Origin of the sequence: Micromonospora sp. NPDC092111 (assembly GCF_044755745.1) — a bacterium.
In the GTDB taxonomy this organism is placed as follows: Bacteria; Actinomycetota; Actinomycetes; order Mycobacteriales; family Micromonosporaceae; genus Micromonospora.
Genome location: NZ_JBIVRQ010000018.1, coordinates 56579 through 106815 on the forward strand (window position 1 = coordinate 56579; position 50237 = coordinate 106815).

The following is a 50237-nucleotide window of genomic DNA, read 5'->3' on the forward strand; positions in this document are numbered from 1 at the left end:
CAGGCAGCTCAGGTCCACCACGGCCAGCACCAGACCGAGGGCCGCCACCAGCAGGAACGCCGGCAGGGCCGGGTCCGGCCCCAACGCGACGGCCAGTCCGCCGAAGACCACCGCCCCCACCACGGCGACCACGGCCGGCGGGCGATCGGCGGGTGGGGTGGGGGCGGGTGGGAAGCGGCGGGCGATCCGGGGGGTGGCGAGGCCGGCCAGGGCGCCGAGGGTCGCGGCTGCGGTCACCAGGCCGACGGACACGGCCCTCGACGTTACCGGCGGGACGCGCCGGTGGCTGCCCCGCGAGTGGCCGGCCGCCGGGGCCGCTCGGTGGTCACCACCAACGCCACGCCGGCCACGATCACCGCGCCGCCGAGCATCACCTGGGCGGTGATCGGCTCGGCGACCAGCAGCGCGCCGAGCGCCACCGCGACCACCGGGTTGACGTAGGCGTACGTGGCGGCGAGCGAGATGGGGGCGTGGGCCAGCAACCAGACGTACGCGGTGAACGCCACCAGTGAACCGGCCACCATCAGGTACGCCAGGGCGAGCCAGGACCGGGTGGTGACCTGCGCCGGGGAGAAGCCGCGCAGTTCACCCCGGGCCAGGGCCAGCACGGTGAGCGCCGCCGCGCCGGCAACCATCTCGTGCACGGTGGCGACGAACGGGTCGGCGGGCATCCGCAGGCGTCCGGAGAGGAAGGAACCCACTGACCAGCAGGTGGCCCCGGCGACCACGGTCAACGCGCCGGCCAGCGGCACCGCACCGATGCCGCCCCGGGGAAGCACCAGCAGTACCAGCCCGAGGAAGCCGAACGTCACCCCGGCGAAGGTCCACCCCCGGGGCCGGTCCCGGGTGACCGTGCGGAGCACCACCACCAGCAGGGGGACGGTGGCTACCAGCAGCGCGGCGATCCCCGACGGCACCGCCACGCCGGGCGGACCGGACTCGGCGAGCACCACCAGGCCGTTGCCACCGGCGAGCAGCAGCACGCCGACCAACGCGGCCGAGCCGAACTGCCGCCGGTCGACCCGCAACGCGCCCGGTCCCCGGCGGATCCGCAGGACGACCGCCAGCACCAGCGCGGCCGTGGCGAACCGGGCAGCGGCCGAGCCGAGCGGCGGCATCGACTCCACCGCGACCCGGATGCCCAGGTAGGTGGAGCCCCACAGCACGTAGACCAGGATCAGTGCGGTCCAGATCAGGGCGGGTCGGGCGGGTGTCGCGGCCGAGGAGGATGAGGTCATCGCTGGACCACGCTACGGTGACCACGTCGTCGGCGTCCCTCCCGGGTGGCCGGCATCTCGGCACGCGCGGGCGGGAGGACGGTCATGGCGAACTACGGACCACCGGGCGGTTCCCCGGAACCGTGGGGTGGACGGCGCACCGACGACCGGTACGGCACCCCGGCCGAGCCGTACGGGCGGGGCGAGCCCGGGCAGTCCCCGCAGCCGGCCGTCGTGCCGGGTCAGCCGGTCCCGCCACCCGCCGGGCAGCCCGCGTACCAGCCCTACGGCCAGTATCCGACGGAGCCGTACGGGCCGGGGTATCCGACGGCGGGGCCTGACGCGTACCCCGGCAACCCGACGCCGAAGCGCGGCCGGGGCACCTTGGTCGCGGTGCTGGCCGTGCTCGCGGTGCTGCTGGTCGGCGGTGCCGGCACCCTCTGGTACCTGCTGGGGCGGGACGACGATCCGGCGTCCACCGCCGGTCCGGCGCTGCCCACCGCACCGCCCGAGCCGAGTGCGGCGACACCCGAGCCGGCGTCCACCACCCCGGCGCCCGCCTCGTCGGCCGACCCCCGGTTCGTCAAGGCGGGGCAGTGCGTCCGCAACGAGGGCCCGGCCGGCGGCAAGCCCAAGCTGCTGATCACCGAGTGCGCCCCGAAGACGTACGAGGTGCTGCGCCGTTTCGACGGGGCGACCAGTGGTGAAAGGGACGCCGAGGCGAAGTGCGGCAAGGTGGAGGGCTACACCAACTGGTACTTCTTCGACAGTGAACTGGACACCCTCGACTTCGTCCTCTGCCTGAAGCAGCGCTGAGCCCACCCCTGGGGGAGAGAATGTCATCCTTCGGCCCACCCGGCTCCGGCCGACCCGACGACGATCACCGGCCGCCGACCTCCGACAACGAACCACCCACCGCGCCCATCCCTCGCCCCGAGCCCGAGCCACCGACCGCCCCGATCCCGGGCGCGGCCGAGCCGCCGACCACGCCCATCGCGCGGTACGAGCCCGAGCCGCCCACCGCCCCGATCCGGCAGGACGCCGCCGAGCCACCCACCGCCCCCGTCCCGTACGAGCCGGCCGAGCCACCCACCGAGCCCATCTCGTCCGGCCCGACCGAGGCACCGACGGCCCCCGTTCCGAGCGGCCCGGCGGAGCAGCCGACCGCCCCGATCGCCAGGCCGCCGGTGGAGCCGCCGACCGCGCCGATCACCATGCCACCGGCAGAGCAGCCGACCGCGCCGATCGCCAGGCCACCGGCGGAGCCGCCGACCGCGCCCTTCGCGGTCGGCTCGGCCGAGCCGACCGCACCGATCCCCCACCCGACCACCGGGCCGCCGACCGCGCCGCTGCCCTCCTCGGGCACCGGCTATCCCCCGACCACCGCGATGCCGTCGTCGGGTGCCGGGTACCCACCGCCGCCGTCCTCCGGGGCGGGCTATCCACCGCCGGACAGCTACCTGCCGCCCGCCGGGCTGCCGGACCCCTCCTCGGGCGCCGGCTACCCGCCACCGGGGCCGTTCCCGCCGGCCGGACCGACCGCCGCACCGGCCGCCAGCGCGTTTGGCTCCTCGTCACCGTCGTCACCCGTCGGCGCGTTCGGCGCACCGCCACCGTCGACCGGGTACCCGGGCCAGCCCGCGCCGCCACCGCCCGGCTTCCCGGGGCAGCCCGCACCACCGCCGCCCGGGTTCCCAGGGCAGCCCGCACCGCCACCACCAGGGTTCCCAGGGCAGCCCGCGCCACCGCCGCCCGGATACCTGGCCCCGGCCGAGCCACCGAGGAAGGGTCGGGGTGGCCGGATCGCGCTGATCGTCGGGCTGGTGGTGGTCCTGCTGCTCTGCCCGTGCCTCGGGGTGGCCGGCTGGTTCGTCCTGACGGCGGCCAAGGGCGACGACCCGTCGCCGGTGGTGAGTAGCTCGGCCGGGCCGGCGCCGAACGAGTCGGCGGAGCCGACCACCGAGCCGACCACCGCCGCGCCGACCCCGAGCCGGGGCGACCAGATCGCCAGGGGCGACTGCGTGGTCAACGACGGTACGGCCAGCGACGCCGACCTGCGCAAGGTGCCCTGCGGTCCGGGCACGTACGAGGTGCTGCTCCGGATCCCGGCTACCACGGACGGGGACCGGTGCGAGACGTTGGCACCCCAGTCGAACGCCAACTACGTGCACGACAACTCGGTCGACCTCTTCGACTACGTGCTCTGCCTGAAGAAGCGCAGCTAGTAGACGAATCTGGGGCTGTCTAGCATCCACGCTAGACAGCCCTAGTTTTGTGTCGAGAGCCGGAGACACGCCGGTAGCCCCATCTACGCATCTCTAGTCCGACGGCTAGACGGCCCGATACTGTGCGATGCGTGGATCCGGTCCGCAACCCGTACGCCCCGGGCGCCGGTCAGCGCCCGCCCGAACTCGCCGGGCGGGGGCGGGAGCTGGACGTCTTCGACGTGGTGCTGGAACGGATCGCCCGGGGCCGCCCCGAGCGCAGCCTGATGCTCACCGGCCTGCGCGGCGTCGGCAAGACCGTCCTGCTCAACACCCTGCGCTCGCAGGCGATCAACCACCTCTGGGGCACCGGCAAGATCGAGGCCCGGCCGGACCAGTCGCTGCGCCGGCCGGTCGCCGCCGCACTGCACATGGCGGTCCGCGAGTTGGCCCCCCGACACCGCGCCCCGGACCGGATCGACGGCTTCCTCGGCGTGCTCAAGGCGTTCGCCCAGCGCGGCACGCCGACCACCGGGCGGGCCGGCACCGCCCCCAAGCTGCGCGACCGCTGGCAGCCCGGCATCGACGTACCGGCCAGCAGTGGCCGGGCCGACTCCGGTGACATCGAGATCGACCTGGTGGAGCTGCTCACCGACGCGGCGGCGGTGGCCGGGGACGTGGGCACCGGCATCGCCGTCTTCATCGACGAGATGCAGGACCTCGGCGCGGAGGACGTCTCGGCGCTCTGCGCCGCCTGTCACGAGCTGTCCCAGCTCGGCGCACCGCTGATCGTGGTCGGCGCGGGTCTGCCGCACCTGCCGGCGGTGCTCAGCGCGGCCAAGTCGTACTCCGAGCGGCTCTTCCGCTACCAGCGCATCGACCGGCTCGACCGGATCGCCGCCGACCAGGCACTCTGCGCGCCGGCCGAGCGGGAGCAGGTCGAGTACGAGCAGAAAGCCCTCGACCTGCTCTACGAGAAGTCCGGCGGCTACCCGTACTTCGTCCAGGCGTACGGCAAGGCGACCTGGGACCACGCGCCCCGCTCGCCGATCACCGACGCGGACGTCCGGGTCGCCGCGCCCGAGGCGGAGGCGGAGCTGGCGGTCGGCTTCTTCGGCTCCCGCTTCGAGCGGGCCACCCCGGCCGAACGCGAGTACATGCGGGCCATGGCGACCCTCTCCCTGGTGGCCGGGGAGGCCGACGGCGGTGGCCGGGACGACATGGACGCCGCGGTGCCGACCGCCGAGATCGCCCGGGCGCTGGGTCGCAAACCGGCCAGCCTCTCCCCGGCCCGGGACGCCCTGATCAAGAAGGGGCTGATCTATTCCGGGGAACGCGGCACGGTCGCCTTCACCGTCCCGCACTTCGGCCGCTACCTGCGTACCCAGCCGGCCTGACGGTCCCGACGCGGCGGGTGCCCGCAGCGCCTGGCGGCGTCATCGCCCCGGCGGCACCGGCCACCTCACCGAACACCCGGCCGCCGGATCAGACCCGGGACCAGGGCGGCGGGAAGACCACCTCGCCCCGGGGCGGCGCCGGCGCGTCGCTGGTCTCCGGCGGCAGCACCAGCGCCTGCCACGGCTCCCCCAGGCCGGACCACGGGCTGGTCAGCCCCATCCGGTCCGCCCGGGTGAAGCCGAACCGCCGGTAGTACGCGGGATCGCCGAGGACCACCACCAGCCGCTCGCCCAGCTCGGTCGCGGCCTCCAGGGCGGCCTGCACCACCGCCGTGCCGTGCCCGACCCGTTGCCGGTGCGGGGCCACCCCGACCGGCCCGAGGGCCAGGGCCGGGGCACGGACGTCGTCGACCTCGACCCGGACCCGGCTGAGCAGCGCGTACCCGACCACCTCACCGCCGTACTCGGCGACCAGGGCGAGGGTGGGGAGCCACGCCCCGCTGCCGCGCAGCTCGTCCACGAGCGCGACCTCACCCGGGACGGTGCCGTCGGGACGGGCGAAGGCGGCAGCCAGCACCCGGCGGACCGGGCCGGCGTCGGCCGGGCCCTCGGGACGCAACCGCAGGGTCGTCACCCGCGCGACGTTACCGGTAGTGGCCGGTCCATCAGCGACGGTCGCTCTGTTCGGCGTGGCGCGGCGTCCACGTCGGCCGATCCGGATCGGCCGTTGCCGGGGTAGCGGCAGCCCCGACGGGGTATGACTGATCCATGAAACCCGTGCGCTCCCTCGCCCGTGTCATGTTGAGCGGCATCTTCGTGGTCAGCGGCGCCCGCAACCTCCAGCACCCCCAGCGGCTGGTCCCGACCGCCCGGCCGGTCACCGACCGGGTCGCCCCGTTGATCCAGCGGGCCGCCCCGCAGCTCCCCACCGACACCGAGACGCTGATCCGCGTCAACGCGGCCGTGCAGCTCACCGCCGGCCTGCTGCTGGCCACCGGGAGGTTCACCCGGCCGGCCGCGCTGGTGCTGGCCGGCACGCTGGTGCCGACCACCGCCGCCGGGCACCCGTTCTGGCGCAACGACGACCCGGCGACGCGGACCAACAACCAGATCCACTTCCTGAAGAACCTCGGGCTCCTCGGCGGGCTGCTGCTCGCCGCCGCCGACACCGAGGGCAGGCCGGGCCTGCGCTGGCGGGCCGGCCATCGCATCGGCCACTCTCGACGTTCGGTCAGCCGGGCGGTGCGCACCGCCCGGCGGGAGGCCCGGATCGCCGTCCGCTCGGCCTCCGCCGCCCGCCGACTGCCGGGCTGACCTGCTTCGATACGACCATCACCCCCCGCAAGGCCGCGAATTACCTGAACCACCCGACACCCGTTAACGCGGTGGAAATGTCAAAAACATGTGTGGGATCGGACACGGTCGCATAACGCGGGAGGCAGCAACGTGAGGCGCCGTTCTAGGCTCCCTACCGGACCTGGACGGGTAGGACGACCTTGGTACGGGGGTGGCCACGCCATGCCGACAACCGTCGGTAGACGTGCGGACCGCCTCGCCCCAGTCCGTCGCGCAACGCGTGGGATCGATCGTAGGACAGTCGTACGGACCGGCATCGTGGCCGCCGTCGCCTATGCCGCATGGCTCGCCATCGGTGCTTTCGGGCGGCCGTACAACTTCTTCGACATGAAGATCTACCACGGCGCGGTGGTGTGGTGGGCGAGCGGTCACGAGCTCTACGAGTTCATCGCGCCCACCACCACCCTGGGCTTCACCTACCCGCCGTTCGCCGCGCTGGCCATGCTGCCGATGGCCCGACTGCCGGTCGAGACGGCCGGCTGGACAAACGCGGCCGGCAGCATCGCCGCCCTGGCGGTGGTGCTGGCCGCCCTGCTGCGCCCGATCGTGGACCGGCTCGGCTGGCCCCTCTGGTTCACCGTCGGGATCGCGACGCCGATGGCCGTGGCCATCGAACCGGTCCGGGAGACCCTGGGGTACGGCCAGGTCAACCTGCTGCTGTTCGCGCTGATCATGGCCGATCTGGTCGGGCTGCGCTGGCGCTCCCGGCGGGGCACCCACGGGCGGTCCACCGACGGCCCGTTCCTGCGGCTGCTCTACAGCGGCTCCTGGGCGGGCATGGGCATCGGCCTGGCCACCGCCGTCAAGCTGACCCCGGCGCTGTTCATCGGCTACCTGCTGATCACCCGGCAGTGGCGGGTCGCCGCCACCGCCGTCGGCACCACGATCGGCGTCACGCTGGGCAGCTTCGCGCTGGTCGGCACCGAGTCGCGGGCCTACTTCGGTGGGGTGCTGTGGCAGACCGAGCGGGTCGGCGCGGCGGACATGACGCCCAACCAGTCGCTGGCCGGGCTGCTGGCCCGGCTCTACGACTCGATCGAGACGCCCGGCCTGCTCTGGCTGGCGTTCTCCGTGCTGGTCCTGGCCCTCGGGCTGTCCCGGGCCGCGAACGCCCGCGCCGACGGGGACGAGTTGACCGCGTTCACCCTGGTCGGGCTGACCGCCAACGTGATCAGCCCGATCTCCTGGACGCACCACCTGGTCTGGGTCATCCCGGCGATCATCGTGCTCGCCGACGCCGCCGTACGCCGCCGCGAGGCGAGTCGGGGCCTGTCCCCGCGTACCGGCCAGCAGTCCTTCGGCGGGCCGCCCGGGGTGAGCGGGCTGCGCCCGCCGATCTGGTACCCGACGCTGACCGGCCTGCGGCACGGCGTCGCGGCGGTCGGGCTCTACCTGCTCTTCCTGATCTCGCCGATCTGGCCGTACGAGCACAAGCTCCCCGAGGTGTCGCACTACCAGGACGGGCTCCTCGGCGCGCTGCTGGAGAACTCGCTCGCGCTGGCGCTGATCGTGCTGGTCGCCGCGCTGCCGTGGCGGCCCGGCGCCGAACCCGCCTTCTACACCGACCGGCTGGCCCGCACCGCCGCCACGGCCGGCCGCCGCTGACCCGTCGGCCGCCCGGCGCCCCGGTCAGGGGCAGTTGACCCATTCCTCCGTGCCGTCGGCGAAGACCTGACGCTTCCAGATCGGCAGCCGCGCCTTCACCTCGTCGACCAGCCGGGCGCAGGCCGTGAAGGCCGCCGCGCGGTGCGCGGTGCTGACCGCCGCCACCAGCGCCACCTCGCCGATGTCGAGCCGACCGATCCGGTGCGACACGGCCACCGCGTACACGTCGGGGTCGGCGGCGACCTCGGCGGCGACCTCGCGCAGCACGTCGACGGCGCTCGGGTGGCCCTCGTACTCCAGCAGGGTGACCGGCCGACCGTGGTCGTGGTCGCGGACCACGCCCTGGAAGGAGACCACCGCGCCGGCCCGGCGGTCGGCCACCGCCGCCTCGTGCGCGACCAGGTCCAGCGGCTGTTCGGTGACCGCGAGGACGACCGTCGGCGGGCGGACGGTCACCACGTGCGCTCCCCCGGCAGCAACGGCAGCGGTACGACCGGCACCCGCGCCCCGACCTCGCCGGAGGTGCCGGGCCGGATCACCGCGAACCCGTCCGCGCCGGCCAGCCCGCGCAGCATCGCCGAGCCGACGTGCCGGACCGGGTACGCGGTGCCGGTGGCCCGGTCCAGCCGGACCAGGGCCAGGTGGGTGTAGTCGCCCCGGCCGGGTACCGGCTCCGCGAGGGTGGCCTGGGGCAACGCCGGCATCGGGCGGCCCTGTAGACCGGCCAGCAGCGGCGCGACCAGCGACACCAGCGCGACGATCGCGGACTGCGGGTTGCCGGGCAGCCCGGCGACGAACCGGACCCGCCCGTCGGCGTCGGCCAGCCGGGCCAGCAGCATCGGGAAGCCGGGCCGGACGGCGACGGTGTTGACCACGTGGTCGGCGCCGAGCGCCGCCAACGCGGGGTGCAGGTGGTCGACCGGGCCGTGCATGGTGCCGCCGGTGGTGCAGACCAGGTCGGCCACGGCCAGCGCGCCGCGCAGGGCGGCCACGTGGGCGGGCAGGGTGTCGGCCACCGGGCCGACCACGTCGGAGGGGCGGACCTGGCAGCCGTAGCGGCGCAGCCAGGACGGCACGGCCGGCCCGAGGGCGTCGCGCACCCGGCCGGCGCCGGGCGGGCCGACGGTGAGCAGTTCGTCGCCGAAGACCAGCAGCGCCGCCCGGGGCTGCCGGCGGACCCGTAGCTGGTCGTGGCCGCAGGAGGCGGCCAGCCCGATCAGCGCCGGGTCGACGGGGGTGCCGGCGGGCAGCAGCTCCTCACCGGCCGACGCCTCCTCGCCCGGCTCCCGCCACTCCGGAGCGGCGCGGGGCGTGCCGGTCACCCGCCCGTCGGCGGTACGGCCCGACTCCTCGATCCGCAGCACGGCGGTCGTCCCGGCGGGGACCATCGCGCCGGTGGCGATCTCGACGGTGGTGCCGTCGGCGGTCAGCGGCCCGGGGGTGTTGCCGGCCAGCACCCGCCCGACGACGTCCCACGGGCCGGCCCCGCGCACCGCCCAGCCGTCGACGCTGGAGGTGGGAAAGGCGGGCAGGTCGGTACGGGTGGTCAACGGCTCGGCCAGGGTGTGCCCGTCGGCGTCGGCCAGCGACCGGTCGACCGGGGGCAGGGCGGCGGCGAGGCCCACCGCGTACACCCGGGCGCGGGCCTCCTCCCAGCCGGCCGGCGGCGGTGCGGCGACCTGCGCCGTGGCGGCGGTTTCCGTGCTCACCGGGCTGACCCTCCGTTCGGGACCGGACACGGGGGGTGGGCCGTGTTCACCCCGCGAGCCTATCGCCGCCGCACCGGCCGTGCCGTCAGTGGTCGCCGCCGCGCAACTGGTCCACCGCGTGCCGGAGGATCGGCCCGAGCACGGCGAGCCCGTCCTTCGCCCCGCCCCGCGACCCGGGCAGGTTGACCACCAGCATCCGGCCGAGGACACCGGCGAGCCCCCGGGACAGCGCCGAGGTGGGCACCCGGTCACGGCTGTACGCGCGGATCGCCTCCGCGATGCCGGGGACCTCGTAGTCGAGCAGCGCCCGGGTCACGTCCGGCGTCCGGTCGGTGGGGGTGATCCCGGTGCCGCCGCTGGTCAGCACCACGTCCACCCCGTCGGCGTGGGCGGCACGCAGCGCCTGCCCGACCGGCTCGCCGTCGGGGACCACCACCGGATCGTCGACCTGGCAGCCCAGCTCCCGCAGACCGGCGACGAGCAGCGGGCCGCTGGTGTCGGCGTAGACCCCGGCGGCGGCCCGGTTGGACGCCACGACCACCCGCGCCCGGATCACGACCGGTCCTCGGGGCGGATCCACTCGCCGGTCTTGCCGCCCTCCTTGCGCAACACCCGGACCGCGTCGACGGAGGCGGCCGGGTCGACCGCCTTGACCATGTCGACCAGGGCCAGGCCGGCGACGGCGACGGCGGTCAACGCCTCCATCTCCACCCCCGTCCGGTCGGCCGTCCGCGCGGTGGCGGTGATCTCGACGGTGTCGGCGGTGAGCCGCAGTTCCACCGTGACGCCGTGCAGCGCGATCGGATGGCAGAGCGGGATCAGGTCCGGGGTGCGTTTGGCGCCCATGATTCCGGCGAGCCGGCCGACCGCCAGGGCGTCGCCCTTGGGCAGCCCGTCGCGGCGCAGCAGCGCGACCACCTCGCCGGTGGTGCGCAACCGGCCGGCGGCGACGGCGAGCCGGCCGGAGACCGGCTTGGCGGAGACGTCGACCATGCGGGCCGCACCCGCCGTGTCGACGTGGGTGAGCTGCGTGGGGTCGGTCACGCCGCGAGCCTAGCCGCCGGCCGGTCCGCGCGGGATTCACCGGCGCACCGGTTCCGTTCGGCGATCGCCGGTAGCGCCGGCCACTGCCGCACCGCGTCGACGGAATACTCGGCCGCCGGAGGCCAGAATCCGCCGTTTCCCGGACGACCGGTGGTCGGTGCGATCCGCCGGTCTCCGGCGTCCGGCGCAGATTTGTGGCGGGGGTCGGCGACCGGGGGAACCGCCGATCAGGGAGGATCGTCGCGGCACAGTTCGGCAACGGCCGGAACAACCCGGTGCGCGAATCTCCACATAGCCATCGACGTCAACTCGTCGACCAGTCGGCGGAACGCGTCGCGAACCCCGCCGACCGGGCCGGAATCGCGTCGGTCCACAGCGGACGAACCACCATGTCGGACGATCGGTGGACTCCCGAATCCCGCCCGCCGCCGTACCGCCCGACAGACCGACCGATCCGTGGAGGAGCGGACGGCCGGCAAACCCTCAGACTGATCGGAACAGTGCTGCTCACACCGCCGGTGCCGCAGCATTGCGGAGTGAATCGAGCACGGAACGGAGGCCGGTGAACGCTCTCCGCGCAACCTCTATGGACAGAACGTTATGAATCGGTGCACTATTGACTAATATTGAATATAATGACATTTATGCCTACTAAGTAGCGCCTTCCTCACTTAGGCTGCCAATCATTACTGATTCGGCTTACCGCCGCCCCTTGGGGGAGGCGCCAGGTGAAGGAGCAGCGATATGCGCGGCAACGACTGGAACTGAATTAGACCCCTGGGACAAGAGGTCACCCGGCGGTACGCTGCGGACAACGGACGCGGTCACCGGGAGGGACATGACTCTTACCCAGCGACGAGAGAACGAGACCGATCAGCCGCTGAAGCGGCTTGTCGGTCTCCTCGTCGTTGCGGCGGCCGTGGTCCTCGCACTCGCACTCCGGCCCGCGCTCTCCTCCCCGCTGCTGCTGTCGGTCAACGGCGTGTCCACCCTGTTCATGCTGATCCTCACCATCGTGGTCGGCACCCTGGTGAAAGCACGCATCCGCATCAGGTCGACCACCCATTCGATCAGCTGGAACGAGACCGCGCTCGTCATCGCCCTCGCGGTCGCGCCGCACTCATGGGTGATCATCTGCACCGCGGTCGGGGTCACCCTCGCCTCCCTCCAACTGCCACCCATCAAGCTGGCCTTCGGCGTCGCGAAGAACGTACTGATGGCCGGCGGCGCGGGTCTGGTCCTCACCGCCGTCGGGTGGACGGCGCTACCGGGGCAGCCCTGGGTCATGGTCCCGCCCCTGGCGGCCGTGTACCTGGCCGCCGTGTTCCTCGACGAGATACTGGCGATCCCGGTGATCGCGCTGGCCTCCGGCACCCGCGTCTCGCACCAGTTCCTCAGCAATCTCGACCTGCGTCTGGCGGGCTACGCCGTCCGGTTCGTCTTCGCGATCTGCACCCTGCTCATCCTGCACGCCGATCCCCGCCTGCTGCTGGCCGTGCCGCCCCTCGTGCTCAGTCTCCACCTCGCCTACTCCACCCGCATCCGTACCCGCACCGAACAGCAGGCCTGGCAGCGCCTCGCCCGCACCACCGACGCGCTCAACGTGGTCGACCTGGACAAGGTCCTCACCACCGCCGTCACCCAGGCCGCCGAGCTGTTCTCCGCCGACGAGGTCGAGATCGAGCTGCGCGACGCCGGCCGCACCGTCCGGGGCGCCGGCGGCACCATCACGTACGACGGGCCGGCCGGCGAACGCAGCGGCATCGACGGCACCGTGCTCGCCGCCCGCCTGGAGGGGCACGACGGGACCGCCGACGTCGGAATGCTGCGCCTGCGGTTCCGGGGGCCGGTGCAGTTCGTCGAGCGGGAGCAGTACACCCTGCGCACCTTCGCCTCGGCGCTGTGCACCGCAGTCCGCAACGCGCAGGCGTACGCCGAGCTGGCCCGGGTGGCCGACGAACACGCCCACGCCGCCAGCCACGACGCGCTCACCGGCCTGGCCAACCGGCGGCAACTCCTGGACCGGGGCACCGACCAGCTCGCCAGCCGGCACGCCGAGGGCGTGACCGCGCTGGTGCTGATCGACCTCAACCACTTCAAGGAGGTCAACGACACCCTCGGCCACGCCGCCGGTGACCAGGTGCTGATGCAGGTCGCCGACCGGCTGCGTGGCGCCGCCCGGGACGAGGACCTGGTGGCCCGCCTCGGCGGCGACGAGTTCGCCGTGCTGCTGCGCGCCCTGCCCGCCCCGGCGGTGGCCACGCACCGGGCCGAGACACTGCTCGGCGCGCTGCACGAACCGCTCGACGTGGACGGCATGCGGATCAGCGTGGAGGCCAGCGGCGGCATCGCGGTGGCACCGGCCAGCGGCGGCATGCCGGAGTTGCTGCGCCGGGCCGACGTGGCCATGTACCAGGCCAAACGGGCCGGCCAGCGGATCTCCACGTACGCCCCCGCCCGGGACACCGCCGACCTGGGCCGGCTCACCCTCGGCGGCGAGCTGCCCCGCGCGGTGGCCGACCACGAGTTCACCGTCAACTTCCAGCCGATCGTCGACCTCGGCACCGGCGAGGTGACCGGCGCCGAGGCGCTGGCCCGCTGGCACCACCCCACCCACGGCGTGATCGACCCGCTGCGCTTCATCGAGGCCGTGGAGCGCTCCGGCATGCTCCCGGCGTTCGCCGAGGCGATCCTGGACCAGGCGCTCATCGCCGCCGTCAACTGGCGCGCCGCCGGCTTCGACCTGCCGGTCTCGGTCAACGTCTCCCCACGCAGCCTGCTCGACGCCCGGTTCCCCGGCGCGGTGCTGGCCCGGTTACGGGCCCACGACCTGCCCCCGGACCGGCTGGTCCTGGAGCTGACCGAGACGCTGACCCTCAGCCAGCTCGACGTGGTCGACCGGGTGCTCAGCCGGCTGCGCGACTCCGGCGTCCGCCTCGCCCTGGACGACTTCGGCACCGGCTACTCCTCGCTGTCCCTGCTCTCCCGGATCCCCGTCCACGAGCTGAAGATCGACCGCAGCTTCGTCACCGCCATGGAAGGCTCCGCCGAGGCGGCTGCCGTCATCCGCTCCACCCTCGACCTCGGCCGCAGCCTCGACCTCGCGGTCGTCGCCGAGGGCGTGGAGAGCGAACCGCAGCGGCGGGCACTCTGGTCCCTCGGCTGTGCCGCCGGCCAGGGGCACCTGTTCGCCCGACCGCTGCCCGCCGGCGCCCTGCTCGCCGCCCTCCAACGCGGCTCCGGCGGCCGGCCCGGTGCCCTCGTCGCACCGCTGCACGACACCGGCGCGGTCATCCGGCTCAGCACCCCCGGCCGCCGCCAGCCCGGCCGGGGCCGCACGGCGGGTCTGCCACACTTGCCGGCGTGACCGCCGCCGACCGAGCCGCCCGCACCTGGCGGGCCGTCGACTCCGCCGCCTGTGGGCTCGCCCTCGACCTCGGCCTGTACACGGTCTCCGCCGCGTTCGCCGCGATCACCGCCGCCACCTCCACCCTGCTGCCGCACCGCGGCTGGGGGAGCATCGCCGCCGCCGGCTACCTCCTCGCGGCGCTGCTGGTCGGCGGGCAGCTCCTGGCCCGGCGGCGACACCCGACCCTGGCCGGCACCACCGCCCGCTGGGCGGTCACCGGGTTCGCCTGGGCCAGCACCGCCCTGCTGCCCCTCGTCACGCAGGCCGTCCAGCGGGCGGCCGGCCGCACCGACCGCGCCCAGGAGGAGGTGGTGGTGGTCGAGCACGCCGGCATCCGGCTCGCCGAACACGGCACCCCCTACCTGGGACCGGACGCGATCGCCGCGCTCCCCGCCGACGAACGGCTGCTCGGCTACACCCCGTACCAGCCGGGAATGGCCCTGTTCGGGCTGCCCCGGGCCGCCACCGACGCCTGGTGGACCGACTCCCGCATCTGGTTCGCCCTGGTCACCGCAGTGGCACTCGCCCTCGCGGTCGGCGCGCTGCGCGGCACCGTACGCCCCGGCACCGCCCGCCCCGCCGGGCCGACGGTGCTGCGCGGCGTACAGGCGGCGACCGTACTGCCGATCTGCGCCCTCACCCTGGCCACCGGCGGCGACGACCTCCCCGTACTCGCGCTCTGCCTGCTGGCGCTGGCCCTCGCCGCCGCCGGCCGACCCGGCGCGGCCGGCGCGGCGGTCGGCGTGGCCGGCGCGTTGAAGCTCTTCGCCTGGCCGGTCGCCCTGGTCCTCATCTTCTGGGCGACGACCCGGCGGGCCGGCCTGCGGGTCGCCGCCGGCGCGCTCGGGCTGCCCGTGCTCGCCCTCGTGCCGGCCCTGCTGGTCGACCGGGACGCGCTGGTGGAGAACGTGCTCCGCTTCCCGCTCGGCCACGGTCAGGTCACCAGCCCCGCCCAGTCCCCCTTCCCCGGCCACCTGATCGCCACCGCGCTCCCCGGCGGCCGGGTCGTCGCCGCCGCGCTGCTCGTCGCCGTCGGCGGGGCGATCGCCGTCCGGCTCGTCCGGCGCCCGCCACGCACCGCCGCCGCCACCACGCTCGGCTGCGGGTACGGCCTGCTCGCCGCGATCCTGCTGATGCCCTCGACCCGCTTCGGCTACCTGCTCTACCCGCTCGCCCTGCTGGTCTGGGCACCCGCCCTGGACGCCGGCCGGGCCCCCGTTTCGGCCGAGTCGCCGCCGGAGGCCGTCCTCAGGGCGTAGACCTGAGGACATGAGCACCTACCGGGACCGGGCCGACGCCGGCCGGCAGCTCGCCGAACGGCTCACCGCGCTGGTCGGCCAACCCGACGTCGTCGTACTGGGACTGGTCCGCGGCGGCGTCCCCGTGGCCCGGGTGATCGCCGACCGGCTCGGCGCCCCGCTCGACGTGCTGGTGGTCCGCAAACTCGGCATGCCCTGGGCGCCCGAGGTCGCCTTCGGCGCGCTCGGCCCCGCCGGGGTACGGGTCCTCAACGACCCGGTCGCCGCCCGACTCGGCCCCGACGACATCGCCGAGGTGCAACGCCGCGAGCAGGCCGAACTGGACCGGCGGGAGGCCCGCTACCGGTCCGGACGGGCACCGCTCGACCTGACCGGCCGAACCGCCGTGGTCGTCGACGACGGCCTGGCCACCGGCGCGACCGCCCGCGCCGCCGTACAGGTCACCCGCCAGCTCGGTGCCCGCCGGGTCGTCGTCGCCGTACCCGTCGGCTCGCAGGAGGCGTACGAGATGTTGGCCGCCGACGCCGACCAGGTGATCTGTGCCCAACGCCCGCCCGACTTCGGCGCGGTCGGGGCCTACTACGACGACTTCCACGAGGTCACCGACGACGAGGTGACCGAGGCATTGACCGCCACGGCCTGAAAACTCGCGGCGACCGGGTACCGTCGAGCGATGCAGCTCACCTGTCCCAAGTGTCACGGAGACATGCGCCAGTACGAGCGCAGTGGAGTCGTCATCGACCAGTGCGGCGAGTGCCGGGGGATCTTCCTGGACCGCGGCGAACTCGAGAAGCTGTTCGAGGCCGAGGCCAACTGGAACCAGCAGCACGGCGCTCCCGTCCCCGCTGCCGGCCAGCCGGGTCACGTCCCCGGCCCGCAGCACGTCCACACGCCGGGCGGGTACGCGCCCCCGCCGCCGCCCCCGCCCGCCCCGACCCACCACCAGCCGGGTTACGGCGCGGTGCCGCCGCCCCCGCCCCCGCCGCCCGCGCACGGCTACCCGCAGCAGCCCGCGTACGGCACCCACGGCGGGTACGGGCAGCAGCAGCACCACGGCTACCACGGCCACTACAAGCGCAAGAAGCACAAGGGCTTCCTCGACGAGATGTTCGGCTGACCGGCACGTCACGACCGGGTCGGGTTCCGCCGCCCGGCCCGGTCACCTCGCTCGACCCTCCGTCGCCACGCTGACCGACCGGGAGCGGCAGGAGCTGGGCGAGGCCGCCGGCTGGTTCCGCTCCTCGGGGGTTAACCGAACCTCACCGGCGTCACCCGATGGCCATGTCCACGAATCGGGATAGATGGAGTTGAGCCGCGACCGTGATGCTGTCGGTCGGCCCGTTCCTGTGCTTGGCGATGATGAAATCCGCCTCGCCGGCGCGCGGCGACTCCTTGTCGTAGTAGTCGTCCCGGTGCAAGAGGATCACCACGTCAGCATCCTGTTCAATGGACCCAGATTCCCGCAAATCGGACAACTGGGGACGCTTGTCGGTGCGCTGCTCGGGGCCACGGTTGAGCTGGCTGACCGCGATCACCGGGCACTCGACCTCCTTCGCCAGCAGCTTCAGGCCACGGGACAGGTCCGCGACCTCCTGCTGGCGGCTCTCGGTGCGCTTCGGCGAGGTCATGAGCTGGAGGTAGTCGACCACGATCATCTTGAGGTCGTGCTTCTGCTTGAGCCGGCGTGCCTTCGCCCGGATCTCCATCAGGTTCATGCTCGGGGTGTCGTCCACGAAGAGCGGCGCCTCGCTGATCTCGCCCATGCAGCGGGCCAGCTTGGTCCAGTCGTCGTCGGAGAGCTGGCCGCTGCGCAGGACGTGCAGCGGGACCCGCGCCTCGGCCGAGAGCAGCCGCATGACGATCTCGACCTTGCTCATTTCCAGCGAGAAGATGGCGGCGGCCTGGTTGGCACGGATGGCCGCATTCCGGGCAAAATCCATGCTTGCTGTAGATTTTCCCAAACCGGGGCGGCCGGCCACGATGATGAGCTGCCCCGGGTGCAGGCCGTTGAGCAGCCGGTCCAGGTCGGTGAAGCCGGTCGGTACGCCGGTCATCACGCCGCCCTGCGCACCGACCGCCTCGATCTCGTCCAGGGTCGGCTGGAGCATGTCGGCGAGCACCGCGAAGTCCTCGCTGACCCGCCGCTCGGTGATCTCGTAGACCGCCTGCTGGGCCAGGTCGACGACGTCGTCGACGTCCCGGCTGCCGCCGGCGGCGGTGCCGTAGCCGAGCTGCACGATCCGGGTGCCGGCCTCGACCAGCCGGCGCAGCACCGCACGCTCGCCCACGATCCGGGCGTAGTAGGAGGCGTTCGCCGCCGTCGGTACGGCGGCCATGCAGGTGTGCAGGTAGGGAGCACCACCCACCCGAGCCAGGTCGCCCGAGTCGGCCAGGGCCGCCGCGACCGTGATCCCGTCGGCCGGTTCGCCCCGGCCGTAGATGTCGAGGATGGCGTCGAAGATGGTGGCGTGGACGGGCCGGTAGAAGTCGGTGGTCTTGAGGATCTCGACGACGTCGGCGATCGCGTCCTTGGACAGCAGCATGCCGCCGATGACGCACTGCTCGGCGGCGACGTCCTGGGGCGGGGTCTTGTCGAACTGGCCGTCGCGGGGCGGCGGGGCGGACGACTGCCCACCGGACCGGGGCTCCGCCCGCATGTCGTCGGTGACCGACACGGATCCCCCTCCACAGCGTCAGGTCGAGTTCCAGCAGTACCGGGGCAGTCTGGGCAGCTTCCGATCGGACCGGTCCGGTCGATCGGGGGGCCATCGCGCGACCGGTCGGTGCCCCACGATACGGAACCCGAGGTCAGACCCTCAACAGCCGCGGTGGACGAGCCTCGGGACAACCTGTGGACGCGGGTGGACAAGCATGTGCGCAGCGTGTGCACAGCCTGTGGAAAACCACTGGGGAATTCTGGCTCAGTCCGCTCTGACCTGCGGGTTCGTCATCCCCACCCTGTGGACGAATAATTTCTGGTAAGGCTGTCGGGGCGATTTTCCCGTACTATCCCTGGACAGCGGATTGCACTTTCGGTTGAGAAGGGTCACGCTCCGGCCGTGAGTTACCGGGACTGGGAGCGCGGGGAGGGCAGCCCGCGCGAGCGTCAGCCGATCGCCCCGTGGGACGACCTCGATCCGGTCCCGTCCGATCCGTACTCCCCGACGGACCGCTACCGGACGCCGAGCCGCCGACGGGCGGTCGAGCGTGGCCAGCAGGAGCCGATCGACGCCTACCTGCCGCGTTGGGCGGTGGAGTCGGGGATCGCGCACGCCGACGGGCGGGGCCGGCACGCCGCCCCCGACGACGAGGCCGACGAGGCCGACGACGTCCGCCCGGTCTCCGGGGTGGGCCGGCGCGCGGCCCGACGCCAGCGGGAGAGCCAACGCGGGGAGATGCGCGCCATCGGCGCGGCCCCCGACTCCGACCACACCCGGGAGTGGACCTTCGACCGTCCCCAGGAGCAGGGGTACGTCGGCAGCCGGCGGGCCGATTCCGACCAGGGGGAGCCGGTCTCCGGGGCCGCCCCCACGGCCCGGCCGCGTCGGTCCCCGGCCCGTCGGCCGCAGGTGATCTGGTCGGGCGGGGACGAGTCCGACTCCCCTCCCGAGGAGGTCACGCCGGAGCGCCCCGCCCGACGGCGTCGACGGGCCACGGACGACTCCTGGTCCCGCCCGGCGAGTGACCCGTGGAGCCGTCTCCCCGGGCCGGAGCCGGAGCCGGAGTACCGGCCGGCGGTGGACCCGTGGGACGCGTCCGGCGTGCACACCTGGCAGGCCCCAACCGTCGACGACCGGTGGGACCGTGCTGCCGGGGCCTCGCGGTGGGACCAGAGCGACAGCACCGGGCAGTGGGACCGGTTCACCGACACCGCCCAGTGGGACCGGTTCACCGAGGCGGCGCAGTGGGACCGCACCGACGCCGGCCAGTGGGGGACGGCGACCGGGGCGGACGCTCGGGACCGTGTCGAACCGGACCGGTGGGACCGTACCGAGCCGCCCCGGTCGGCGGAGCCGGTGACGGGCGAGGGCTGGCCGTGGGGGGAGCAGCCGGAGGGTTTCTGGTCGGGCACCCGCCTGGCGGGGGACGACCCACGGTGGATGGATCCGCCGCCGTCGGCGCCCCGGTCGCCGGTGGTGGGTTACACCGCGCCCCGGCCGCGCTCGGCGCCCCGGCGTCGGGCCGAGCCGGCGGGTGGTCGGGCGGTCGCGGCGTCCGCGCTGCGCGAACGGATCGGGTCGGTGGGCGGCGGGACCTCGTACCGTCGTCTTGAGGACGACCTGCTCGACCCGGATCCGGGTGGTCCGCTGCGCCCGCTGGTCTACACCGCCGCCTGCTACCTGCTGCCGGCGGTGCTGGTGTTCGTGTGGCTGTTGACCCTGGACGGTCGGGTGCCGGCTGGTTGTGTCACGGACATCAGCGGGGGCGGCTGCGACTCGCCCCGGGCGCACGCCTTCGGCTCGCTGGTCGCGGGCGCCCCCCGGTTCGGGTTGGCGCTGCTGAGCAGCCTGGTGGTGGCGGTGCTGCTGCGCCGGGTCGGGACGACCTGGCGGTCGGCGACGGTGGCGTTGGCCTCGGCGGTGGTCGGTGGGGGTCTCTCCACGGTGGTGATCAGCGCGGTCACCGGTCAACCGATCGGCTGACCACCGTTCCGTACGCGAAAGGGCCCGCACCGGAATCCGGTGCGGGCCCTTCGCGTGGTGCCGTGGTGTGGTGTCAGCCCTGGACGACGCTGAGGTCGAACTTGGCGGTCACCTCGGGGTGCAGCTTGATCCGCACCGGGTAGGAGCCGGTCGACTTGATGTGACCGGGCATCTCAAGCCGACGACGGTCGAGGGCCGGGCCGCCGGCCGCCTTGACGGCGTCGACGATCTCGGCCGGGGTGACCGAGCCGAAGAGCCGGCCACCGTCACCGGCGCGGGCCTTCAGGCTGACCTTCAGACCCTCAAGCTGGTCCTTGACCTCGTTGGCGTGGCCCAGGTCGCGGATCTCGCGGGCCGAACGGGCCCGCTTGATGACCGTGACCTGCTTCTCCGCACCCTTGGTCCAGCTGATCGCGAAGCCCTGCGGCAGCAGGTAGTTACGGCCGTAGCCGTCCTTGACCTCGACGATGTCGCCGGGGGCACCGAGACCGGAAACTTCCTGAGTCAGGATGATCTTCATTTCGGTGCCTCCTCTCAGCGGGCCGTGGCGGTGTACGGCAGGAGCGCCATCTCACGGGCGTTCTTGACCGCACGGGCGATCTGCCGCTGCTGCTGCGAGGTGACGCCGGTCACCCGCCGAGCGCGGATCTTGCCGCGGTCGGAGATGAACTTACGCAGCAGCGCGGTGTCCTTGTAATCGATGTAGGTGATCCCGTCCTTGTCGAGCGGGTTCACCTTCTTCTTCGGCTTGCGAAGTGCCGCAGCCTTGGCCATTGCACGTGCTCCTGGTTTGCGATCGCGGGCGCTCGGCGCCATTAGAACGGGGGCTCCTCATCGAAGTTGCCGCCCGAACCACCGCGGGAGGGGGCCGGAGCAGCCGAGGCCCAGGGGTCGTCGAAGTTGCCTCCGCCGCCGCCCTGGCCGCCACCGCCACCGGAGCCGAAGCCACCGCCGCCGCCACCGGAGCGCGACATCTTCTGCACCTTCGCCGTGGCGTAGCGCAGCGACGGGCCGATCTCGTCGACCTCAAGCTCGATGACGGTGCGCTTCTCACCCTCGCGGGTCTCGTACGACCGCTGACGCAGCCGACCCGAGACGATCACGCGGGCGCCCCGCTGGAGCGACTCGGCGACGTGCTCCGCCGCCTGCCGCCACACGGTGCAGGCCAGGAAGAGCGGCTCGCCGTCCTTCCACTCGTTGGTGGTCTTGTCCATGAACCGGGGCGTCGAAGCGACCCGGAACTTGGCGACCGCCGCACCGGACGGGGTGAACCGCAACTCGGGGTCATCGGTCAGGTTGCCGATGACCGTGATGGTGGTGTCTCCTGCCATGACCATCTCCTCGCGCACTCATCGTTCTGCCGTACAGGCTCTCAGAGCCCTCCGACAGTGCCGATGAGGCTGATCCGGGCGAACCGGGTTGAATGCTTAGCGCATCTCCGGCCGGATGACCTTGGTGCGCAGCACGGACTCGTTGAGCCGCAGCTGGCGGTCGAGTTCGGCCACCGCCTCCGGCGTCGCCTGAAGGTCAACGACGGCGTAGATGCCCTCGGCCTTCTTGTTGATCTCGTACGCGAGGCGCCGGCGGCCCCACACGTCGGTCTTCTCCACCGAGCCACCCGCGGTCCGGATCACGTTCAGGTACGTGTCGAGCGACGGGGCGACGGTGCGCTCCTCGAGACTGGCATCGAGGATCACCATGACTTCGTAGTGACGCAAGACGTGCTCACCTCCTGTGGGCTAGGCGGCCACGGTCCTTCCGTGGCAGGAGGTCGTGCGTCGTGTCCGCCCCGGGCCGGGGGAACCCGGCCGGACGCGGACAACCGGACCAGGATACCCGGTCGCAACGATCATCCCCGGGCAGGCCGGCACGGCCGGTCGGGAACGGTGACAGGGGCCCGCCGCGGCACCCGAAGGCCGGCGGCGGACCCCTGTCCACGGGGCCGCGGGGCGTCCCGGTCCGCATTCCTTGGGTGGGACCTGGGGAGGAACGACCACACCGATGAGGTTGGATCGAGGACACCCCGCGGAGCTTCATCCTGTTGTTATCCGACGGTACAACGACAATCGTCACATCACGGCCGGATTGGAACTATTAGTCCGAGATTTTGGCTGGTCGGAGATGGTGGCCCGGGTACCGCCGCCACCCGGTCCCGAACCGCCCGGCCGGGTGACCGTGCCAGACCTGCTCCACCGGCCGGTCCCGGTCGCCGGAAGAGCCGGCCATCGATCCCACCCCACTCAACGACCCCCGGGCCGGCGGGTGACGCGCGGGGCGTCCGAACAGCGCCGCGACTCCCCCGCGACCGTCGCCCCCGGCGTCGGGCCCGCGACGTAGGCTCGCCTGCATGCGTATCGGAGCCCACGTCGACCAGACCGACCCGCTGGCGGAAGCGGCCGCCCGTTCCGCCGAGGCGGTGCAGTTCTTCCTCGCCGACCCGCAGGGTTGGAAGGCCCCGAAACCCCGGGAGGACGCGGACCGGCTGCGCGCCGCCGACGTCGACCTCTACGTCCACGCCCCGTACGTCATCAACGTGGCCACCCTGAACAACCGGATCCGCATCCCCAGCCGCAAGCTCCTGCTGGCCCACGCGACCGCGGCGGGCCAGCTCGGTGCCCGGGGCCTGATCGTGCACGGCGGGCACGTCAACACCGGTGACGACCTGGCGGTCGGCTTCGACAACTGGCGCAAGACCTTCGCGTTCGCGGCGGACGCCGGTGGTTTCCCGCTCCCGGTCCTGATCGAGAACACGGCCGGCGGCGACAACGCCTGCGCCCGGCGGCTCGACGCGCTGGCCCGGCTCTGGGACGCGCTCGGCGACTACGAGGTCGGCTTCTGTCTGGACACCTGCCACGCCCATGCCGGCGGCGAGGAACTGCTCGACCTGGTCGACCGGGTCAAGGCGATCACCGGCCGGATCGACCTGGTGCACGCCAACAACTCCAAGGGCGGGTTCAACTCCGGCCAGGACCGGCACGACAACCTCGACGGCGGCACCATCGACCCGGAGCTGGTGGTCGCCGTGATCCGGGCGGCCGGCGCCCCGGTCATCGTGGAGACCCCCGGCGGCGCCACCGGCCAGAGCGCGGACATCGCCTTCCTCCGCGACCAGCTCGGCACGGGGGCCTGATCGCCGATGACCACCAACGCGACCGGCGGCAGCCAGCCGACCGGGCAGGCCAGCGGGAACGACACCGCACCCGGCCCGGGCAACGACAGCACGCCCGCCTCCGGCAAGGACAGCACGCCCGACCCGGGCAGGGACGCCAGGCCCGACACCGCGAAGGACGCCAAGCCCGAGTCCGCGAAGGACACCACGGCCGGCACGGGCACGGCCGGCGGCGGCGCGGGCGAGGCGGAACGGAAGGACGGCGCGGCCGAGCCGGACCCGTGGACGTCGTTCGGGCCCGCCCCCGAGCCGGTGCCCGGCCGTCCCCGGCGGGTCGCCCGCGCGACCGGCCGGTTCCTGGTGCACGAGTGGACGCTCGCCCTCCTCGCCTCACTCGCCCTCGCCGCGGGGCTGACCTGGCCGACCCTGCGCTACCCGCTCTACACGTTGCCGCAGGACTACTGGGACCCGAGCCTGCAGGCCTGGCAGTTGGCCTGGTCGGGACACGCGCTGCGGACGAACCCGGCGCAGCTCTTCCAGTCCAACACGTTCTTCCCCGAGCAGTGGAGCTTCGCCTTCTCCGACATGCTGCTCGGGTACGCCCCGGCCGGCCTGCTCGGCACCGGCCCGGACGCCGCCGTGCTCCGCTACAACATCATGTTCGTGCTGGCCCACGCGCTGGCCACGTTCGGGGCGTACGTGCTGGCCCGGCAGTTGGGCGCGGGACGGATCGGATCGGCGGTGGCCGGGGTCAGCTACACGTACGCGCCGTGGCTGCTCGCCCAGGCCGGCCACCTGCACATCGTCTCCAACGGCGGGATCCCGCTGGCGCTGGCCATGCTGGCCCGGGGCCATGGCTGGTCGCTGCGGCACGGCTACCGTCCCGAGCGGCGTCGGGTCGGTTGGACGTACGCCGGCTGGGTGGTGGCGGCCTGGCAGCTCAGCCTCGGCTTCGGCATCGGCCTGGTGTTCGCCTACGTCCTCGCCGCCACCGTGCTGGTCGCGGCGGTGGTCTGGTTCTGGCGGCGGCGCACGGTACGGCGGCCGTTCGGCCGGAAGCTGTTCGTCGCCGACCTGGTCGGCGGGCTGCTCTTCGCCGCCGTCGGCGCGCTGCTGGCGGTGCCGTACTTCAAGGTGGCCGAGCTGCACCCGAACGCGGAGCGGACGATCGGTGACATCGGCGTCTACTCCCCGCCGGCGAGCGGCTTCTTCACCGCGCCCGCCGAGTCGCGGATCTGGGGCGGGCTGCACGAGGGGGCACGGGCGGCGCTGCCCTGGCACCCGGAGATGACGCTGCTGCCGGGCTTCGTGCTGTACGCGCTGGCAGCCGGCGGGCTGTTCTTCTCGGTGTGGCGGCTGCGGCACCGGCTGCTGCTGCTCGCCGGCGTGCTGGTGACCATGGTGCTGGCGATGGGCAGCCGGTTCTTCGGTGGCACCTACACCTACGCGCCGCTGTTCGAGTACCTGCCGGGCTTCAACGGGCTGCGCACGCCGGGCCGGATGATGCTCTGGACGACGCTGCTGCTCGGCCTGCTGGCGGCCGGCGCGGTGAGCGCCTTCGCCGAGCGGGTCCGCGAGATCAGCGCCGAGCGGGTGCCGTCCTGGCCGTCGCCGTGGCTGCGCGCGGCCACCCTGCTGCCGCTGCTGCTGGTGACCGTGGAGGGGTTGAACAGCACGCCGCACCCGGTGGTGCCGGAGCAGCCGGTGGCGATGCGCACGGTGGACGGTCCGATGCTGGTGCTGCCGAGCGGCCAGAACCAGGACCAGCCGGTGATGCTCTGGTCGACCAGCCGATTCCAGCAGGTGGTGAACGGCGGCAGCGGGTTCACTCCGGTGCAGCTCGACGACGTGCGCCGGGTGACCCTGGCCTTCCCCGACCGGACCAGCGTCGACTACCTGCGCACGCTCGGCGTCCGCAACGTGGTGGTGCTGCGCGACCAGATCGCCGGCACCCCGTGGGAGGTGACGGTGGACGGCCCGGTCGACCAGTTGGGCATCACCCGCGAGCAGGTGGGCAACGCCGTGGTGTTCCGTCTCTGACTCGGGTTGCGGGGGAGCCCGGCCGGCTCCGGGCGGTCAGGCTTGATCCCTGCGCCGGCCGGGCTCCCCGCAGACCTGACGGGCGCACGGCCGTCTCGGACTTGCGCCTCTGGCTGGGACGCGGTTGTCAGGCGTTGGCGGGTTCTGGTTCGGGGTCGGGGGTGGGGGCTGGGCGGCGCAGTCTGGCCAGCCAGGGTGCGTCGGGGGCGCCGTCCAGGACGCCGCCGTCCGGGTCGTCGGGGTACGTCCAGCGGACCGCGTCACGCTCCGGACGGAGGATGTCCTTTACGATCAGGACGCAGAGCAGCACGACGGTGCCCAGCCGCAGCGACGAGGCGAGCACGAAGACGCCCTCGGGGAACACCGGCCGGTTGGTGGCCGCGCCGAGCAGTTCGCCGTAGAAGGCGACGAAGTAGCAGACCTCGGCGAGTTGCCAGGCGAGGAACGCCCCCCAACGGGGGCGGGCCAGCACCGCCAGTGGCAGCAGCCAGAGCACGAACTGCTGCGACCAGACCTTGCTGAAGATCAGGAACGCGGCCACCACCAGGAAGGCGAGCTGGGCGAGCCGGGGGCGGCGCGGTGCCCGCAGGGCCAGCGCGGCCACGCCGAGGCAGGCCAGCCCGAAGAGGGCGTACGACAGGTAGTTCAGCGTCGGGATGTTGGCGTTCAGCCACTCGAAGGGGCCCTGCTCGCCGGGGCTGCCGGTGTTCACCTTGCCGTCCAGGTACCGGCCGATGTACCAGAGCGTGCCCCAGTCGATGGGCCGGGTGGTGTTCAGCTCGAAGAACCGGTTCCAGTTGTCCGGGTACGCCCGGGCGGCCGGCAGGTTCACCGCGACCAGCGCGACCAGCGCGGTGGCCAGGGCGGTCAGCGCGGCCCGCATTCGGCCCGCGCGCAGGGCGAGGACCAGGATCGGCCCGAGCAGGAACAGCGGCCACATCTTCGCCGCACCGGCCAGGCCGAGCAGTACGCCGGCCACGGCGGGTTGCCGTTTCGCCCAGGCGGCCAGCCCGAAGGCGGCCAGCCCGATGGCGAGGAAGTCCCAGTTGACGGTGGCGGTGAGAAAGAGCGCCGGGGCCAGCGCGAAGAGCGCGGCGTCCCAGGGTCGTCGGCGGCGCAGGGCGAGGATCACCGCGACCGTGGCGACGGCGAGGGCGCTGAGGGTCAGCGCGTTGGCGTTGTAGAACCACCGGCCCTGGTTGATCGTCGGGTCGTCGACGCCGAGGGCGTGCACCGGCAGGCCGAGCGCGCCCATCATGTAACCGGTGAGCACCGGATACTCGACGGGATGGTCCCGGTAGGGGACCTTGCCCTCGTTGAGCCCCTCGGCGTAGTAGAGGGCGAGTACGTCGGTGTAGCAGAGCCGGGTGTACTGCACGTTGTTCTGCCAGGCACCGTCCTGACAGGGCGACTTCTGCACCCAGTGCAGGGCGAGGGTCAGGCAGACCAGGGCCAGCACGATCCGGGCCGCCGTCCAGAACCGACGCTCCCGTCCGGCGGGCCGGTCGAGGGCGACCGCGTGGTCGCCGAGCGGCCCGCCGATCGCCTCGGAGACGCCGCGGACGAAGCCGTCCGAACGGGACGGGTGGTCGCTGCTCCCGGCGTCGTCGATGCCGGCCGTCGACTGGGTGCTCATGAAGAAGCATCCTGCCCTACGAATGGCTCCCGGACGAGGAGCATGTTTCCGACCGGGGCGACCTGCCGTCCGCCGGGCCGCTGTCGTCGGGAAACTGCCCCGGAAAACGCCGCTGCCGGCAACCACGTGGTGGTGGCTGCCGGCAGCGTCATCGATCGTCGTCCCGTCGGGGTCCGCTCACTCCCGCGTGCGCGGGGACAGGGTGGGCAGGACGCCGCCGCCGTTCCCGCCCCCCGGTCGGGGAAGGTTCGGATCGAGCGGGTTGTCCGGGTTGCCACCACCCGGGTTGCCACCACCCGGGTTGCCGCCCTGGTTTCCACCGCCCTGGTTGCCGCCGTTCGGCGGGCAGAGCAGGCCGAGCGGGCCGCAGTCCTGCGGCGTCGGCGGGTCCGGGGTGGGCGGGGGCGGGGGCGGGGTGCCGTTGCCGGAGTTCGGGTCGCCGATGTTCGCCGCCGGCGGGAAGTCCAACTTCTCCTCGCCCTTGAGCGCGCCGTTCATGACCCGTTCCCAGATGTCGCCGGGCATCAGGGCACCGCTGATGTTCCGGCCGTCGTTCATCTTGATCGCTTCCCGCTTGCCCTTGTTGCCCACCCAGACGGCGGTGGCGAGCTGCGGGGTGTATCCGATGGTCCAGGCGTCACCGTTCTGGGTGGTGCCCTCCTTGAGCTCCCAGGTGCCGGTCTTGGCGGTGGCCTTCCGGCCGTCCGCCAGGGTGTGGTTGATCTTGCCCGGGTAGTCCTCCAGCACGTCGGTCACGTCGGCGACCACATCCGGGTTGATCCGCTTCTCCGGCTTGAGCTGCTCGCCGCCGAGCTTCTCCCACTTGCCGGTGTCCTTGTTCTGCTTCTCGGCCGACCAGAGGAAGTGGGCCTTGTTGTAGACGCCCTTGTTGGCGAAGGTGGCGATGCCGTTGGCGTGGTCGAGCACGGTGATCGGGTACTGACCATAGGCGACCACATGGTAGAACGGGTCGGGGGCCAGGTTCTCGGCCTTCTCCTTGGCCAGGTCGTGCCCCTTCGGCGGGTCCTCGTCCGTCTGCCACATCATGCTGACGCCGGCCTTGGCCGCCATGTCGACGATCTTGTCGGGCCCGATGTCGAGGCTGACGTGGTAGAAGGGGACGTTCAGCGACTTCAGTGTCGACTCCCGCAGCGTGCAGGAGTCGCCACACGTCGGGTTGTCGGTGCCGGCGTTGCTGACCCGGAACTTCACGCCCTCCGGGGTGAACGCCCGGCCCTTCCAGCGCGACTCGACCGACTTGCCGGCCTCGATCGCCGCCGCCAACGTGTAGATCTTGAAGCTGGAGCCGGGCGAGTGCCCGCCGGTGACGTTGCCGTTGGTGTCGGTGTTCTTGCCGGCGTAGTCGGTACCGGTGCCGTCGTCCCCGCCGTAGTAGCCCAGCACCCGGCCGTTCTTCGGGTCGATCGACACCACGGCGGCCATCAGGTTCTTCCGCGCGCCGTCCAGCTCCGATTTCTTGGTGCTGCGCTGGGCGGCATCGGTGACGGCCTTCTGCACCTTGACGTCGATGGTGGTCCGGATCCGGTAGCCGCCCTCACGGAGCATCGCCGAGCAGAGCGGCTTGCGATCGGTCGCCTCCGCCTCGTTGTCGGTGCAGAGCTTCTTTTCCCGCATCTCCGTCGAGACGTAGTTGATCACGTTGCCGATCGGGGTGTTGACGCCGAACTTGACGCCGGCCCGGGACTCCTTCGGGGTCTGCAGCGTCTTGGTCGGGTACGCCGTCGGGTGCGCCGGCCGACCGGGGGCGTCGACCCAGTGCATGTCGACCATGTTCTTGACGACGTAGTCCCACCGCTCCTTGGCGGCGGTCGGGTTGACCGACGGGTCGTAGCCCCTGTGGGTGGCGCTCGGCTCCGGCTGCTTGATCAGCGCCGCGAGCACGGCGGCCTCCGCCACGTCGACCTTGGCGACCGGCTTGCCGAAGTACGCCCACGACGCCGCCTCGATGCCGTACGCGTTGCGACCGAAATAGATCGTGTTGAGGTAGTGCTCCATGATCTGTTCCTTGGTGAACTGATCATTGAGCTTGGAGGCGACGATCGCCTCCTTCACCTTCCGCGCGTACGAGTCGTCCTGGAGGTTCTCGTAGGCGTTGCGGGCGTACTGCTGGGTGATGGTCGAGGCACCCTGCTTGTCGCCGCCGGAGAGGTTGTTCCAGGCGGCTCGGGCGATGCCCTTGTAGTCCACGCCGGAGTGGTCGTAGAAGTTCTTGTCCTCCGCCGCCGCCACCGCGTCCCGCATGTGCAGCGGGATCTGGTTGATCGAGACGAAGGTGCGGTTCTGCTCGCCCACCTTGGCGATGACCGTCTTGTTGTCGTTCGCGTAGATCGTGGTGGCGAGCGGCAGCTTGATCTGGTTGGGCAGCACCACGCTGGTCGAGTAGTAGGTGAACCCGATCACGCCGATGCCGGCGATCATGATGAAGACCGCGAACCCGGCGATCAGCATGTTGATCCGCCTGCGCTTCTTGGACCGCGACACCGCGTCCGGGTCGCCCGGCCCGCGACCGCCGCCGTAGCCGCGCCCCGGCCCGTTCGGGCCGCCGGGTCCGCCCGGCCCACCGCCGACCTGCGCGACGCCCGCCCGGGCCACCGACGCCCGCCCGGCGGGGCCGACCGACGCCGCGCCGACGCTGGCCCGCCCTGCGGAGCCCAGCCCGACGGAGGCCCGGCCAGCCGGGCCGGCGGCCGGGGAGACCGGCACCGAGGCACGCCCCGCGCCACCTCGACCGGGTGCCGCCGGGGAGACCGGGACGGAGGCCCGACCCGGCGCGGCCGGCGAGACCGGCACGGAGGCCCGACCTGCGCCGGCCCGGCCGACCGAGGCCGAGCCGGCCGCGCCCGGCCCGCGTGGCGGGGGCACCGCGGCGGAGGCCCGCCCGGTGGGAGCGCCAGCCGGCCCGCCGCCCGAGCCCCGGCCGGCCGGGGCCGCGCCCCGGGCCTCACCGGAGGGACGGCGGTACGCGTCGTCCGCCCCCGGTCCGGGGCCACCGTTCGAACCCGGTACCTGGGCCCGCGCGCGCGGGGAACTGGGATCGCCGTACGAGTTCATTCCTCACACCCTGCCGGTCGCGGTGGGACGCGGGGGCGCCGCCACCGGGTTGCCGTGAGTTGACACACGCGCCGTCGGGCCCGGGAGGGGCCGGAGGCGCGCCGCAATATCCGCATCAATCGGACCAATCAGGCCGATGGGCTGCCGGTCGGGGTGTCTGTGTCGCACGACACCGGGGTCGACCGGAGCAGCCAGGTTCACCGTTGCGCCTCTCGCCTTCGTCCATGAGCCGGGGCGGTCGCGGCGTCCGCCACACCCTGCTCCGGACCGCCCTCGGCCAGCCCGTCCCGCCCGAGCAGGAACTGCTCGACGAGATGGTTCCAGTCACAGCCGAGGCACACCTCCACCACGAAGACCTGGAACTCACGCAGCGTCATCGCCAGCACGGGCAATTCGGCCAGGGTGCGTGCCTGGCCGGCGGACTGCTTGAGTTCGTCCCCGTAAATGTAGTGGACGTGGGTCAGGTTCTCGCTCCGGCAGATCGGACACCGCTGTTCCGTCGGTTCCCCGTGGAACCGCGCAGCGTTCTTCAGGTACGGCGACGCGTCGCAGACATCGTACGTGCCGACCCGCCCGGCGAGGAGTTCACGCAGCACCGCCCGCTTCTGGAGCGAGTAGTCCACCACCTGGCGCTGCGTACGCATGCGGAGAAGGGTACGCGGTCCGGCCGGGTGGGGCGACCACCGTCACGATCCGTGACCTGGGCGGCGCGGAACAGGGGTTTGCCCTGATGGCGACTGAGGTACTAACGTGCGATGTATCGGTCCGATACATCGAGGCGGTTAACGTCCGGTGCCTGGGGGTAGGAAAGGGTGGCCCGTGCTCGAACTAGCCATCCTCGGCCTCCTGCAGGAGGCTCCGATGCACGGCTACGAGCTCCGCAAGGAGCTCACGGCCAAGCTCGGCGCCATCCGGGCGGCGATCAGCTACGGCTCGCTCTACCCGACCCTGCGCCGGCTGCAGGCGGCGGGCTGGATCAGCGAGGCCGCCGAGACGTCCGCCACCGCCGAGGAGGTTCCCGCGCTGACCAGCCGACGAGGTCGGGTGGTCTACAAAATCACCGCGGAGGGCAAGGAACGCTTCGCCCAGCTCATCGCGCAGGCCGGGCCCGAGACGTACGACGACACGGGATTCGGCGTGCACTTCGCGTTCTTCGCCCGGACCGACCAGGCGACCCGACTCCGCATCCTGGAGGGTCGCCGCCGCACGATCGAGGAACGTCGCGAGGGACTTCGTGACGTGCTGGGCCGGGCGGCCGAGCGCCTCGACGCGTACACCCTGGAACTGCAACGCCACGGGCTCGACGCCTGTGAGCGCGAGGTCCGCTGGCTGGAGGAGCTCATCGCCAACGAGCGCTCCGGCCGTGCCCCGACGGTCCCCTCACCCGGGACGGCCGGCGGCCGACGAGACAACAACAGCCCGCCCCCGCCTGGAGAGTCCAGGACAGAGCGGCCGTGATGAAGAAGAAGGAGGCAGACGCTATGGGCTCCGTCCGCGTCGCCATCGTCGGTGTGGGTAACTGCGCCTCGTCCCTCGTGCAGGGCGTGGAGTACTACCGGAACGCCGACCCGAACGACCGCGTCCCGGGTCTCATGCACGTCACCTTCGGCGACTACCACGTCTCGGACGTGGAGTTCGTCGCGGCGTTCGACGTTGACGCCAAGAAGGTGGGCATGGACCTCGCGGAGGCGATCGTCGCCAGCGAGAACAACACCATCAAGCTCTGCGACGTACCGCCGACCGGCGTCAGCGTCCAGCGCGGTCCGACCTTCGACGGCCTGGGCCAGTACTACCGCGAGATCGTCGAGGAGTCGGACGCCGAGCCGGTCGACGTGGCCAGGGCGCTGCGCGACGCCCAGGTCGACGTCGTCGTCTCCTACCTGCCGGTCGGGTCCGAGCAGGCCGACAAGTTCTACGCCCAGGCCGCGATCGACGCCGGCTGCGCGTTCGTCAACGCCCTGCCGGTCTTCATCGCCTCCGACCCGGAGTGGGCCCAGAAGTTCACCGACGCCGGCCTGCCGATCGTCGGTGACGACATCAAGAGCCAGGTCGGCGCCACCATCGTGCACCGCGCGCTGGCGAAGCTCTTCGAGGACCGTGGGGTCGAGCTGCTGCGCACCTACCAGCTCAACTTCGGCGGCAACATGGACTTCATGAACATGCTGGAGCGCAACCGGCTGGTCTCCAAGAAGATCTCGAAGACCCAGTCGGTGACCTCGCAGATCCCGCACGAGATGGTCAAGAGCGACGTGCACATCGGCCCGTCGGACCACGTGCCGTGGCTGGACGACCGCAAGTGGGCGTACATCCGCCTGGAGGGCCGCTCCTTCGGTGACACCCCGCTCAACGCCGAGCTGAAGCTGGAGGTGTGGGACTCGCCGAACTCGGCCGGCGTCATCATCGACGCCGTCCGGGCCGCGAAGATCGCGCTGGACCGCAAGATCGGTGGCCCGATCCTGTCGGCCTCGTCGTACTTCATGAAGTCCCCGCCGGTGCAGTACGCCGACCACGACGCGCACGCCGCCGTCGAGGAGTTCATCAAGGGCGAGATCGAGCGCTGACGCGCCACCGCCACCGCGGGCGAGCGCCCGCACCAGCACGGCCGAGGGCCGGGTCCGCACGGGCCCGGCCCTCGGCCGTGCCGCCCCTGCTCCGCCTCCCTGCAAGATCGCGCTGTTTCCAGGATGTAGTGGCCTCCCGACGACCGCGAGCCCACTACATCCTGGATCCAGCGCGATCTTGGAGTTGGCGGGATCCCCGCCGTCCGACCGCCTGATCATCACGACCAGGCGCGGCGCAACGCGACCCCGGCCTCCAACTCCAGCAGTGTCACCTTGCGCGGCAGCCCGCCGCCGAAGCCGACCAGCTTTCCGCCCGCGCCGACGATCCGGTGGCAGGGGACGATCACCGGAACCGGATTGCGGTTGCAGGCCACCCCGACCGCCCGGGCCGCACCCGGGTCGCCGACCCGGCGGGCCACCTCGCCGTAGGTGAGCGTCTCCCCGTACGGGATCAGGGTCATCTCCCGCCAGACCGCCCGCTCGAAGTCCGACCCCCGGGGCGGCACCACCGGCACCCCGAAGTCGGTCAGCTCCCCGGCGAAGTACGCCCGCAGCTCGGCCACGGCCCGCCCGGCGAGCGCGTCGGCGGGCTCCTCGGCGGCCGAATCCACCCGGCCGAAATGGGCGCCGCAGACCCCGTCGGCATCGGTGGCCACGGAGAACTCGCCGATCGGCGAGTCGAGCACGGTCCAGCGCATACCGGCATTCTCCCGCGCCCCCACGACAGTCCACCCGCCGGTGGCCGACGCATTCGTCGTCGTTCCCTGATCGAGGAGCCCGCATGAGCGCGACCACCCGATCCGTCATCGCCCGGGTCGCCGACGACCGGCTCTCCACCGGCGGCGGGCGGGTACCGGAGGTCGTGCTCGCCGAGCCCGCCGGACCCGAGCTGGCCCGGCTGCCACTGCCGAGGGAGCTGGCCGAACGGACGGTGACCGTCGCCCCGAATTGATCACGCGGCACGTTGCGCCAACTCGCTACGGTGCAGGTCGTGGCCACGGGGACGCTCATCTTTCTGATCATCGGTGGGGCGGGCGTCGGCGTGCTGGCGCTCGCCCTGCTCGGCGGCGAGCTGCTGCACCTCGGCCACGTCGACGTCGACGGTCCGGTGTCGGTCGAGGCGGTCGCCGGGTTCCTCGGCGCGTTCGGCTTCGGCGCGGCGATCGTCAACGAGCTGCTCGGCGGACGTACCCCGGGGATGATCGCGGCGGCGGTGGCCGGTGGCGCGCTCGCCGCCGTGCCCACCGCGTGGCTGGCCCGGCGGCTGAGCCGGGCGGCGCGGAACATGCGCACCGATCCCACCCCCACCCGGGACGACCTGGTCGGCGTGCTCGGCCTGGTGGTCACCCCCATCCCCACCAGCGGCTACGGCGAGGTCCGGGTACGCGTCGCCGGCCAGCCGGTGAAGCTCAACGCCCGGGCGGACCGGCCGATCCCGGTCGGCGCGCAGATCTTCGTGGTGCAGACGCTGAGCGAGACCAGCGTGCACGTCGAGACCTACTGACCCTCTTCTCGCAGAGACGGAACCCCCATGCCACTCCTCATCGCCATCGGCGGCGCGGTCCTGCTCGTCCTCGTCCTCGTGCTCTTCGTGCTCTCCCGGATCAAGGTGGCCGGCCCGAACGAGGCGTTCATCGTCACCGGCCGCAAGGGACGCACCACGCAGACCGCCGACGGCGGCCGGTCCACCGACAACTCCGGCCAGAAGGTCGTCCTCGGCGCGTCGGTCTTCGTGCTGCCGGTGGTGCAGAAGCTCCAGTCGCTCGACCTGTCCAGCCGCCGCATCGACGTCGGCATCCGGGGCGCGGTCAGCAAGCAGGGCATCCGGGCCGACCTGCACGGCGTCGCCATCGTCAAGGTCGGCGGCACCGAGGACGCGATCCGCGCCGCCGCCCAGCGCTTCCTGCACCAGCAGGACGAGATCGACAACTTCACCCGGGAGGTGCTGGCCGGCGCGCTGCGCTCGATCGTCGGTCGGCTCACCGTCGAGGAGGTCATCCGGGACCGGGCCGCGTTCGCCAGCGCGGTCGCCGAGGAGGCCGAGCACTCGATGACCAACCAGGGCCTGGTGCTGGACACCTTCCAGCTCCAGGACATCCTCGCCGAGGGGTCGTACCTGCAGGACCTGGGTCGACCGGAGGCGGCCCGGGTGCTCAAGGACGCGGCCATCGCCGAGGCCCGGGCCCGGCAGCAGGCCGAGCAGGAGCGGCTGCTCGCCGAGGAGGCGATCGCCGAGGCCAACCGGAACCTGTCGCTGAAGCAGGCCGCCATCCAGGCGGAGATCGACGCGGCCAAGGCGAAGTCGGCGGCGGCCGGCCCGCTCGCCCAGGCCGAGCGGGACCAGGCGATCCTCTCCGAGCAGCAGAAGGTGGCCGAGCGCAACGCCGAGCTGAAGCAGCGCCAGCTCGACACCGAGGTGCGCAAGCCCGCCGACGCGGCCCGCTACAAGGTGGAGCAGGAGGCCGAGGCGGCCCGCAACGCGGCGGTGCTGAACGCCGACGCGCAGCGGCAGGCCGTCATCGCCGCCGCGCAGGCCTCCGCCGAGCAGGCCCGGCTCACCGGTGAGGGCGAGCGGGCCCGCCGGGCCGCGCTGGCCGAGGCGAACGCCGTCGAGGGCGCCAAGGAGGGTGAGGCCGAGCAGCGCCGGCGCTCCGCGATCGCCGAGGCGGTCGAGCGGGAGGGCCAGGCCGAGGCGGCGGCCATCCTGGCCAGGGGTCAGGCCGAGGCCGACGCGATGGCCCGCAAGGCCGAGGCGTTCGCCGCGTACGGCGAAGCGGCCGTACTGGACCTGCTGGTGAAGGTGCTGCCGCAGGTGGTCGAGGCGGCCAGCGCCCCGATCGGTGCGATCGACAAGATGACGGTGATCTCCACCGACGGGGCGTCCTCGCTGACCAAGTCGGTGGCCGGCAACGTCGCCCAGGGGCTCCAGCTCGGTTCCGACCTCACCGGCATCGACCTGGCCGGCCTGCTCGCCAAGCTGGGCTCGGCGTCGACCGGGTCGCCGGCCAACGGCAAGCCGCCGGTCGAGGGCAGCGCGGTCGAGACCCGCTGACCGACGACGAAGGGGCCGTCCGACCACCGGACGGCCCCTTCCGCGTACGTCAGACCAGGCCCTGTTCGCGGGCCCAGCGCAACAGCTCCGCCTCGGCCTCGTCGCGGTCCAGCGGGCCGCGCTCCAGGCGCAGCTCCTTGAGGTGCTGCCAGGCCCGGCCGACCACCGGCCCCGGCGGTACGCCGAGCAGCTCCATGATCGCGTTGCCGTCCAGGTCGGGGCGGACCCGGGCCAGGTCCTCCTCGGCGGCGATCCGGGCGATCCGCTCCTCCAGCGCGTCGTAGTCGGCGGCGAGCTGGGCGGCCTTGCGTCGGTTGCGGGTGGTGCAGTCCGAGCGGGTCAGCTTGTGCAGCCGGGCCAGCAGGTCGTCGGCGTCGGTGACGTACCGGCGGACCGCCGAGTCGGTCCACTCGCCCCGGCCGTACCCGTAGAACCGCAGGTGCAGGCCGACCAGCTTGGTGACCTGGGCGGTGACGTCCTTCGGGTAGCGCAGGGCCTTCATCCGGGCCTTGGTCAGCCGGGCGCCGACCACCTCGTGGTGGTGGAAGCTGACCCGGCCGTCCGGGCCGACCGCCTTGGTGGCCGGCTTGCCCGCGTCGTGCATGAGCGCGGCCATCCGGAGCACGAAGTCGCAGCCGTCCGTCTCGTACGAGATCGCGTTGCTCACCACGGTCAGCGTGTGCTCGTAGACGTCCTTGTGCTGGGCGTGCTCGTCGATGGTCAGCTTGAGGCCGGTCAGCTCGGGCAGGAAGCGCTCGGCCAGCCCGGTGTCGACCAGCAGCCGCAGCCCGGTGATCGCGTCGGTGCCGCAGAGCAGCTTGGTGAACTCGTCCCGGATCCGCTCGGCGGTGATCCGGTCCAGGTCGGCGGCCATCGCGGTCATCGCCGTCCGGACGTCCGGGTGGACCGTGAAGCAGAGCTGGGCGGCGAAGCGGGCGGCCCGCAGCATCCGCAGCGGGTCGTCGCCGAACGACTCCCGCGGGGTGCCGGGGGTACGGATGACCTTGGCGGCCAGGTCGTCCAGGCCACCGTACGGGTCGGTGAAGCGGTGGTCGGGGAGGCTGACCGCCATCGCGTTGATGGTGAAGTCCCGCCGCCTCAGGTCGTCGGTGAGGTTGGTCCCGTACTCGACGATCGGATTGCGGCTGACCTGGTCGTACGCCTCGGCGCGGAAGGTGGTGATCTCCAACCGGAGGCCGTCGCGCTGGCAGCCGATGGTGCCGAACTCCCGGCCGGTCTCCCAGATCGACTCGGCCCAGCCCTTGATGATCCGGAGCGTCTGGTCGGGGTGGGCGTCGGTGCAGAAGTCCAGGTCGTCGCCGAGCCGGCCGAGCAGGGCATCGCGCACCGAACCGCCCACCAGGTGCAGTTCGTGCCCGGCGTGCGCGAACCGGCGGCCCAGTTCGTCGGCGACCGGGGAGACGCGGAGCAGTTCGGCGACGGCGTTGCGCTGCGCGGCGGTCAGCTCACGGCGTTCGGCGGCATGGGGAGCGGAGGCTTCGGACATGGGATCGCCAGCCTATCGGGCCGGGGCGGGAAGTGATCCGCCGGGCGCGGGTATGCGGCCCGGGTTGACTATGGTCATGGACGTGCGGGCCGGTGCCGGCCCCGCCGTACCCCTTGGAGGCTGGAGATGAGCGGCGGGCTCTACCGCAGCGCGAACGCCGCGCAGGGCGGCGGTCGGCCCCCGGCCGACGACGCCACCTTCATCTCGGCGGAGCCGCTGAACCAGCCGGCGGTGGAGGCGACCGCGCCGCCGCAGGAGGTCGTCGCGGAGACCAGCGCCGCGGCGAACAGCGCGGTGATGGCGGTCGGCAGCCTGGTCAGCCGGGGTACGGGCTTCATCCGCAACCTGATGATCGGTGCGGCGCTCGGCAGCGCGGTCGGCGACGCGTTCACCACCGCCCAGTTCCTGCCCAACCAGGTGTACGAGTTCCTCCTCGGCGGCGTGCTGACCAGCGTGCTGATCCCGGTGCTGGTACGCCGGCGCAAGACCGACCCGGACCGGGGCGAGGCGTACGCCCAGCGGCTGCTCACCCTGGCGGTGCTGGCGCTCGCCGCCGCTGTGCTGATCGCCCTGCTGCTGGCCTCGACGCTGACCACGCTCTACGCCGGCGGCAAGAACCGGGACTACACGGACCTGGTCACGAACCTCTCCTACCTGATGCTGCCGATGCTCTTCTTCACCGGCGTCAGCGCGTTGATCGCCGCGGTGCTGAACACCCGGGGGCACTTCGCCGCCCCGATGTGGGCACCGATCCTGAACAACCTGGTCGTCATCGGCACCTTCGGCCTCTACATCGTGGTGTACGGCGCGAAGGCGCTGGGCCCGGAGGAGATCGGGTGGGACCGGATCCTGCTGGTCGGCGGGGGCACCCTGCTCGGCGTGGCGGTGCAGGCCGCCGGGCTGCTGCCGGCGCTGCGCAGGGTGGGCTTCCGCTGGAAGCTGCGGTTCGACTTCCGGGAGCTGGGGCTGCGCGAGCTGGCCCGGCTCGGCGGCTGGATGTTCTGCTACGTCGCGGTCAACCAGCTCGGCCTCTTCGTGGTGGTCAACCTGCTCACCCGGGCCGCCGGTGGCGACAAGAAGAACGCCGGCCTGCTGATCTACAACAACGTCTTCCTGCTGCTGATGATGGCGCACGGCATCATCGCCGTCTCGATCATCACGGCGCTGATGCCCCGGATGAGCGCCGCCGCCGCCGAGGGCCGGTTCGCCGATGTCACCGCCGACCTGTCCCGGGGCACCCGGATGGTGACGGCGGTGCTCGCCCCGATCGCGGTCTGCTACGCGGTGCTGGCCGGCCCGGTCTCGGTGGTGGTCTTCCAGTACGGCGCGTTCGACGGCGACAACGCCCTCGCCACCTCGCTGGTGCTGCTGGTCGCCGCGCTGGGCCTGGTGCCCTTCGCGATCAGCCAGCTCTTCACCTTCGCCTTCTACGCGCTGCCGGACACCCGGACCCCGGCGCTGGTCAACATCCCGGTGGTGATCCTCCGGGTGGCGATCCAGATCGGGGTCTTCGCCGCCTTCTCGGCCACCTTCGCGGCGGCCGGCATGATGCTCGGCAATGCGATCTCGTACCTGGCGGCGGCGGTGATCTCGGCGATGCTGCTCCGGCCCCGGGTGGGTCGGATCGGGCTGGGCCGGATCATGCGGACCATGGGCAAGGTGGTCGTCGCCGCGATCGGCGCGGCGCTGGTCGGCCTGCTGGTGGTCAACCTGCTCCCGGGCGACCCGGCCGAGCTGGGCCGGTTCGCCGCGATCGTCCGGCTGGTGGTGGGCGGCGCGGCGATCGGCGGGACGTACCTGGGGCTGGCGATGGTGCTGCGGATCGGCGAGATCACCGAGGTGGTCGGGATGGTCCGTCGGCGGCTGGGCCGCTGAGCCCCTTGGTGTTCCGGTCACTCCGACCCGGTGGGCACTGAGGGTGAACGAGGATCACCAGCCTGGGGACACGGCTGTGGATAACTCCGCGATTCCCCGGTCAGCCGCCGGAACGGCCTGTGGACAACCAGCCGTACGGCTGAGCATGACCGACCGTTCGGCGGGAACCTCACCGGATGTCGCAGGGGTGCCGCCCCGGGATCGGCCGGTTGCGACCAGCGTCTAGATTGGCCAGTACATGTGCCAGCAACGTGGACGAGAACGGTGTTAAACGGGCATAAGCCCTCATGCCCGGCAGGCTGCCAGGCGCAGCGGGAAGATGACATGTCGGGATGACGGGCGGTCCGGGTAAGGTCGCTCTCGACGGACACGGCAGGTGGCCGACGCACGCGTCGACGCCGCCGGCCGTTCCATCGACGGCGGAGCGGGAAGCCACATGCCCAGCAGCGCGGGTCCATCGATCGGCACGATCACCGAGGGAGGACGGGTGACCCAGGTCGGCGAGGGTCAGGAGGCAGCGGAGACAGCTCCTCCGGTCATGACCTTCGGTGCTCCCACGGCCGGTGAGATCCTCGCCGAGCGGTACGAGTTGGTCGAGCACATCAACAACGACAGCGCCGGGCGGCTGGTCTGGCGGGGGGTCGACGTCATCCTGCGCCGGCCCGTGGCGGTCGTCCTGCGCTACCCGGGCGGCGACTCGGCCACCGAGATGCTCCAGGCGGCCGTGGCCGCCAGTCGCGTCATCCACCCCAACCTGGTCGGCGTCTACGACGCCATCGACGAGGGCGAGCGGGCGTACGTCGTCCGCGAGTGGGTCGACGGCCGTTCCCTGCGTGAGCTGGTCGCCGCCGGGCCACTGGACCCGGCCCGGGCCACCGCCGTCGGCAACGCGGTCGCCAGCGCCATCGCCGCCGTGCACGCCACCGGCATGGTGCACGGCAACGTGCACCCCGGCACCGTGATGATCAGCGACGACGGCCGGGTGGTGCTGGCCGATGCGCGCACCGACGGTGACGACAGCCAGGAAGCCGACATCCGGGCCGTCGGCGGCATCCTCTACTTCGCCCTCACCGGGCACTGGCCGCACGCCGAGGCCCCGCTGCGCGGCGCGACCGCCGGCCACGGCCGGGCCGCCATCCCGGACGCGGTCCGCGACGCCAGCGGCGCCATCGCCGCGCCCCGGCAGGTCCGGGCCGGTGTGCCGGCGTACCTCGACGACCTGACCATGGACCTGCTCGACGCCGAGATCGCCCCGCCGTCGTCGGACGTGCTCTCGGCCGAGCTGAGCCGCCTCGACATCCCCACCGAGGACCACTTCCTCGACCAGACCGGCACCATCCGGTTCACCGCCGACGGGGTCGAGGACCATTCGCCGCTCGCCGCCGCGGGCGGCCGGAAGGTGGCCATCGGGATCGCCAGCCTGCTGGCCGTCGCCCTGGTCGGGCTGCTGATCGGCATCAGCGCGCTGGGCGGCGACGACTCACCGGAGACCCAGCCGGTGGCCCGCCCCTCGACCAGCGCCCCCGCCGGAGACGCCACCCCGGCCCCCGCCGTCCGCAAGCTGCAGATCGAGGACATCCGGATCATCGACCCGGACAGCCGGAAGCGCAACGAGCTGGCCAACGCCGAGAAGATGATCGACGGCGACGTGAACGAGGGCTGGGACACCGACACCTACTACTCCGCCAACTTCAGCAACTACAAGAAGGGCATGGGCGTCTGGATCGACCTCGGTGAACTGCGCACCGTCAAGTCGCTCACGGCCACCCTCTCGGACTCCGGTGTCTCCGCCGAGCTGCTCAGCGGCGGCGCGGACTTCCCGTCCAGCTCGCAGGGCGACAAGGATCTGGTCAAGAACTACAAGGCCCGGATCGGGCAGCCCTTCGAGCAGCACGACGGCATCACGATGGCCTTCGACGGGTTCAACCCGGAGCAGCAGTACCGCTACCTGCTCTTCTGGATCACCGAACTGCCGTCCACCGACCGGGGCTTCAAGCTGGGCGTCCAGGAAATCTCGGTCCAGGGATCGTGATCCGCCGGCCGCGACACCCGCACCGCCTCCTCCGGACGTGGTGATGGCCGGTCGCGGCGGGCGGGCCCCCGATCCGGCGGCCGACGGAGCGATGCCGGCAGCGCTGTCGCACGCCGACGCGACCGACCTGGATCTGCTCCGCGCGCACGTGGCCGGCGACCGGGACGCCTTCACCGAGCTGTTCCACCGGCACCGCGACCGGCTCTGGGCGGTGGCCCTGCGGACCATGGGCGACCGGGAGGAGGCCGCGGACGCCCTCCAGGACGCGCTGCTCTCCGCCCACCGCGCCGCCGGCCGGTTCCGGGGCGACTCCGCCGTCACCACCTGGCTGCACCGGATCGTGGTCAACGCCTGCCTGGACCGGATCCGGCGCCGGCAGGCGCACCCCACCGTCCCGCTGCCGGACGGCAGCCGCACCGACGAGCACGGCCGGTCCGGCGGGGTCGAGCCGGCCGCCCCGGCCGCCGACCCCGACACCGCGCTGGTCGTCCGGCAGGCGCTCGCCGCGCTGCCGGTCGAGCAGCGGGCCGCGCTGATCCTGGTGGACGTGCAGGGCTACCCGGTGGCCGAGGTCGCCCGGATCCTCGGGGTGGCCGAGGGGACGGTGAAGAGCCGCTGCGCCCGGGGCCGGGCCCGGCTGGCCGGCGTACTCGGACACCTGCGTACCGGCGGCGACGGGCCGCCGCCCGGCACGTTCCGCTCGGGGGCCAGCGAACCAGGCGAACCGGTCCGGAGTGGTCGGGACGTTCCCGGCGTCACACCGGGGAACCGGTCGGTGCCGGGCGGCGTCCGATCGGGGTCGGGGCAAACCCGGCGGGACGCCAGCCAGGAGGAGACGTGACGGGCCGGGAGTTCAGGGAGGTCGATCACGACCTGCTCGCCGACTACGTGGGCGGGGTCCTGGACGGCACCCCTGAGCAGGCCGTCGTCGCGCGCCTGGTCGACGCGGAGCCGGCCTGGGCCGACGCGTACGCCGTCCTGGCCCCCGCCGTCGCCCGGGTGCACGCCGACCTGGCCGGCTGGGGCGATCCCGCGCCGGAGATGCCCCCGGCGGTGGTGGAACGACTCACCGCCGTACTCGCCGGAGCCGGGCCGGGCAGCCCCCCACCGGACGACGCCGACCAGCCCAGCCGCCTTCCCGGCCCGGTGCCGGCCCAGCCCGGCGGCCGGCGTACCCCCGGTGCACGGCCCGACGACGGGCGGGCCGACGCGTCCGGGCCGGGTCGGCGACGGCGACGCTGGGCGCGGCTGGCCGCGCCGGTCACCCTCGCCGCGGCGTCGCTGGCCGCGGTGGGGTTCGGCGTGGCGCACCTGGTCAACGAGACGAACGCCACGGACTCGGCCACCAGCACGCTCGCCGGGCCGGCGCACAGCGGCCCGGGGGCCCCGTTCCTGTTCGCCGGCGAGCCCCAGCACAGCGGCGTCGACTGGACGCCGGGAACGCTGAACGCCGCCACCGGCGCCCCGCTGCCGCAACTCGGCAGCAGCAGCCTCCAGCCGGGCAACGAGACCGGTCCGCAGGCCACCGAGAGCAAGCGCCTGATGGCGCCCGGCGGGCTGGACCGGTTGGCCGACCGGGCGGCGCTCGACGCCTGCCTCGCCGAGATCGCCACCGCGCACGGGCGCGGGCCGGTCACCGTCGACGTGGTCGACTACGCCGCGTTCCAGGGGGAGCCGGCCCTGGTGGTCCGCTTCGCCGACCTGTCCGGGGAGCGGTGGGCCTGGGTCAGCGGGGCGGAGTGCGGCGTACCGGGATCCGGCCCGGACACCCGCTACCAGGCGCGGGTAGGGTGAGGACGCGGTCACCGGTCATCATTCGCCGCGTGACGTGACCCACCGGACGACCGGTTCGGGAATCCCCGGTTCGTACGATGACGTTCTGCAAGTCAGTCGTCGGCGTCGCTGAAACCGCCGACGCTCGGATCGACGTCGGTACGCGACCGATGTCGAACACACACATCGGGAGACGGCAGTGGACGAGGTCCGCAACCTGATCATCATCGGCTCCGGGCCGGCCGGGTACACGGCGGCGGTCTACGCCGCTCGCGCCAACCTCAACCCGCTCGTGATCGAGGGTGTGCAGTCCGGCGGCGCGCTGATGACGACGACCGAGGTGGAGAACTTCCCCGGCTTCGCCGACGGCATCCTCGGCCCCGAGCTGATGGACAACATGCGCAAGCAGGCCGAGCGGTTCGGCGCGGAGTTCCTGACCGACGACGTCACCCGGGTGGAGCTGAAGGACACCGGCGAGACCGGTTCGGACGCGGTGAGCACCGTGTGGGTGGGGCAGACCGCCTACCGGGCGAAGGCGGTCATCCTCTCCACCGGCTCGGCCTGGCGTCCGCTGGGCGTGCCGGGTGAGCAGGAGTACCTGGGCCACGGCGTGTCGTCCTGCGCCACCTGTGACGGGTTCTTCTTCCGCAACCAGCACATCGTGGTGGTCGGCGGTGGCGACTCCGCGATGGAGGAGGCCAGCTTCCTGACCCGGTTCGCCGAGTCGGTCACCATCATCCACCGGCGCGACTCGTTCCGGGCCAGCAAGATCATGGCCGACCGCGCACTGAGCAACGACAAGATCAAGGTCGAGTGGAACAGCACCGTCGAGGAGATCCTCGGCGACGACGGCAAGGTCAGCGGCGTCCGGGTCCGCAACGTGCACAGCGGTGACACCAAGGTGCTGGACGTGACCGGCGTCTTCGTGGCCATCGGCCACGACCCGCGCAGCGAACTCTTCCGTGACCAGGTCGACCTGGACGACGAGGGCTACGTGAAGGTGCAGGCCCCGAGCACCCGCACCAGCGTGCCGGGGGTCTTCGCCGCCGGTGACGTGGTCGACCACACCTACCGGCAGGCGATCACCGCCGCCGGCACGGGCTGCGCCGCCGCGCTCGACGCCGAGCGTTTCATCGCCACGCTGAGCTGAACGACAGCGAACGAACAACCGAAGAGGAGGGTCATAGTGGGAGCAACGAAGGTCGTCACCGACGCCAACTTCGCCACCGACGTGCTGAAGTCCGACAAGCCGGTCCTGGTGGACTTCTGGGCCGAGTGGTGCGGGCCGTGCCGCAAGGTCTCGCCGCTGCTGGAGGAGATCGCGGGCGAGATGGCCGACCAGGTCACCATCGTCAAGCTCAACATCGACGAGAACCCGGAGACCGCCCGCGCCTACCGGGTGATGTCGGTGCCTACCCTCACCATCTTCAAGAACGGCGAGCCGGTGCAGTCGATCGCCGGCGCCAAGCCCAAGGGCGAACTGGTCCGGCTGATCGAGTCGGCGCTGTAGCACCGTCGTACCACCGGAACCCCGCACCCCTGGGTGCGGGGTTCCTGCTGTCGGCGGCCCTGACCTGCGCGAACCCCCGGCCCGGCGGCACCGGTCACGGTACGCTCCGTAAGCGTCCGCCGCGCGGAGCGCAGCGTGGCCGTCACCGACTCCGGTGGGCGCGTGCCCGAGGTGCCGACAGCCAGCCGCAGAGGGGGTCGTGCGTGCGTCCGATTCGACCCGGAGACCGTGGACCGGCCGTTACCGAGATCCGCACGGTCCTGACCGGCCTCGACCTCCTCCCGCCCTCGACCGCCGACGAGTTCGACCTCGCCACCGAACGCGCCGTCCGGGCCTTCCAGCAGTCCCGGGGCCTCAGCGTCGACGGGCGGGTCGGCGCGGAGACCTGGCGGGCCCTGGACGCGGCCCGCTGGCGGCTCGGCGCCCGCACCCTCTACCACGCGGTGCCCGAACCGCTCGCCGGCGAGGACGTCCGGTCGCTCCAGGAACGGCTGCTGGAGATGGGGTACGACACCGGTCGCGCCGACGCCATCTACGGCGTGCGCACCTCCCGGGCGGTGGCCCAGTTCCAGCGGGAGGTCGGGCTGAAGCCGGACGGCTCCTGCGGACCGTACACGATGGGCGCGCTGCGCCGGCTCGGCCGCAAGGTGGTCGGCGGGCGCCCGCAGTGGCTACGCGAGTCCGACGCGATCCGGCAGTCCGGCCCGGCGCTGGTCGGACGGACGGTGGTGATCGACCCCGGGCACGGCGGCACCGACCCGGGGGTGGTGGTGCCCGACGGGCCGCTGCGCTGGACCGAGGCGGACCTGGTGCACGACCTGGCCAGCCGGCTGGAGGGCCGACTCGCCGCCGCCGGCGTCCGGGTGCAGCTCACCCGTGGCCCCACCCCGGAGACCTGCCTGCCGGACGTCGACCGGGTGGAACTGGCCAACTCGCTCGGCGCCGACGTCTTCATCTCGCTGCACACCGACGGCCACGCCAACCCGGCGGCCGACGGGGTGGCCACCTACCACTACGGCACCGACAACGGCGTGACCTCGGCCACCGGCGAACGGCTGGCCGGGCTGGTGCAGCGGGAGATCGTCGCCCGGACCGGGCTGCGGGACTGCCGTACCCACGCCAAGGCGTGGGACCTGCTGCGGCTGACCAGGATGCCCGCCGTCCGGGTCGAGGTGGGCTACCTGACCTCACCGGCCGACCGGGCCCGGCTGGTCGACCCCCGGTTCCGGGACCGGGTCGTCGAGGCCATCGTGGCCGCCGTGCAGCGGATGTTCTTCCCCGTCGAGCGGGACGTGCCGACCGGCTCGATCGACGTCAGCGAGCTGCGGGCCGTGGTGGCCGCCGGCGCGGTGGTCGACTGAACCGCCGTCCGTGCCGGTGCCGGCCCGCTCAGCCGGCGCTGGAGCGGGTCGCCGGGGCGGGCCGCACCGGGCGGAGCAGGCTCTCCGGGCTCATCGAGCCGAGCAGCTTCTCCAGCGCGTACTCGACGTCGGACTTCCAGCTCAGCGCCGTACGCAGCTCCAGCCGCAGCCGGGGGTAGCGGGGGTGTGGGCGGACCGTCTTGAAGCCCACCGAGAGGAAGAAGTCGGCCGGGGCGACGCAGGCCCGGGTCGGATCGTCCGCGTCGTCGCCGAACTTCGCGTCGCCGAACGCCTCGATCGCCTTGATGCCCCGCTTGGTGAGGTCGCGGGCGACCCCCTGGACGAGCATCCGGCCCAGCCCGCCGCCGGCGAAGGCAGGCACCACGTTGGCGGTCATCAGCAGCGCCGCGTCGGCCGAGACCGGCGAGGTCGGGAAGGCCATCGAGCGGGGCACGTAGGCCGGCGGCGCGTACATGACGAAACCGGCGGGCATCCCGTCGACGTACGCCAGCTTGCCGCAGGAGCCCCACTCCAGCAGCGTCTGGGAGACCCAGGCCTCCTTCTCCAGCCCCGGGTCACCGGCGGCGCAGGCCCGGTCGGCCGAGACCGGATCAAGCTCCCAGTAGACGCACTGCCGGCACGGGCCGGGCAGGTCTTCCAAGGTGTCGAGGGTCAGACTGACCAGACGTCGCGACATCAGCGCATCCCCACAATTAGGCTCGGAGACGAGACCAGCCGGGAACGGCATCGCCGCCCTCCTGCCCCGACGAGCGATCGTACGCCGCCAGCCGGCGCTACGGGAGGGGACGCGCGAATGCCCACCCGAGCCGGTGACGGACGGTCCGGGATGTGGACGTCGGACACGTCGCGGCGGCCGACCGGCCCGGCGGGGCTAGGATCGACCGACCGGTGTCCCGCGCCGCCATGGTCGCCGGCACCGCGGGTACCCCAGCGGCCGGGGAGCCCGACCGACACCCGATCGAGGTGATGTCATGACCGGCACGACGCTCGACGACTACACCGACCGGTACGCCCGGCGGGTCCGCGGGATGACGGCCTCGGAGATCCGGGCACTCTTCGCGGTGGCCAGCCGGCCGGAGGTCGTCTCGCTCGCCGGTGGCGCCCCCTACATCGCCGCGCTGCCGCTCGACGCGGTCGGCGAGATGCTCGGCAAGCTCGGCTCCGAACACGGCGTCACCACCCTCCAGTACGGCATCGGCCAGGGCACCCTGGAGCTGCGCGAGCGGATCTGCGAGGTGATGGCGCTCTCCGGCATCGACGCGTCCTGCGGCGCCTCCCCGGAGGACGTGGTGGTCACCGTGGGCGGGCAGCAGGCCCTCGACCTGGTGGCCCGGCTCTTCCTCGATCCGGGTGACGTGGTGCTCGCCGAGGGCCCGACGTACGTCGGCGCGCTCGGGGTGTTCCAGGCCGCCCAGGCGCAGGTGGTGCACGTGCCGATGGACGACGACGGGCTGATCCCGGAGGCGCTGGAGGTGGCGATCGCCGACCTGGCCCGCGCCGGCCGGCGGGTGAAGTTCCTCTACACCATCCCCACCTACCAGAACCCGACCGGCGTGACGCTGAGCGAGGAACGGCGCGAACGGGTGCTGGACATCTGCGAACGCGCCGGGCTGCTGGTGGTCGAGGACGACCCGTACGGCCAGCTCGGTTTCGAGGGGGAGGCGCCCGCCCCGCTGCGGGCCCGCCGCCGCGACGGGGTGTTCTACCTGAGCACCTTCTCCAAGACCTTCGCCCCGGGGCTGCGGGTCGGCTGGATCCTGGCCCCGCACGCGGTGCGCGACAAGCTGGTCATCGCCAGTGAGGCGCAGATCCTCTGCCCCAGCGGCTACGCGCAGGCCGCCGTCGCGACGTACCTGTCGACCATGCCGTGGCGGGAGCAGCTCAAGGTCTACCGGGAGGTCTACCGGGAGCGGCGCGACGCGCTACTCGCCGCGCTGGACGACCTGATGCCCGCGGGCACCACCTGGACCAACCCGGCCGGTGGCCTCTTCGTCTGGGCGACTCTGCCCGACGGCCTGGACGCCAAGGCGATGATGCCCCGGGCCATCGCCGCCCGGGTCGCCTATGTGCCGGGCACCGGCTTCTACGCGGACGGCACCGGCACCGGCAACATGCGACTCAACTTCTCCTTCCCGCCGCCGGAGCGGATCCGGGAGGGCGTACGCCGGTTGGCCGGCGTGATGGAGCAGGACATCGCCATGCGCAAGGTCTTCGGCACGGTCACCCCGACCGGACGCCGACGGGGCGGCCCGGACGCCCCCGGACCCGACTTGGCATGATTCCCGCATGGCTGCCACCCCCGTCGAGCGATCCCACGTGACCGATCCCGCCGCCGTCGCCGACCTGCACGTGTTGGTGCTCGCCGGCGGGTTGTCGTACGAGCGGGACGTCTCACTGCGGTCCGGTCGCCGGGTCCTCGACGCGCTGCGCGCCGTCGGCGTGCAGGCGGAGCTGCGGGACGCCGACGTGGCGCTGCTGCCCGCGCTCGCCGCGGACCCGCCGGACGCCGTGGTGATCGCCCTGCACGGCGCCACCGGCGAGGACGGCTCGCTGCGCGGCGTGCTCGACCTCTACGACGTCCCGTACGTCGGCTGTGACGCGCGGGCCTCCCGGCTCGCCTGGGACAAGCCCTCGGCGAAGGCGGTACTGCGGGAGAACGGCATCCCCACCCCGGACTGGGTGGCCCTGCCGCACGACCGCTTCTCCGAGCTGGGCGCGGTGGCCGTGCTCGACCGGATCGTGCAGCGGCTCGGGCTGCCGCTGATGGTCAAGCCGGCCCAGGGTGGCTCGGGCCTGGGTGCCGCCGTGGTCAAGGACCCCGCAGCCCTGCCGGCCGCGATGGTCGGCTGCTTCGCGTACGACTCGACGGCGCTGGTCGAACGCTACGTGCCCGGCATGGACGTGGCGATCTCCGTGGTCGACCTGGGCGACGGCCCGCAGGCGCTGCCGCCGGTGGAGATCGTGCCCCGCAACGGCGTCTACGACTATGCGGCCCGCTACACGGCCGGCCGGACCACCTGGCACGCCCCGGCCCGCCTCGACCCGGCCGTGGCCGACGCGGTGGCCGAGGTCGCCCTGGCCGCGCACACCGCGCTGGGGCTACGCGACCTCTCCCGGGTGGACCTGATCGTCGACGCGGACGGGCGACCGCACGTGCTGGAGGTCAACGTGTCCCCCGGCATGACGGAGACGTCGCTGCTCCCGCTGGCCATCCAGGCGGCCGGGCTGGACTTCGGGCGGGTCCTCGGCACGCTGGTCGGCCGGGCCGCCGCCCGCCGCTCCTGACCCCTACCTCACTTCTTCTCGGGGCCGTTCCCCGATTCCTCGGCGACTTCCCCCGACTCCTCGCCGGCATCGGCCGCCTCCGCGACCTCGGTCTCGCCGGTGGCGGTCTCCTCGGGCGCGGGGACCGGGATCTCCTCCTCCGACTCGATCACCGAGACGGTGTCCTCCGCCGCCGCGGTCTCCTGCGCGGCGGCTGCCTCAGCGGAGGACTGCGCGGCGATGCTGGACGGGGCCTGCCACTGGATACGGGGCGGCTCCGCCAGCGGGCGCCCGCCGAACTCGGCCAGCCAGGCCGCGACCAGTGCCAGGTTCTCCCGCCACTGTGACTCGGAGATGGGCGGCAGGATCGAGTCCCAGAGCGACAGGAACGTTCCCCGTAGCTGGAGCTGACCGTACGGCCGGGCCAGGAACCACATGTGCAGGTGGGCGGAGCCGTCACCCCAGCGGTTGACATGCACCCGGGCCACCCCGTCCAGCGATCGGATGGCCCGCTCCAGGCGGACCGTCATCACCCCGAGTTCGGCCGCGAGCAGGTTGGGCAGATCACCCAGATCGAGGTGCGAACGGGACTCCAGGATCAGCACCATCGGCAGTCCGGTGGGTCGGTCCATGGCCCGTACCCGCCACCGCTCACCGACCCAGATGTAGGCGTCGTCCGGAGCGTTGCAGGCGGTGCATTCCCGATGCCCCTCGCCCTTGCGGGGAGGCTCGACCGGGACCGGGTCGTCGAGGTGCTTGACACGCAGATCGCCCTCGAAGGGGAACGAGGGCCACTGGGTGAAGTCCGGAACTGAGGAGGGAGGGGTGTCGTGCACGACGCTGACCCTAACCGAGTCAGGGACCGCTGTCCCTACCCCGATCGACGCTGATCGTGAAGGGATCTCAGCCGAACAGGGCCGTCGCCGACGGGGTGGTCGAGCGGGCTCGGGAGCAGTTGTCCACAGGCTGATGAGATCACCACCACACCCCGTCATCCACAGGCTGGACGGGGCTCTGACGCGCTGTTTCACGTGAAACGAGGGTCGCCTGTGGAAAACTTCTGTGGATAACTGGCGGCCTCATCCACAACGTCGTTCACAGGAGTCACGGACCCGAAGTCACTAACGATCGAGGGGCCTCCGGGCTGCTGGTGCCGACGACTTTCCCGGGCTCGTGATCGATGCCGGCCGGTAGTGCCTCGCCGACCAACTCTGCTTGTTCACGCTGCACCGCGCTTGTTCACGCCGCGCCGCCCTTCGGCGACCAGAGCCGTCTCCACGGACTGCCGTCGTTCATGCCACAGCCCATCGCTCCGGTGCCCGGAGGAGCGCCACGGGGCTCGGCGGTCGACTCCGGTTACGAACCCCCCCGCGCGCGCTCGCACTCGGTTTCACGTGGAACGAGCGGTTCGCCGCTCTGACGGATCAAGCGTCGGCCGTGCAGGGCCGAGGTGGACGGACGATAGGCCGTCGGTTTCACGTGAAACGCGCGGGGCGCGGGGCGCGGGGCGCGGGGCGCGGGGCGCGGGGCGCGGGGCGCGGGGCGCGGGGCGCGGGGCGCGGGGCGCGGGGCGCGGGGCGC

46 protein-coding genes (1 of these 46 cut by a window edge) are annotated in these 50237 nt (G+C 72.7%); 26 read left to right on the forward strand and 20 right to left on the reverse strand.

The window, feature by feature from the left end:
* Both ACIQG9_RS26005 and ACIQG9_RS26010 read right to left on the reverse strand, forming a co-directional pair.
* Window positions 1–252 carry the beginning of a prepilin peptidase gene (locus ACIQG9_RS26005; protein WP_400407297.1) on the reverse strand. Its footprint begins 381 nt before the window's first position, so only the first 252 of its 633 coding nucleotides appear in the window; the start codon lies at window positions 250–252; the stop codon falls past the left edge of the window.
* A gap of 11 nt (window positions 253–263) precedes the next feature.
* Window positions 264–1238, reverse strand: coding sequence for an EamA family transporter (locus ACIQG9_RS26010; protein ID WP_400407299.1), 975 nt, complete (start codon window positions 1236–1238; stop codon window positions 264–266).
* A gap of 84 nt (window positions 1239–1322) precedes the next feature.
* Here ACIQG9_RS26010 and ACIQG9_RS26015 point away from each other — a divergent pair, with 84 nt between their 5' ends.
* Window positions 1323–2033: a flagellar basal body protein FliL gene (locus ACIQG9_RS26015; RefSeq protein ID WP_400407301.1), complete on the forward strand. Its 711-nt coding sequence runs from the start codon at window positions 1323–1325 to the stop codon at window positions 2031–2033.
* 64 nt (window positions 2034–2097) lie between these two features.
* On the opposite strand, the gene ACIQG9_RS26020 is transcribed toward ACIQG9_RS26015, so the two are convergent.
* Window positions 2098–2583: a hypothetical protein gene (locus tag ACIQG9_RS26020; RefSeq protein WP_400407303.1), complete on the reverse strand. Its 486-nt coding sequence runs from the start codon at window positions 2581–2583 to the stop codon at window positions 2098–2100.
* A 442-nt stretch (window positions 2584–3025) separates the two neighbouring features.
* Here ACIQG9_RS26020 and ACIQG9_RS26025 point away from each other — a divergent pair, with 442 nt between their 5' ends.
* Window positions 3026–3442, forward strand: coding sequence for a hypothetical protein (locus ACIQG9_RS26025; protein WP_400407400.1), 417 nt, complete (start codon window positions 3026–3028; stop codon window positions 3440–3442).
* A gap of 131 nt (window positions 3443–3573) precedes the next feature.
* Complete coding sequence (locus tag ACIQG9_RS26030) at window positions 3574–4818, forward strand: AAA family ATPase (RefSeq protein ID WP_400407306.1); 1245 nt, start codon at window positions 3574–3576, stop codon at window positions 4816–4818.
* Between the two features lie 88 nt (window positions 4819–4906).
* Here the strand turns inward: ACIQG9_RS26030 and ACIQG9_RS26035 are convergent, their stop codons facing one another.
* Window positions 4907–5452 (reverse strand): GNAT family N-acetyltransferase, encoded by a 546-nt coding sequence (locus ACIQG9_RS26035; RefSeq protein WP_400407309.1) that lies wholly within the window; start codon window positions 5450–5452, stop codon window positions 4907–4909.
* Window positions 5453–5586: 134 nt separating this feature from the next.
* On the opposite strand from ACIQG9_RS26035, the gene ACIQG9_RS26040 reads away from it, so the two are divergent.
* Window positions 5587–6132: a DoxX family protein gene (locus ACIQG9_RS26040; RefSeq protein WP_400407311.1), complete on the forward strand. Its 546-nt coding sequence runs from the start codon at window positions 5587–5589 to the stop codon at window positions 6130–6132.
* Window positions 6133–6336: 204 nt separating this feature from the next.
* On the forward strand, window positions 6337–7779 hold the full coding sequence (locus ACIQG9_RS26045) for a glycosyltransferase 87 family protein (RefSeq protein WP_400407314.1): 1443 nt from the start codon (window positions 6337–6339) through the stop codon (window positions 7777–7779).
* A 24-nt stretch (window positions 7780–7803) separates the two neighbouring features.
* On the opposite strand, the gene ACIQG9_RS26050 is transcribed toward ACIQG9_RS26045, so the two are convergent.
* From ACIQG9_RS26050 to moaC, 4 genes are all read right to left on the reverse strand, one after another.
* Window positions 7804–8235: a molybdenum cofactor biosynthesis protein MoaE gene (locus tag ACIQG9_RS26050; protein ID WP_400407317.1), complete on the reverse strand. Its 432-nt coding sequence runs from the start codon at window positions 8233–8235 to the stop codon at window positions 7804–7806.
* Window positions 8232–9488, reverse strand: coding sequence for a molybdopterin molybdotransferase MoeA (locus ACIQG9_RS26055; RefSeq protein ID WP_400407319.1), 1257 nt, complete (start codon window positions 9486–9488; stop codon window positions 8232–8234). The genes ACIQG9_RS26050 and ACIQG9_RS26055 overlap by 4 nt, the downstream gene beginning before the upstream one ends.
* 85 nt (window positions 9489–9573) lie before the next feature.
* Window positions 9574–10044 (reverse strand): molybdenum cofactor biosynthesis protein B, encoded by a 471-nt coding sequence (locus ACIQG9_RS26060; RefSeq protein ID WP_400407323.1) that lies wholly within the window; start codon window positions 10042–10044, stop codon window positions 9574–9576.
* Entirely contained in the window at window positions 10041–10532 is a 492-nt protein-coding gene (gene moaC / locus ACIQG9_RS26065) for a cyclic pyranopterin monophosphate synthase MoaC (RefSeq protein WP_400407326.1), read from the reverse strand. The genes ACIQG9_RS26060 and moaC overlap by 4 nt, the downstream gene beginning before the upstream one ends.
* A gap of 838 nt (window positions 10533–11370) precedes the next feature.
* On the opposite strand from moaC, the gene ACIQG9_RS26070 reads away from it, so the two are divergent.
* The 4 genes from ACIQG9_RS26070 to ACIQG9_RS26085 are packed head-to-tail and all read left to right on the forward strand — an operon-like array spanning window position 11371 to window position 16317.
* Window positions 11371–13899 (forward strand): putative bifunctional diguanylate cyclase/phosphodiesterase, encoded by a 2529-nt coding sequence (locus ACIQG9_RS26070; RefSeq protein WP_400407329.1) that lies wholly within the window; start codon window positions 11371–11373, stop codon window positions 13897–13899.
* Window positions 13896–15200: a glycosyltransferase 87 family protein gene (locus tag ACIQG9_RS26075; protein WP_400407331.1), complete on the forward strand. Its 1305-nt coding sequence runs from the start codon at window positions 13896–13898 to the stop codon at window positions 15198–15200. Before ACIQG9_RS26070 ends, ACIQG9_RS26075 begins: the two co-directional genes overlap by 4 nt.
* 10 nt (window positions 15201–15210) lie before the next feature.
* Window positions 15211–15843 (forward strand): phosphoribosyltransferase, encoded by a 633-nt coding sequence (locus tag ACIQG9_RS26080; protein WP_400407334.1) that lies wholly within the window; start codon window positions 15211–15213, stop codon window positions 15841–15843.
* A gap of 30 nt (window positions 15844–15873) precedes the next feature.
* Window positions 15874–16317, forward strand: coding sequence for a zf-TFIIB domain-containing protein (locus tag ACIQG9_RS26085; RefSeq protein ID WP_400407336.1), 444 nt, complete (start codon window positions 15874–15876; stop codon window positions 16315–16317).
* 151 nt (window positions 16318–16468) lie between these two features.
* On the opposite strand, the gene dnaB is transcribed toward ACIQG9_RS26085, so the two are convergent.
* Window positions 16469–17875, reverse strand: coding sequence for a replicative DNA helicase (gene dnaB, locus ACIQG9_RS26090; protein ID WP_400407339.1), 1407 nt, complete (start codon window positions 17873–17875; stop codon window positions 16469–16471).
* 384 nt (window positions 17876–18259) lie between these two features.
* Between dnaB and ACIQG9_RS26095 the strand changes: the two genes are divergently transcribed.
* Complete coding sequence (locus tag ACIQG9_RS26095) at window positions 18260–19843, forward strand: hypothetical protein (RefSeq protein WP_400407342.1); 1584 nt, start codon at window positions 18260–18262, stop codon at window positions 19841–19843.
* A gap of 73 nt (window positions 19844–19916) precedes the next feature.
* Here the strand turns inward: ACIQG9_RS26095 and rplI are convergent, their stop codons facing one another.
* From rplI to rpsF, 4 genes are all read right to left on the reverse strand, one after another.
* Window positions 19917–20363: a 50S ribosomal protein L9 gene (gene rplI / locus ACIQG9_RS26100; RefSeq protein ID WP_400407344.1), complete on the reverse strand. Its 447-nt coding sequence runs from the start codon at window positions 20361–20363 to the stop codon at window positions 19917–19919.
* A 14-nt stretch (window positions 20364–20377) separates the two neighbouring features.
* On the reverse strand, window positions 20378–20617 hold the full coding sequence (rpsR, locus tag ACIQG9_RS26105) for a 30S ribosomal protein S18 (protein WP_007073789.1): 240 nt from the start codon (window positions 20615–20617) through the stop codon (window positions 20378–20380).
* 41 nt (window positions 20618–20658) lie between these two features.
* Complete coding sequence (locus tag ACIQG9_RS26110) at window positions 20659–21192, reverse strand: single-stranded DNA-binding protein (RefSeq protein ID WP_186832304.1); 534 nt, start codon at window positions 21190–21192, stop codon at window positions 20659–20661.
* A 78-nt stretch (window positions 21193–21270) separates the two neighbouring features.
* Window positions 21271–21561, reverse strand: coding sequence for a 30S ribosomal protein S6 (rpsF, locus tag ACIQG9_RS26115; protein WP_400407348.1), 291 nt, complete (start codon window positions 21559–21561; stop codon window positions 21271–21273).
* A 629-nt stretch (window positions 21562–22190) separates the two neighbouring features.
* Between rpsF and ACIQG9_RS26120 the strand changes: the two genes are divergently transcribed.
* Window positions 22191–22973 carry a deoxyribonuclease IV gene (locus tag ACIQG9_RS26120; protein ID WP_400407351.1) on the forward strand — a complete coding sequence of 261 codons (783 nt, stop codon included), beginning with the start codon at window positions 22191–22193 and terminating at the stop codon, window positions 22971–22973.
* 6 nt (window positions 22974–22979) lie between these two features.
* Window positions 22980–24992, forward strand: coding sequence for a hypothetical protein (locus ACIQG9_RS26125; protein ID WP_400407353.1), 2013 nt, complete (start codon window positions 22980–22982; stop codon window positions 24990–24992).
* 127 nt (window positions 24993–25119) lie between these two features.
* Here the strand turns inward: ACIQG9_RS26125 and ACIQG9_RS26130 are convergent, their stop codons facing one another.
* The 3 genes from ACIQG9_RS26130 to ACIQG9_RS26140 form a co-directional block, all read right to left on the reverse strand.
* Window positions 25120–26628, reverse strand: a complete 1509-nt coding sequence (locus tag ACIQG9_RS26130; RefSeq protein WP_400407354.1) for a glycosyltransferase family 87 protein — start codon at window positions 26626–26628, stop codon at window positions 25120–25122.
* Window positions 26629–26805: 177 nt separating this feature from the next.
* Window positions 26806–29700, reverse strand: a complete 2895-nt coding sequence (locus tag ACIQG9_RS26135) for a transglycosylase domain-containing protein (protein ID WP_400407356.1) — start codon at window positions 29698–29700, stop codon at window positions 26806–26808.
* Window positions 29701–29897: 197 nt separating this feature from the next.
* Window positions 29898–30344, reverse strand: coding sequence for a DUF5318 domain-containing protein (locus tag ACIQG9_RS26140; protein WP_400407358.1), 447 nt, complete (start codon window positions 30342–30344; stop codon window positions 29898–29900).
* A 175-nt stretch (window positions 30345–30519) separates the two neighbouring features.
* Here ACIQG9_RS26140 and ACIQG9_RS26145 point away from each other — a divergent pair, with 175 nt between their 5' ends.
* Window positions 30520–31158, forward strand: coding sequence for a PadR family transcriptional regulator (locus tag ACIQG9_RS26145; protein WP_400407360.1), 639 nt, complete (start codon window positions 30520–30522; stop codon window positions 31156–31158).
* Between the two features lie 23 nt (window positions 31159–31181).
* Window positions 31182–32261, forward strand: a complete 1080-nt coding sequence (locus ACIQG9_RS26150; RefSeq protein ID WP_400407362.1) for an inositol-3-phosphate synthase — start codon at window positions 31182–31184, stop codon at window positions 32259–32261.
* Between the two features lie 218 nt (window positions 32262–32479).
* On the opposite strand, the gene ACIQG9_RS26155 is transcribed toward ACIQG9_RS26150, so the two are convergent.
* Window positions 32480–32959 (reverse strand): methylated-DNA--[protein]-cysteine S-methyltransferase, encoded by a 480-nt coding sequence (locus tag ACIQG9_RS26155; RefSeq protein WP_400407364.1) that lies wholly within the window; start codon window positions 32957–32959, stop codon window positions 32480–32482.
* An 83-nt stretch (window positions 32960–33042) separates the two neighbouring features.
* Between ACIQG9_RS26155 and ACIQG9_RS26160 the strand changes: the two genes are divergently transcribed.
* Genes ACIQG9_RS26160 through ACIQG9_RS26170 form a run of 3 tightly spaced genes read left to right on the forward strand, consistent with a single transcriptional unit; the run spans window position 33043 to window position 35313 of the window.
* On the forward strand, window positions 33043–33213 hold the full coding sequence (locus ACIQG9_RS26160; RefSeq protein ID WP_400407365.1) for a hypothetical protein: 171 nt from the start codon (window positions 33043–33045) through the stop codon (window positions 33211–33213).
* A gap of 30 nt (window positions 33214–33243) precedes the next feature.
* Window positions 33244–33765, forward strand: a complete 522-nt coding sequence (locus ACIQG9_RS26165; protein ID WP_400407367.1) for a hypothetical protein — start codon at window positions 33244–33246, stop codon at window positions 33763–33765.
* Between the two features lie 27 nt (window positions 33766–33792).
* The gene (locus tag ACIQG9_RS26170; RefSeq protein WP_400407369.1) at window positions 33793–35313 is read left to right on the forward strand and encodes a flotillin family protein; all 1521 of its coding nucleotides are present in this window, start codon (window positions 33793–33795) and stop codon (window positions 35311–35313) included.
* A gap of 49 nt (window positions 35314–35362) precedes the next feature.
* Here ACIQG9_RS26170 and ACIQG9_RS26175 read toward each other — a convergent pair whose 3' ends face one another.
* Window positions 35363–36820, reverse strand: a complete 1458-nt coding sequence (locus ACIQG9_RS26175) for a CCA tRNA nucleotidyltransferase (RefSeq protein WP_400407371.1) — start codon at window positions 36818–36820, stop codon at window positions 35363–35365.
* Between the two features lie 126 nt (window positions 36821–36946).
* Between ACIQG9_RS26175 and murJ the strand changes: the two genes are divergently transcribed.
* The 7 genes from murJ (at window position 36947) to ACIQG9_RS26210 (ending at window position 45371) form a co-directional block, all read left to right on the forward strand.
* On the forward strand, window positions 36947–38695 hold the full coding sequence (gene murJ, locus ACIQG9_RS26180) for a murein biosynthesis integral membrane protein MurJ (protein WP_400407373.1): 1749 nt from the start codon (window positions 36947–36949) through the stop codon (window positions 38693–38695).
* Window positions 38696–39131: 436 nt separating this feature from the next.
* Window positions 39132–40727 (forward strand): protein kinase family protein, encoded by a 1596-nt coding sequence (locus tag ACIQG9_RS26185; RefSeq protein WP_400407402.1) that lies wholly within the window; start codon window positions 39132–39134, stop codon window positions 40725–40727.
* 91 nt (window positions 40728–40818) lie between these two features.
* Window positions 40819–41568 carry an RNA polymerase sigma factor SigM gene (gene sigM, locus ACIQG9_RS26190; RefSeq protein ID WP_400407375.1) on the forward strand — a complete coding sequence of 250 codons (750 nt, stop codon included), beginning with the start codon at window positions 40819–40821 and terminating at the stop codon, window positions 41566–41568.
* Complete coding sequence (locus tag ACIQG9_RS26195) at window positions 41565–42521, forward strand: hypothetical protein (protein ID WP_400407377.1); 957 nt, start codon at window positions 41565–41567, stop codon at window positions 42519–42521. Before sigM ends, ACIQG9_RS26195 begins: the two co-directional genes overlap by 4 nt.
* A 178-nt stretch (window positions 42522–42699) precedes the next feature.
* A complete protein-coding gene (gene trxB / locus ACIQG9_RS26200; protein WP_400407379.1) occupies window positions 42700–43650 on the forward strand; it encodes a thioredoxin-disulfide reductase in 951 nt (316 codons plus the stop codon).
* 36 nt (window positions 43651–43686) lie between these two features.
* On the forward strand, window positions 43687–44010 hold the full coding sequence (gene trxA / locus ACIQG9_RS26205) for a thioredoxin (protein WP_334492429.1): 324 nt from the start codon (window positions 43687–43689) through the stop codon (window positions 44008–44010).
* Between the two features lie 203 nt (window positions 44011–44213).
* On the forward strand, window positions 44214–45371 hold the full coding sequence (locus ACIQG9_RS26210) for an N-acetylmuramoyl-L-alanine amidase (RefSeq protein ID WP_400407382.1): 1158 nt from the start codon (window positions 44214–44216) through the stop codon (window positions 45369–45371).
* A gap of 28 nt (window positions 45372–45399) precedes the next feature.
* Here ACIQG9_RS26210 and ACIQG9_RS26215 read toward each other — a convergent pair whose 3' ends face one another.
* Window positions 45400–46068, reverse strand: a complete 669-nt coding sequence (locus ACIQG9_RS26215) for a GNAT family N-acetyltransferase (RefSeq protein WP_400407383.1) — start codon at window positions 46066–46068, stop codon at window positions 45400–45402.
* 295 nt (window positions 46069–46363) lie between these two features.
* On the opposite strand from ACIQG9_RS26215, the gene ACIQG9_RS26220 reads away from it, so the two are divergent.
* Together ACIQG9_RS26220 and ACIQG9_RS26225 are read left to right on the forward strand one after the other, a co-directional pair.
* Complete coding sequence (locus ACIQG9_RS26220; RefSeq protein ID WP_400407385.1) at window positions 46364–47671, forward strand: PLP-dependent aminotransferase family protein; 1308 nt, start codon at window positions 46364–46366, stop codon at window positions 47669–47671.
* Between the two features lie 7 nt (window positions 47672–47678).
* Window positions 47679–48677, forward strand: coding sequence for a D-alanine--D-alanine ligase (locus ACIQG9_RS26225; RefSeq protein ID WP_400407387.1), 999 nt, complete (start codon window positions 47679–47681; stop codon window positions 48675–48677).
* An 8-nt stretch (window positions 48678–48685) separates the two neighbouring features.
* Here ACIQG9_RS26225 and ACIQG9_RS26230 read toward each other — a convergent pair whose 3' ends face one another.
* Window positions 48686–49492: a hypothetical protein gene (locus ACIQG9_RS26230; RefSeq protein WP_400407389.1), complete on the reverse strand. Its 807-nt coding sequence runs from the start codon at window positions 49490–49492 to the stop codon at window positions 48686–48688.
* Window positions 49493–50237 lie beyond the last annotated feature (745 nt).

Bases quoted from the DNA above. Each gene is read 5' to 3' on its own strand.
- ACIQG9_RS26080 (WP_400407334.1), top strand. From the start codon at position 15,211: ATGAGCACCTACCGGGACCGGGCCGACGCCGGCCGGCAGCTCGCCGAA.
- ACIQG9_RS26015 (WP_400407301.1), top strand. From the start codon at position 1,323: ATGGCGAACTACGGACCACCGGGCGGTTCCCCGGAACCGTGGGGTGGA.
- ACIQG9_RS26045 (WP_400407314.1), top strand. From the start codon at position 6,337: ATGCCGACAACCGTCGGTAGACGTGCGGACCGCCTCGCCCCAGTCCGT.
- rplI (WP_400407344.1), bottom strand. From the start codon at position 20,363: ATGAAGATCATCCTGACTCAGGAAGTTTCCGGTCTCGGTGCCCCCGGC.
- ACIQG9_RS26040 (WP_400407311.1), top strand. From the start codon at position 5,587: ATGAAACCCGTGCGCTCCCTCGCCCGTGTCATGTTGAGCGGCATCTTC.
- ACIQG9_RS26220 (WP_400407385.1), top strand. From the start codon at position 46,364: ATGACCGGCACGACGCTCGACGACTACACCGACCGGTACGCCCGGCGG.
- ACIQG9_RS26120 (WP_400407351.1), top strand. From the start codon at position 22,191: ATGCGTATCGGAGCCCACGTCGACCAGACCGACCCGCTGGCGGAAGCG.
- ACIQG9_RS26155 (WP_400407364.1), bottom strand. From the start codon at position 32,959: ATGCGCTGGACCGTGCTCGACTCGCCGATCGGCGAGTTCTCCGTGGCC.
- ACIQG9_RS26130 (WP_400407354.1), bottom strand. From the start codon at position 26,628: ATGAGCACCCAGTCGACGGCCGGCATCGACGACGCCGGGAGCAGCGAC.
- ACIQG9_RS26225 (WP_400407387.1), top strand. From the start codon at position 47,679: ATGGCTGCCACCCCCGTCGAGCGATCCCACGTGACCGATCCCGCCGCC.
- ACIQG9_RS26010 (WP_400407299.1), bottom strand. From the start codon at position 1,238: ATGACCTCATCCTCCTCGGCCGCGACACCCGCCCGACCCGCCCTGATC.
- ACIQG9_RS26150 (WP_400407362.1), top strand. From the start codon at position 31,182: ATGGGCTCCGTCCGCGTCGCCATCGTCGGTGTGGGTAACTGCGCCTCG.
- sigM (WP_400407375.1), top strand. From the start codon at position 40,819: ATGCCGGCAGCGCTGTCGCACGCCGACGCGACCGACCTGGATCTGCTC.
- ACIQG9_RS26140 (WP_400407358.1), bottom strand. From the start codon at position 30,344: ATGCGTACGCAGCGCCAGGTGGTGGACTACTCGCTCCAGAAGCGGGCG.
- ACIQG9_RS26170 (WP_400407369.1), top strand. From the start codon at position 33,793: ATGCCACTCCTCATCGCCATCGGCGGCGCGGTCCTGCTCGTCCTCGTC.
- ACIQG9_RS26135 (WP_400407356.1), bottom strand. From the start codon at position 29,700: ATGAACTCGTACGGCGATCCCAGTTCCCCGCGCGCGCGGGCCCAGGTA.
- ACIQG9_RS26070 (WP_400407329.1), top strand. From the start codon at position 11,371: ATGACTCTTACCCAGCGACGAGAGAACGAGACCGATCAGCCGCTGAAG.
- murJ (WP_400407373.1), top strand. From the start codon at position 36,947: ATGAGCGGCGGGCTCTACCGCAGCGCGAACGCCGCGCAGGGCGGCGGT.
- ACIQG9_RS26085 (WP_400407336.1), top strand. From the start codon at position 15,874: ATGCAGCTCACCTGTCCCAAGTGTCACGGAGACATGCGCCAGTACGAG.
- ACIQG9_RS26125 (WP_400407353.1), top strand. From the start codon at position 22,980: ATGACCACCAACGCGACCGGCGGCAGCCAGCCGACCGGGCAGGCCAGC.
- ACIQG9_RS26215 (WP_400407383.1), bottom strand. From the start codon at position 46,068: ATGTCGCGACGTCTGGTCAGTCTGACCCTCGACACCTTGGAAGACCTG.
- ACIQG9_RS26160 (WP_400407365.1), top strand. From the start codon at position 33,043: ATGAGCGCGACCACCCGATCCGTCATCGCCCGGGTCGCCGACGACCGG.
- rpsR (WP_007073789.1), bottom strand. From the start codon at position 20,617: ATGGCCAAGGCTGCGGCACTTCGCAAGCCGAAGAAGAAGGTGAACCCG.
- ACIQG9_RS26185 (WP_400407402.1), top strand. From the start codon at position 39,132: ATGCCCAGCAGCGCGGGTCCATCGATCGGCACGATCACCGAGGGAGGA.
- ACIQG9_RS26175 (WP_400407371.1), bottom strand. From the start codon at position 36,820: ATGTCCGAAGCCTCCGCTCCCCATGCCGCCGAACGCCGTGAGCTGACC.